Annotated in this window: 42 protein-coding genes and 1 tRNA gene; 21 read left to right on the top strand and 22 right to left on the bottom strand. The window is 72.8% G+C overall.

The features are described from left to right. The first annotated feature begins 154 nt into the window (after positions 1 to 154). The 3 genes from ACIQVZ_RS36575 (at position 155) to ACIQVZ_RS36585 (ending at position 2,852) form a co-directional block, all read left to right on the top strand. Positions 155 to 1,243: an alpha-hydroxy-acid oxidizing protein gene (locus tag ACIQVZ_RS36575; RefSeq protein WP_402456256.1), complete on the top strand. Its 1,089-nt coding sequence runs from the start codon at positions 155 to 157 to the stop codon at positions 1,241 to 1,243. 362 nt (positions 1,244 to 1,605) lie between these two features. After that, entirely contained in the window at positions 1,606 to 2,508 is a 903-nt protein-coding gene (locus ACIQVZ_RS36580) for a 2OG-Fe dioxygenase family protein (protein WP_350878834.1), read from the top strand. Further along, positions 2,508 to 2,852, top strand: coding sequence for a tRNA-binding protein (locus tag ACIQVZ_RS36585; protein WP_063352396.1), 345 nt, complete (start codon positions 2,508 to 2,510; stop codon positions 2,850 to 2,852). Before ACIQVZ_RS36580 ends, ACIQVZ_RS36585 begins: the two co-directional genes overlap by 1 nt. A 211-nt stretch (positions 2,853 to 3,063) precedes the next feature. Here the strand turns inward: ACIQVZ_RS36585 and ACIQVZ_RS36590 are convergent, their stop codons facing one another. After that, complete coding sequence (locus ACIQVZ_RS36590) at positions 3,064 to 4,257, bottom strand: agmatine/peptidylarginine deiminase (RefSeq protein WP_402456194.1); 1,194 nt, start codon at positions 4,255 to 4,257, stop codon at positions 3,064 to 3,066. Between the two features lie 144 nt (positions 4,258 to 4,401). Here ACIQVZ_RS36590 and ACIQVZ_RS36595 point away from each other — a divergent pair, with 144 nt between their 5' ends. Next, positions 4,402 to 5,046 carry a TetR/AcrR family transcriptional regulator gene (locus tag ACIQVZ_RS36595; RefSeq protein WP_402456196.1) on the top strand — a complete coding sequence of 215 codons (645 nt, stop codon included), beginning with the start codon at positions 4,402 to 4,404 and terminating at the stop codon, positions 5,044 to 5,046. Positions 5,047 to 5,164: 118 nt separating this feature from the next. Here ACIQVZ_RS36595 and ACIQVZ_RS36600 read toward each other — a convergent pair whose 3' ends face one another. The 6 genes from ACIQVZ_RS36600 to ACIQVZ_RS36625 form a co-directional block, all read right to left on the bottom strand. Further along, on the bottom strand, positions 5,165 to 5,962 hold the full coding sequence (locus ACIQVZ_RS36600; RefSeq protein ID WP_402456197.1) for an ABC transporter ATP-binding protein: 798 nt from the start codon (positions 5,960 to 5,962) through the stop codon (positions 5,165 to 5,167). A gap of 34 nt (positions 5,963 to 5,996) precedes the next feature. Beyond that, the gene (locus ACIQVZ_RS36605) at positions 5,997 to 6,986 is read right to left on the bottom strand and encodes an ABC transporter ATP-binding protein (protein WP_402456199.1); all 990 of its coding nucleotides are present in this window, start codon (positions 6,984 to 6,986) and stop codon (positions 5,997 to 5,999) included. Continuing rightward, positions 6,983 to 7,837, bottom strand: a complete 855-nt coding sequence (locus ACIQVZ_RS36610) for an ABC transporter permease (RefSeq protein WP_063352389.1) — start codon at positions 7,835 to 7,837, stop codon at positions 6,983 to 6,985. Before ACIQVZ_RS36610 ends, ACIQVZ_RS36605 begins: the two co-directional genes overlap by 4 nt. Beyond that, positions 7,834 to 8,793 (bottom strand): ABC transporter permease, encoded by a 960-nt coding sequence (locus ACIQVZ_RS36615; RefSeq protein ID WP_402456201.1) that lies wholly within the window; start codon positions 8,791 to 8,793, stop codon positions 7,834 to 7,836. The genes ACIQVZ_RS36610 and ACIQVZ_RS36615 overlap by 4 nt, the downstream gene beginning before the upstream one ends. Positions 8,794 to 8,866: 73 nt before the next feature. Further along, positions 8,867 to 10,525 carry an ABC transporter substrate-binding protein gene (locus ACIQVZ_RS36620; protein ID WP_402456203.1) on the bottom strand — a complete coding sequence of 553 codons (1,659 nt, stop codon included), beginning with the start codon at positions 10,523 to 10,525 and terminating at the stop codon, positions 8,867 to 8,869. A 123-nt stretch (positions 10,526 to 10,648) separates the two neighbouring features. After that, positions 10,649 to 11,647 carry an agmatine/peptidylarginine deiminase gene (locus ACIQVZ_RS36625; protein WP_402456205.1) on the bottom strand — a complete coding sequence of 333 codons (999 nt, stop codon included), beginning with the start codon at positions 11,645 to 11,647 and terminating at the stop codon, positions 10,649 to 10,651. Between the two features lie 542 nt (positions 11,648 to 12,189). Here ACIQVZ_RS36625 and ACIQVZ_RS36630 point away from each other — a divergent pair. After that, positions 12,190 to 12,786, top strand: coding sequence for a TetR/AcrR family transcriptional regulator (locus tag ACIQVZ_RS36630; RefSeq protein ID WP_402456207.1), 597 nt, complete (start codon positions 12,190 to 12,192; stop codon positions 12,784 to 12,786). Positions 12,787 to 13,037: 251 nt separating this feature from the next. After that, positions 13,038 to 13,772, top strand: coding sequence for a dienelactone hydrolase family protein (locus ACIQVZ_RS36635; protein WP_402456209.1), 735 nt, complete (start codon positions 13,038 to 13,040; stop codon positions 13,770 to 13,772). Between the two features lie 211 nt (positions 13,773 to 13,983). Here the strand turns inward: ACIQVZ_RS36635 and ACIQVZ_RS36640 are convergent, their stop codons facing one another. Together ACIQVZ_RS36640 and ACIQVZ_RS36645 are read right to left on the bottom strand one after the other, a co-directional pair. Beyond that, complete coding sequence (locus ACIQVZ_RS36640) at positions 13,984 to 15,144, bottom strand: agmatine/peptidylarginine deiminase (RefSeq protein ID WP_402456211.1); 1,161 nt, start codon at positions 15,142 to 15,144, stop codon at positions 13,984 to 13,986. A 138-nt stretch (positions 15,145 to 15,282) separates the two neighbouring features. After that, a complete protein-coding gene (locus tag ACIQVZ_RS36645; RefSeq protein ID WP_402456213.1) occupies positions 15,283 to 15,519 on the bottom strand; it encodes a hypothetical protein in 237 nt (78 codons plus the stop codon). A 305-nt stretch (positions 15,520 to 15,824) separates the two neighbouring features. Between ACIQVZ_RS36645 and ACIQVZ_RS36650 the strand changes: the two genes are divergently transcribed. After that, a complete protein-coding gene (locus tag ACIQVZ_RS36650; protein ID WP_402456215.1) occupies positions 15,825 to 16,748 on the top strand; it encodes a DUF4436 family protein in 924 nt (307 codons plus the stop codon). A gap of 219 nt (positions 16,749 to 16,967) precedes the next feature. Then, positions 16,968 to 17,600, top strand: a complete 633-nt coding sequence (locus ACIQVZ_RS36655; protein WP_350878819.1) for a cyclase — start codon at positions 16,968 to 16,970, stop codon at positions 17,598 to 17,600. An 82-nt stretch (positions 17,601 to 17,682) separates the two neighbouring features. Here ACIQVZ_RS36655 and ACIQVZ_RS36660 read toward each other — a convergent pair. Together ACIQVZ_RS36660 and ACIQVZ_RS36665 are read right to left on the bottom strand one after the other, a co-directional pair. Further along, a tRNA-Met gene (locus ACIQVZ_RS36660) sits at positions 17,683 to 17,756 on the bottom strand. Positions 17,757 to 17,870: 114 nt separating this feature from the next. After that, the gene (locus ACIQVZ_RS36665; protein ID WP_402456217.1) at positions 17,871 to 20,219 is read right to left on the bottom strand and encodes an MMPL family transporter; all 2,349 of its coding nucleotides are present in this window, start codon (positions 20,217 to 20,219) and stop codon (positions 17,871 to 17,873) included. 319 nt (positions 20,220 to 20,538) lie between these two features. Between ACIQVZ_RS36665 and ACIQVZ_RS36670 the strand changes: the two genes are divergently transcribed. Beyond that, positions 20,539 to 21,792 carry a sensor histidine kinase gene (locus ACIQVZ_RS36670; protein ID WP_402456219.1) on the top strand — a complete coding sequence of 418 codons (1,254 nt, stop codon included), beginning with the start codon at positions 20,539 to 20,541 and terminating at the stop codon, positions 21,790 to 21,792. Next, complete coding sequence (locus ACIQVZ_RS36675; RefSeq protein WP_402456221.1) at positions 21,789 to 22,490, top strand: response regulator; 702 nt, start codon at positions 21,789 to 21,791, stop codon at positions 22,488 to 22,490. Before ACIQVZ_RS36670 ends, ACIQVZ_RS36675 begins: the two co-directional genes overlap by 4 nt. 167 nt (positions 22,491 to 22,657) lie before the next feature. On the opposite strand, the gene ACIQVZ_RS36680 is transcribed toward ACIQVZ_RS36675, so the two are convergent. Both ACIQVZ_RS36680 and ACIQVZ_RS36685 read right to left on the bottom strand, forming a co-directional pair. Then, positions 22,658 to 23,824, bottom strand: coding sequence for a serine hydrolase domain-containing protein (locus ACIQVZ_RS36680; protein ID WP_402456223.1), 1,167 nt, complete (start codon positions 23,822 to 23,824; stop codon positions 22,658 to 22,660). Between the two features lie 143 nt (positions 23,825 to 23,967). Beyond that, positions 23,968 to 25,071, bottom strand: a complete 1,104-nt coding sequence (locus tag ACIQVZ_RS36685; RefSeq protein ID WP_350879000.1) for a serine hydrolase domain-containing protein — start codon at positions 25,069 to 25,071, stop codon at positions 23,968 to 23,970. A 326-nt stretch (positions 25,072 to 25,397) separates the two neighbouring features. Between ACIQVZ_RS36685 and ACIQVZ_RS36690 the strand changes: the two genes are divergently transcribed. Next, positions 25,398 to 26,489 carry a polyprenyl synthetase family protein gene (locus tag ACIQVZ_RS36690; RefSeq protein ID WP_402456224.1) on the top strand — a complete coding sequence of 364 codons (1,092 nt, stop codon included), beginning with the start codon at positions 25,398 to 25,400 and terminating at the stop codon, positions 26,487 to 26,489. Between the two features lie 79 nt (positions 26,490 to 26,568). On the opposite strand, the gene ACIQVZ_RS36695 is transcribed toward ACIQVZ_RS36690, so the two are convergent. Continuing rightward, positions 26,569 to 27,552, bottom strand: coding sequence for an NADP-dependent oxidoreductase (locus tag ACIQVZ_RS36695; protein ID WP_402456226.1), 984 nt, complete (start codon positions 27,550 to 27,552; stop codon positions 26,569 to 26,571). A 140-nt stretch (positions 27,553 to 27,692) separates the two neighbouring features. On the opposite strand from ACIQVZ_RS36695, the gene ACIQVZ_RS36700 reads away from it, so the two are divergent. Beyond that, on the top strand, positions 27,693 to 28,070 hold the full coding sequence (locus tag ACIQVZ_RS36700) for a helix-turn-helix domain-containing protein (protein ID WP_350878810.1): 378 nt from the start codon (positions 27,693 to 27,695) through the stop codon (positions 28,068 to 28,070). 86 nt (positions 28,071 to 28,156) lie between these two features. Here ACIQVZ_RS36700 and ACIQVZ_RS36705 read toward each other — a convergent pair whose 3' ends face one another. Beyond that, positions 28,157 to 28,498: a hypothetical protein gene (locus ACIQVZ_RS36705; RefSeq protein ID WP_402456228.1), complete on the bottom strand. Its 342-nt coding sequence runs from the start codon at positions 28,496 to 28,498 to the stop codon at positions 28,157 to 28,159. Between the two features lie 60 nt (positions 28,499 to 28,558). On the opposite strand from ACIQVZ_RS36705, the gene ACIQVZ_RS36710 reads away from it, so the two are divergent. The 3 genes from ACIQVZ_RS36710 to ACIQVZ_RS36720 all read left to right on the top strand — a co-directional run bounded on the left by ACIQVZ_RS36710 (position 28,559) and on the right by ACIQVZ_RS36720 (position 38,157). Beyond that, complete coding sequence (locus ACIQVZ_RS36710; protein ID WP_402456229.1) at positions 28,559 to 28,870, top strand: hypothetical protein; 312 nt, start codon at positions 28,559 to 28,561, stop codon at positions 28,868 to 28,870. 185 nt (positions 28,871 to 29,055) lie between these two features. Next, entirely contained in the window at positions 29,056 to 37,590 is an 8,535-nt protein-coding gene (locus ACIQVZ_RS36715; RefSeq protein WP_402456231.1) for a type I polyketide synthase, read from the top strand. Between the two features lie 246 nt (positions 37,591 to 37,836). After that, positions 37,837 to 38,157 carry a hypothetical protein gene (locus ACIQVZ_RS36720; protein WP_402456232.1) on the top strand — a complete coding sequence of 107 codons (321 nt, stop codon included), beginning with the start codon at positions 37,837 to 37,839 and terminating at the stop codon, positions 38,155 to 38,157. Positions 38,158 to 38,448: 291 nt separating this feature from the next. On the opposite strand, the gene ACIQVZ_RS36725 is transcribed toward ACIQVZ_RS36720, so the two are convergent. Next, positions 38,449 to 39,324, bottom strand: coding sequence for an NAD(P)H-binding protein (locus ACIQVZ_RS36725; protein ID WP_402456234.1), 876 nt, complete (start codon positions 39,322 to 39,324; stop codon positions 38,449 to 38,451). Positions 39,325 to 39,447: 123 nt separating this feature from the next. On the opposite strand from ACIQVZ_RS36725, the gene ACIQVZ_RS36730 reads away from it, so the two are divergent. The 4 genes from ACIQVZ_RS36730 (at position 39,448) to ACIQVZ_RS36745 (ending at position 43,449) form a co-directional block, all read left to right on the top strand. Beyond that, on the top strand, positions 39,448 to 40,341 hold the full coding sequence (locus ACIQVZ_RS36730; RefSeq protein WP_402456236.1) for a LysR family transcriptional regulator: 894 nt from the start codon (positions 39,448 to 39,450) through the stop codon (positions 40,339 to 40,341). Between the two features lie 445 nt (positions 40,342 to 40,786). After that, entirely contained in the window at positions 40,787 to 41,995 is a 1,209-nt protein-coding gene (locus ACIQVZ_RS36735; protein ID WP_402456238.1) for an RICIN domain-containing protein, read from the top strand. 168 nt (positions 41,996 to 42,163) lie between these two features. Beyond that, positions 42,164 to 42,301: a hypothetical protein gene (locus ACIQVZ_RS36740; protein WP_402456240.1), complete on the top strand. Its 138-nt coding sequence runs from the start codon at positions 42,164 to 42,166 to the stop codon at positions 42,299 to 42,301. After that, positions 42,298 to 43,449, top strand: coding sequence for a methyltransferase domain-containing protein (locus ACIQVZ_RS36745; protein ID WP_402456242.1), 1,152 nt, complete (start codon positions 42,298 to 42,300; stop codon positions 43,447 to 43,449). Before ACIQVZ_RS36740 ends, ACIQVZ_RS36745 begins: the two co-directional genes overlap by 4 nt. A 420-nt stretch (positions 43,450 to 43,869) precedes the next feature. Here ACIQVZ_RS36745 and ACIQVZ_RS36750 read toward each other — a convergent pair whose 3' ends face one another. Next, positions 43,870 to 44,379, bottom strand: coding sequence for a hypothetical protein (locus ACIQVZ_RS36750; protein WP_402456244.1), 510 nt, complete (start codon positions 44,377 to 44,379; stop codon positions 43,870 to 43,872). A gap of 298 nt (positions 44,380 to 44,677) precedes the next feature. Here ACIQVZ_RS36750 and ACIQVZ_RS36755 point away from each other — a divergent pair, with 298 nt between their 5' ends. Together ACIQVZ_RS36755 and ACIQVZ_RS36760 are read left to right on the top strand one after the other, a co-directional pair. Beyond that, on the top strand, positions 44,678 to 45,919 hold the full coding sequence (locus ACIQVZ_RS36755) for a hypothetical protein (protein WP_402456246.1): 1,242 nt from the start codon (positions 44,678 to 44,680) through the stop codon (positions 45,917 to 45,919). 9 nt (positions 45,920 to 45,928) lie between these two features. After that, positions 45,929 to 46,387 carry a hypothetical protein gene (locus ACIQVZ_RS36760; protein ID WP_402456248.1) on the top strand — a complete coding sequence of 153 codons (459 nt, stop codon included), beginning with the start codon at positions 45,929 to 45,931 and terminating at the stop codon, positions 46,385 to 46,387. Positions 46,388 to 46,390: 3 nt separating this feature from the next. Here the strand turns inward: ACIQVZ_RS36760 and ACIQVZ_RS36765 are convergent, their stop codons facing one another. The 5 genes from ACIQVZ_RS36765 to ACIQVZ_RS36785 form a co-directional block, all read right to left on the bottom strand. Further along, the gene (locus ACIQVZ_RS36765; protein WP_402456249.1) at positions 46,391 to 47,470 is read right to left on the bottom strand and encodes an NAD-dependent epimerase/dehydratase family protein; all 1,080 of its coding nucleotides are present in this window, start codon (positions 47,468 to 47,470) and stop codon (positions 46,391 to 46,393) included. After that, on the bottom strand, positions 47,467 to 49,590 hold the full coding sequence (locus tag ACIQVZ_RS36770) for a DUF362 domain-containing protein (protein WP_402456251.1): 2,124 nt from the start codon (positions 49,588 to 49,590) through the stop codon (positions 47,467 to 47,469). The genes ACIQVZ_RS36765 and ACIQVZ_RS36770 overlap by 4 nt, the downstream gene beginning before the upstream one ends. A 227-nt stretch (positions 49,591 to 49,817) precedes the next feature. After that, positions 49,818 to 51,938, bottom strand: coding sequence for a xanthine dehydrogenase family protein molybdopterin-binding subunit (locus ACIQVZ_RS36775; RefSeq protein ID WP_402456253.1), 2,121 nt, complete (start codon positions 51,936 to 51,938; stop codon positions 49,818 to 49,820). Further along, the gene (locus ACIQVZ_RS36780) at positions 51,935 to 52,933 is read right to left on the bottom strand and encodes an FAD binding domain-containing protein (RefSeq protein WP_402456255.1); all 999 of its coding nucleotides are present in this window, start codon (positions 52,931 to 52,933) and stop codon (positions 51,935 to 51,937) included. Before ACIQVZ_RS36780 ends, ACIQVZ_RS36775 begins: the two co-directional genes overlap by 4 nt. Further along, on the bottom strand, positions 52,930 to 53,442 hold the full coding sequence (locus ACIQVZ_RS36785; RefSeq protein WP_350878793.1) for a 2Fe-2S iron-sulfur cluster-binding protein: 513 nt from the start codon (positions 53,440 to 53,442) through the stop codon (positions 52,930 to 52,932). The genes ACIQVZ_RS36780 and ACIQVZ_RS36785 overlap by 4 nt, the downstream gene beginning before the upstream one ends. Positions 53,443 to 53,782: the final 340 nt, after the last annotated feature.

Raw genomic sequence — 53,782 nt, forward strand, 5'->3', positions numbered from 1 at the left:
TGCTCCGGTGAAGCCGAACCTCGTGATCACCGCTAACCGTTCTGATGTGATCAAGATCGTTTGACAAACGGTCAAGATCATTTGACACAGGACAGGTGACTACCAGAACGAGATCTACCTCGACGGCCTGCGCGGGGTGCAGCCCGCCCTGCCGATGACGTACGCCGGGCTGGAGGCTGGGGCGCAGGCCGCCCTCCCGCCGTCGATCTGGTCCTACGTGGCCGGCGGCGCGGGGGACGAGCACACCCAGCGCGCCAACGTCCGGGCCTTCGAGCGGTGGGGCCTCTACCCCCGGATGATGGTCGGCGCCGCCCGCCGCGACCTGACCGTCGACCTGTTCGGCCACACCCTGCCCTCGCCGCTGTTCATGGCGCCGGTCGGTGTGATCGGCCTCTGCGCCCAGGACGGCCACGGGGACCTCGCCGCCGCCAGGGCCGCCGCCCGCACCGGTGTGCCGATGGTGGCCTCCACCCTCACCGTCGACCCGCTGGAGCAGGTCGCGGCCGAGTTCGGCGACACGCCCGGCTTCTTCCAGCTCTACACCCCGACCGACCGCGACCTCGCCGCCAGCCTGGTGCACCGGGCGGAGGCGGTCGGCTTCCGGGGCATCGTGGTCACCCTGGACACCTGGATCACCGGCTGGCGCCCGCGCGACCTCGCCACCTCCAACTTCCCCCAGCTGCGCGGCCACTGCCTGGCGAACTACTTCACCGACCCGGTCTTCCGGGCCCGCCTGGCCAAGGCCCCCGAGGAGGATCCGGGCGCGGCGATCCTGGAGTGGGCCGGTGTCTTCGGCAACCCGCTGACCTGGGACGACCTGCCGTGGCTGCGCTCGCTCACCGACCTGCCGATCATCCTCAAGGGCGTCTGTCACCCCGAGGACGTCCGCCGGGCCCGGGACGGCGGCGTCGACGGCCTCTACTGCTCCAACCACGGCGGCCGCCAGGCCAACGGCGGCCTGCCCGCCCTGGACGCGCTGCCCGCCGTGGTCGAGGCGGCGGGCGGTCTGCCGGTGCTCTTCGACTCCGGGGTGCGCAGCGGCGCCGACGTCGTCAAGGCGCTCGCCCTCGGTGCCACCGCGGTCGGCGTCGGCCGCCCGTACGCGTACGGGCTGGCGCTCGGCGGCGAGGACGGCGTGGTGCACGTGCTGCGCTCGCTGCTGGCGGAGGCCGACCTGCTCATGGCGGTCGACGGCTACCCGACCCTGGCCGACCTGACCCGCGAGGCGCTGGTGCGCCTCTGAGGCGGCCGACGACCGAATTCACGACACGTATTCGGCGGCAACGCGGTCTGTGCTTCCCCGAACTACTCGAACCCGGTCGTGGTGAAAGCGGTCTTGGCCGGATCCCTGCGGTTGGCCTTGATCATCAGGAACTCATGTGCCTGACTGGTCGTCACCTGACTGTGATCTGCGGGCTCGTGGAACCGTCAAGGCCTTGAACCAGCCATGTCGCGCACGTAGATCTATCGTTGACTGATCATTGATCAGCGGGTCATACGTTTTTCTCGTCGGAGGCGATCGATTCCACCCCGGGCGGACGTCGCCAATGGCACGAGAGATCTCGCGGGGAGTCGTCCCCAGAACCGGAACGGAGTATCCATCTTATGAACACCAACGATCTCGACCAGGTGATATCCGAGTTGACCCAGATCAAGAAGGAGTACGTCGAGCAGCGTTCGGCGTTCGTCCCCGGAGAACGCATGGCCGGCTTACTGAAGGGGCTCGGCGCCACCGATGCCGACCTGGCCCAGCTCCAGCGGGTGAGCGACGACCTGCCGGACGATCCCACCCTCCCCTTCCGCCAGTCGAAGAACGGCCGCTTCCACTTCGACGTCAAGAACGGGACGATCGACCGGGGTGAGTTCCAGCCGTTCGCGCTGTCGGCCGACGAGGACTTCGTCCGTCATGACTCCGGACAGAAGCGCGAGTTCGCGGAGGTCGGCGACGACCTCCAGCTGAACCGGGCCTTCCAGGGGCTGCTCCTGTTCAAGGCGTTCATGGTCCAGGACGTGGAGATCGCCCACCGTCCGAAGCTGGACTACGACTACCCCGGCTGGGTGTGCACCCTGTTCAACCTGCGGACCGTCACCACGCCCGAACTCGTCGGCGAGCCCGCCCTCGAAGGGGTGCACAGCGACGGCGTGGACCACACCATGACCACCCTGCTCGGCAGCGAGAACATGACCGCCGACAGCGCGATCACCTTCCTCCACGACATGCGGCAGATCAACGCGGTCCGCTGGGACGAGGTCGAACCGGAGCTCGTCGTGGGCCAGTACCAGCACCGCCACTTCCTCGACACCATGCTGGTCGTCGACCACGAGCGGAAGCACAGCCTCTCCCCGGTGGTCGCCGCCGACCCGCAGCAGACATCCACCAGGGATATGCTCATCTTCTTCACGCGGAAGCCCGCCCTGGAGGGTCACATCTCCCACACGCACGACTCCCTCGCCCGCCATCGCGCCCTGCCGATGTCGGTCGGACTGCTTCCCTCGGTGGCGGTCTGATGGCGGCGGACGAGATCACGATCACCGACTTCCTGAACGTCGACATCCGCGCGGGCCGGATCGTCCGCGCCGAGGCGTTCCCGCGCGCCCGCCGACCCGCGTACAAGCTGTGGATCGACTTCGGCGACCTGGGCGTCCGGAAATCCAGCGCCCAGATCACCGACCTGTACGCGCTCGATGACCTCGAAGGCCGCCTGGTGATGGCCGTGGTCAACCTCCCGCCCCGGCAGGTCGCGGACTTCATGTCCGAGGTCCTCGTCCTCGGGGTGCCGGGCGAGGGCGGCGGCGACGTGGTCCTGATCGCCCCGGACCGGGAGGTCAAGCCGGGAGCACGGCTGCTCTGACCCGAACCGGCAGGCGACCGGCCTCGTCCGGCCCGTAGGCGGCCCGGAGCGGCGGGGAGACCTCGCCGGGGCCGGGCCGCTCGCCGCCGTCGTCCTGGCAGCCGCTCATCGTGCGGTAGGGGTTGTAGCCGGGCGATTGCGGGGGGTTCGGCGCGCACGCCCGCGCGTGGCCGGTGGGCCGTGCCGGTGTGCGCGCCGCTCCGCCCGGGTGTCAGACGGCGGGCTGTTGCTGGGTGACGCAGTGGATGCCGCCGCCGCCGGCGCCGAGGGAGTCGATGTTGAGCTGCTCGACGGTGCGTCCGGGGAAGAGCCGGGCCAGGGTCGCCCGGGCGGCGGCGTCGGCCGTGCTGTCACCGAACTGGGCGGAGATCACGGCGCCGTTGCACGCGTAGTAGTTGGCGTAGGAGGCGACGAAGTTCTGGTTGGTGGAGCGGATCTTGTCGTAGTCCGGGCCCTGGAGCTTGGTCACCGCGGTCGGACCGCCTGCGGCCGTCGTGGCGGCGGACAGGATCTGGTACTGCTCGCGGGCGTCGTTGGCCCACGCGTCGGTGTCGGTCGCCAGCGGCATCTGGACCAGCCCGGCGCCGGGGGCGAGGAAGCGCGAGGTGGCGTCGACGTGGTCGTCGGTGATGTCCTGGTTCCTGATGCCGGTGAACCAGATGACCTTGGACGCGCCGTAGGCCTGGCACATCGCGGTCTCGATCTGCGCCTGGCTCATCCCGGGGTTGCGGTTGTCGTTGACGATGCTGCTGCGGGTGGCCATCAGGGTGCCGGCGCCGTCCTGTTCGATGGCGCCGCCTTCGGCGATCAGGCCGGCTGCGGTGAACGGCACCCCGACGTAGGCGGCGATGCGCCGGGCGACCAGCGCGTCGTTGGCGTGGGTCTGCCGGTTCCCCCAGCCGTTGAAGTTGAGGCCGACGGCGTCGAGTGCTCCCGGACCGTTGGTGCGGAAGACCGGGCCGGTGTCGCGCATCCAGCAGTCGTCGACGGGGATCGTGGTGATCACGGTGACCGACGAGCCGCACAGGGAGCGGGCCTTGGCGGCGCTCGCGGGGTTGGCGCACATGATGACCGGCTCGTACTTGGCGATGGTCCTGGCGATCAGCGCGATGTTCGACTGGACGCCGCTGAGCTGGCTGCGCCAGATCGCGGTGCTGTCGGGCCAGGCCATCCAGGTCCGGGTGTGCCGCGTGCCGTCGATCGGGACGGCGAACCCACCCGCCAGCGCGGTGCCCTCGGTGCGGCCGCCGCGGAGGCCGGCCGCCGCGGCTGAGCCTGCCGCCGACGTCACGGCCAGGCCGGCGGCGGTGAGGCCGGCCGCGGTGAGGAACTGTCGTCTGCCCAGGCCGGGTCTGCCCAGGCCGGGTCTGTCCAGGCCGGGTCTGCTCGGGACGTGATCGTTCATCGGGTCCTCCGGTCAACTGCCCGTCTGGGCAACGGGATTGACTCGAAAGGTAGAACTAACCAAGCGCTCGGTCAATTATCTGCGCAGGATCGGATGAGGATTCCTGGAGCTGGGGCGTGGCCGGACAGGGCCTAGAGTTGCGCCATGGCGACAGGCGAGAAGGAACAGGTTCGGGCGGCCCCCGTGGTTCCGCAGGGGCGCACGCGGTCGTCGGCCAAGGGCGAGCAGACCCGGTCACGGCTCGTCTCCGCCGCCAGGACCCTGCTGGCCGGCGAGAGCGCCGGGCGCTTCACCACGCGCAACGTCGCCGCGCTGTGCGGCGTTTCGCACGGGATGTGCCACTACCACTTCCGCGACCGCACCGATCTGATCGTCGCGGTGATCGAGGACATCCGGCCGGAGTGGATCTCCCCGCTGGAGGAAGCGGTGGACGGCCCCGGCGACTTCGCCGAGCGGGCCGAGCGCGTGATCGGCCTGCTGACCCGGGGCGAGAGCCCGGACCTGTCGCACCTGCACGCGGCCCTGCACTGGCACGCCCTCAACGACGAACGCGTCCGGGGGAGTCTGGAGCAGGAGTACCTGCACTGGCGGTCGTGCTTCGTCCGGCTCTTCCAGGTGCTCGCCGACGAGCGGGGCGGCGGCATCGACCCGCGGCCCCTGGGCGAGGCGGTCGCGGCGGCGGTGGACGGCCTCGCGGCCATCCAGTCCCTCGACTCGAACGTGGACGCGGCGACGGTGCTGGGGACGCTGGTGCGCGCGCTCGCCGGAGCACCGGCCGGGACGGCGTAGCACGCCCTGCGCCCCGGCGTCGTCCGCCCGTCGGCCGAACGACACCGGGGCCCCGTGGAGTCCGCCGACCCCGCGGGACCCCGGCAGCCCGGAAGGCCCGGTAGCTCGGAGGGCCCGGCTACAGGGCCCGGCGGGCGACCGCGATGGACCGCGGGTCCCAGCCCGGCCTGGGCACGGAGTCGAGCAGCAGCCGGGTGTAGGCGTGCCGGGGGCGGGCCAGGACCTCGGCGGTGGGGCCGGCTTCGACGATCCGGCCGTGCCGCATCACGACCACCTCGTCCGTGACGCACCGGACGACGCCCAGGTCGTGGGTGATGAACAGGTAGCCGATGCCGGTCTGTTCGCGGATGTCGGCGAGCAGGTTGAGGATCTGCGCCTGCACCGAGACGTCGAGGGCGGCCACCGCCTCGTCGAGGACGAGGACGGCGGGCTCGACGGCCAGCGCGCGGGCGATGGCGACGCGCTGGCGCTGGCCGCCGGAGAGCTGGCGGGGCAGGGCCTCGGCCTCGCGCTCGCCGAGGCCGACCTGGTCGAGGAGTTCGGCGATCCGGCGGGGGTGGTCCGCGTCGGGGAAGTGCAGCCTGAGCGTCTCGCGCAGCGCCGCGCCGACGCTGGTGCGGGGGTCGAGGGACAGGTACGGGTCCTGGAAGACCATCTGGACCTCGCGGGCGCGGGCCAGCCGGTGGGCCCGGCCGCGCCGGTGCTCGGTGCGGTCCCGGCCGTGCACCAGGACGCGTCCGGAGTCAGCCCGTTCGAGCCCGACGACGATCCGGGCGGTGGTGGTCTTGCCCGACCCCGACTCGCCGACGATGCCCAGCGATCCGCCTTCGGCCAGGGTGAACGAGACGTTGTCGGCCGCCTGGACGCTCCCGTAGGCGCGGTGCAGACCGACGGCCTCCAGGACGGTCTTCGGCATCGCTGGTTCTCCTCCGGGGCTGGTCGTGGTGCGGCTACCGGCAGTGCTGCTGGGCATCGGCGGTCACCTCCGCGACGCGGTCGCCGTGGTGGCAGGCGGCCCGGCGGGCCGGCTCGTCGGCGAGCGGCAGCAGGGCCGGCGCCCGCTCGGCGCACACCTCGGTCGCGAGTGGGCAGCGGGCGGCGAAGGGGCAGCCCGTCAGGTCCTCGCGCAGGCTCGGCGGCCTGCCGCCGATGGCGGCCAGCCGGCCCCGGGGGGAGTCCAGACGGGGGGTGGAGGCGAGCAGCGCGGCCGTGTAGGGGTGGCGCGGCCGCTCGAACAGGGCCTCGGCCGGCCCGGTTTCGGCGATCCGCCCCGCGTACATGACGTAGACGCGGTCGCTGATGGCGGCGGCGAGTCCGAGGTCGTGGGTGACGAAGACCAGTGCGGTGCCGAAGCGTTCGCGCAGGTCGCCGAGCAGGGCGACGACCTCGGCCTGGGTGGTGACGTCCAGCGCGGTGGTGGCCTCGTCGGCGAGGATCAGCGCGGGATCGCCCATCAGCGCCCCCGCGATCATGACGCGTTGCAGCATGCCGCCGGACAGCTGCCCCGGGTACGTGCCGAGCGTGCTCTCCGGGAGCCCGACGGCGGCCAGCATCTCGGCGGCCCGTCCGGCGGCGGCGTCGGCCCCGCCGGGGCCCCGGCGGCTGGTCTCGGTGAGGAAGTCGCCGATGCGCCGGAGCGGGTTGATGGAGGCGCGCGGATCCTGGAAGACCATGGCCGCGGTGTCGGTGCGCAGGTGGCGCAGCTGCTCCGGGCTCATGGTGAGGACGTCGTCGCCGTTGACGCGTACGACGCCCTCGGTGGTGGCGCCGCGCGGCAGCAGCCCGAGGACGCTGCGGGAGGTGAGGCTCTTGCCGGAGCCGGATTCGCCGACGAGGGCGACGGTCTCGCGGGTGTCGACGGTGAGGTCGACGCCGTCGAGGACGGGCCGGGCGGTGCAGGGCAGGCGCAGCCGCAGGCCCTGGATGTCGAGGACGTTCATCGGTCCCTCCTGGCGACCTGGTCGGCCCAGCGTTCGCCGACGACGTTGAAGGCGACGACGGTCAGCACGATGGCGACGCACGGCAGGATCGCCGACAGCGGGTAGCCGTGCTGGATGGCGGTCTGGCCGTCGAAGACCATGCGGCCCCAGTCGGGGGTGAGCGCCGGGACGCCGAGTCCGAGGAAGGAGAGGCCGGCGAGGTCGATCAGGGCGTAGCCGAAGTTGATGGTGGACTGGGCGAGGACGACGGGGGCGATGCCGGGGATGATGTGGCGCAGGCAGATCTGGAGCCCGGAATGGCCTTGGACGCGGTAGGCCTCGACGTAGGGGCGGGAGCGTTCGGCGAGGACGAGTGAGCGGCTGAGGCGGCTGACGTAGGGCAGGTAGGCGATGGCGAGGGCGATCACCGGGGCGATCAGCCCCTCGCCGTAGACCGCGACGATCAGGATCGCCAGCAGCATGCCGGGGAAGGCGAAGACCAGTTCGGTGGAGCGGGACAGGACGGAGTCGAGCCAGCCGCCCCGCCAGGCCGCGGTGACGCCGATGGCGACGCCGGCCAGGGTGGAGAAGGCGACCACCCCGAGCGGGCCGAGCAGTGAGGTGCGGGCGCCGAGCATCAGCCGGGACAGGGTGTCCCGGCCGGCGGCGTCGACGCCGAGCAGGTGGTCGCCGGAGGGGCCGGCGAGGGCGTTGCCCAGGTCGACGGCGTTCGGATCGTACGGGGCGAGCCAGGAGGCGAGCACGGCGACCAGGACGACCACGGCGACGAGGCCGAGGCAGAGGTGGTACAGGGGTGCTCGGGCGGTGCGCAGGCGGGCGAGGCCGGGGCGGCGCAGGACGGTGGTGCTCATGCGGCGGACCTCTTCGGCGCGAGGGTGACCCTGGGGTCGACCAGCGGGTGCAGCAGGTCGACGACGAGGTTCACCGCCATGAACAGCCCCACCATGAGCAGCGAGATCGCCTGCACGGTGGGGAAGTCCTTGGTGGTGGTGGACAGTTCGAGGAGCTGGCCGATGCCGCCGACGCTGAACGCGGACTCGACCAGGACGGTGCACACCAACAGGGTGGAGACGATCAGGCCTCCCGTGGTCAGGACGGTGCCCAGGGCGTTGCGGAACACGTGCCGGCGGATCACCTCGTGCTCGGCGACGCCCCGGCTGCGGGCCACGGTGACGTGCTCCTGGCCGAGGACCTCCTGCATCGCGGCGCGGGTGACCCGGGCGAGCATGCCGATCAGGTAGAGCGCCAGCGCGACGGCGGGCAGGGCCAGGTGCCACAGCATCGGGCCGAGTCCGTCGCCGGTGCCGCCGGTCGGGAACCAGCCCAGCTTCACCGCGAACAGGCCCTGCAACAGGACGGCCGCGACGAAGGACGGGGTGCCGACGGCCACGGTGGTGGCGACCAGGATGGTCGAGTCCACGGCGCCGCCGCGGACGGCCCCGATCCAGCCGAGGAGCACGCCGATGGCGACGACCAGGAGCAGGGCCATGGTGACGAGCAGGAGGGTGGCGGGCAGCCGGTCGGCCAGCAGCCGCGACACGTCGGTGCGGTAGGTGATGGAGCGGCCGAAGTCGCCGTGGACGATCTGGCCGAGCCAGCGCAGGTACTGCAGCAGGAACGGTTCGTCCAGGTGGTACTGGTCGTTGATCGCCTTGAGTGCCTCGGGGGAGGCGGAGCGGCCCGAGAGCAGGAAGCTGGCCGGGTTGCCCGGCGCCAGGTACATCGCGCCGAAGATCACGAAGGAGGCGCCGAGGAGGGTGGCCGCCATCTCGGCCAGCCGTCGTGCGGTGAAGCGCAGGAAACTCACGTGGAAGCCCTCACGTCCGGGGGCGGGGCGGCGGCCGGGAGGACCGGCCGCCGCACGGTGGATCCGGGAGACGTCACTGGGCCGAACCCACGTCGGCCGCCCACGGGTAGTACATGTAGGAGATGGTGGTCGGGGCGCCGGTGATCCTCTTGTTGAGGAACACGGCGGTGGGCCACTCGGCGACCGGGATCCACAGCAGCTGGTCGGACGCGGTCTTCTGGAGCTGCGCTTCGAGGGTGAAGCGCTCCGCCGGGTCGGCGGCGGCGGTCGCCTTGTCGACCAGGTCGTCGTAGGCCTGGTCGCTGTAGCCGGCGAAGTTCTGGTAGGCGCCGGTCTTGAAGTTGGCCAGCAGGTCCAGCGGGTCGGTGATGGAGTCGTAGTACGTCTCCGGGAACAGGTCGATGCCCTCGCGCGCCTTCGCGTCCGTGAACAGCGCGGTGAAGGCGTTGGGCGCGATCGTCTTGAGCTGGACGTCGAGACCGATCCTGGCGCCGGCCGACTGGACGGCGGTGGCCAGCAGTGAGACGTCCTGGCCGATGGAGCTGGTCGCGACCGTGACGGTCTTTCCGGTGGCGCCGGCCTCCTTGACCAGGGCCTTGGCCCGGTCGATGTCCGGGGCGGTCGGGGTGAGCCCCTCGAACGCCTCCTTCCTGACGTCCGGCGGCGCCGCGGCCCAGGCCGCGCGGGAGGTGAGGGAGCCGGTGGCGCTGCCGGCGCCGGCGAGCCCGGTGCGCACGAAGCCGGAGCGGTCGAGGGCCAGCGACAGCGCCTTGCGGACGCGGACGTCGCCGAGCACGCCCTTCATGTTGGTGACGTTGACGTTGACCGTGCTGAGGCCCTCGCCGAAGTAGAGGGTGCCCACGCCGCTCTTGCTCAGGCGGTCGTAGCTCTCGGTCGGGATCAGGTAGCCGCCGTCCGCCTCGCCGCTGATCATGGCGTTGACGCGCGCCGAGGGGTCGGTCAGGAAGCGGAAGTCGACCTTCGCGGACTTGGCCTTGGTGCCCCAGTAGCCGTCGAAGCGCCGCAGCTGGATGGACTGGCCCTTGTTCCAGGAGCCGAGCTGGTAGGGGCCGGTGCAGTCCAGGCTGCCGGAGGTGCCGTAGTCCTTGCCGGCCGCCTCGATGCCCGCCTTGGACGCGACGACGCCTGCGGCCGTGGCCATGTACTGGTTGAACTGCGAGTCGGGCTGCTTGAGCTTGACGGTGACCTGGAGCGGGCCGCTCTCGGTGATGGTGCTGACGTTCTGGAACTGCTGGGCCCAGGCCGCCGCGTTGTCGGGGTTCATCTGCCGGCCGAGGCTGTACACCACGTCCTCGGCGGTCATCACGCCGCCGTCGTGGAAGTGCACGTCGGGCCGCAGGTCGTAGACCCAGGTGGTCGGGTCGGGGCTGGTGGTCCTCGCCGCGAGCCCGGGAGCCAGGGTCAGTTGCGGGGTCCACCGCATCAGGCTCTCGCACACGTTGGACAGGATGGTGTTCTGCGGGTAGTCGAACGCCGAGATGTAGTCGAGGGTCGGCGGCTCGGCGTACACGGCCCAACTGAACGAGTCGAGCGGGCCCTTGGCGGCCGGGGTGTCGGCGGACAGCTTGTACGCCTGGTCGCCGCTGCCTCCGTCACCGGTCTTCGGCGGCCCGGCGCAGGCGGCGACCAGGGCGAAGGCTGCCAGGGCGGCGGCCGGCAGGGCGTAGCGGCGGTGTGGGGATCTGTGCTCCGGGCGCTGGCTTCGTGGCATCGAGGGTTCTTTCTTCCAGGCTCAACGGGGGTCCGGCGGGCGGGGGTCCGGCGGGCGGCCCCGGCAGCGGGGGTTCGCTGCCCGGGCCGCGGCGACGGGCGGGTGGTTGTGCGTGCGGGCTGCTCAGGCGGTGGGCACCTGCTGGGTGATGCAGTGGACACCGCCGCCGCCGTAGGCGATCACCCGGGAGCGGACCCCGACGACCTTGCGGCCGGGCAGGGCGGCCGCGATGGCGGCGAGGGCCCCCTCGTCCTCCGGGACGTCGGCGACCGGGACGACGACGCCGCCGTTGGCGATGTAGAAGTTGAGGTAGCCGACCTCGACGTCGGTGCCGTTGACCTGGACGAAGGCGCTCTGCGGGACTTCGAGGATCTCCAGCTTGCGGCCCCGGGCGTCGGTGGCGGCCGCGAGGACGGCGTGGTTGGCGCGCATGCGCTCGTAGTCGGGGTGGGCGGGGTCCGCGGGCAGTTGGACGATCACCTTGCCGGGGGCGACGAACGCGCAGACGCCGTCCACGTGGCCGTCGGTCTCGGTGTCCAGCAGACCGCCGTACGGGAGCCAGATGATCGTGCTGACGCCGAGCTTTGCGATCAGTTCGGCCTCGATCTCCTCCTTGCTCATGCCCGGGTTGCGGTTCGGGTTCAGCAGGCACTGCTCGGTGGTGATCAGCGTGCCCTCGCCGTCGACCGTGATCGCCCCGCCTTCGAGGATCATCCGGGAGTCGATGCGCTCGACGCCCAGGCGCTCCAGCAGCCGCCCGGCGATCAGGTCGTCGGTGTCGTACGGGTGGTGCTTGCCGCCCCAGGCGTTGAAGCGGAAGTCCACACCGGCCCGCCGGCCGTCCTCGCCGAGGACGAAGATCGGCCCGGAGTCGCGGAACCACGAGTCGTCGATGGGGAGTTCCACGACCTCGACGCCCTGCCCGCACAGCTCCTGCGCCTCGGCGCCCCGGCCCGGCAGCGCGACCATCGTGACCGGCTCGAACTCGGCGATCGCCCGGGCGACCTGGGAGTACTCCCGCTTGGCCTCCTCGAAGGTCTCCCCCCAGAGGTCCGACCTGGTCGGCCAGGCCATCAGGCACCCGTCGTGGGGGGTCCACTCGGCCGGCATCTGGAACGTCATGACGGATCCTTCTCTCTTGTTCTAATTTTCAGTCAGGATGGGGCCGAGAGTGGCCGACGGAGGTGGTCGGCGGGGGCTCGGCCGCGCTCAGCCGGCGGGCGGCGTCGTGGCGGCGCCTGCGCCTGTGGCTGCGGCTCCGTCCGTGGCCGCGCCTGTGGTTGCGCCTGTGGCCGCGCCTGTGGTTGCGGCGACCGCCGACGTGGCGAACGCGGCGCCGAGGGGCGCCTCGGGCAGGGCGGCAGCGCCGAATCCGAGCAGGCTGCGGCGGGTGGGAACGGGCGTGTCCAAGAGGACTCCCTTGGGGGCGGGAGGTGTGGGGTGACGCACATCTTGGCTGCAACTAAAAATTCAGTCAATACCCGATACGTACGGTATCGCGGTTTCCTTGCCGTACCGGCCTGCTGTGCGCCTGCAGCGGGCCCGCCGTGAGCCTGCCGTGAGCCCGGACCGGGGCCATCCGCCCGGCCGTAGGGGAGTTGGGGCCTGAAACTTCGATCAGGAATTCCTCCATGGGAGACCCCGGCCCGGTATGGTGATCGCTTGTGTCGGATCGTCGAACAGAGATACTCATCGCCGCCACCCGCGTCATCGCGCGGCGTGGTGTGCGCGGGCTGCGCGTGGGCGAACTGGCCGCCGAGGCGGGGGTGTCCACCTCGCTGCTGTACTACCACTTCACCGACCGGGCCGGGCTGCTCCGCAAGACCCTGGAGTTCATCAGCGACCGGGCGGACCGCTACACCGCCGAGGGGGACTCGGCGGGGTACTCGGACGATCCCCGGCGTGATCTCGAACAGGTCCTGCTCCTGGAACTCCAGGACACCCCGGACGTGCGGGAGAACAGCACGGCCTGGGGCGAGTTGAGGGCCAGCGCGGTCTTCGAGCCCGATCTGCGGGAGGAGCTGGCACGGGCCACCCACGCCTGGGTGCACGACGTCGCGGACCTGCTCGGCCGCGCCCGCCCCGAGGCCACGGCGCCGGCCCACACGGCATCCGCCGAACGCCTCACCGTCCTGATCGAGGGCCTCAGCGCCCGCTGGCTGACCGGTTCGATGCCGCTGGAGCACGCGCGGCGCTTACTCCGGGAGGCGATCGAGGTGGAGTTGGAGGCGCTGCCGGCCGTCGTGCGGTGCCACTGCTGACCGACCTTCCGCCTGCCCGGAGTTCGGGGCAGGCCGCCGACAGTGCCGCTGCACCCCGCCGTCGCAGGGGCTCCGCGAAAACCCGTTTGGCGGACGAGGTGACCGCTGCTATGTTTCCGGAGGCCGTGCGAGAGAACGAGGAGGTGGTACCCGTGAACGCAGTATTCACATGGGTGCTCTCCTCCGGGGTCACGGTCGGGCGATAGGTCGTCCGGGAGCGCCGTATCCGAGCCCTCCCGAAAGGCACGACCATGCACTTCACTTCTGAACAGCGCTTCGACGACGGTGTCCTCGAACGCGAGTTCACCCTCGGCGAGATCCCCGGCATCCTGTGGACGCCCGGATCCGCATCCGCACCGGCGCCCCTGATCCTGCTCGGCCACCCTCCCCTCGGACTGCGCAGGATGTACCCCCGACTGGTGGCCCGGGCCCGGCACGCCGCGGCGGACGGCTTCGCCACGGCGACCATCGAGCTCCCCGGAAGCGGCGACAGGCCTCGTTGGCCCGCCCTGGAGCAGGCCCGCGCCGACCTGCGCCGGGCGCTGGAGGCCGGCGAGCCGGTCAGCGACGAGATCGTCGACGCCCTCATCCTCCCGCTGGTCGACAAGGCGGTCCCGGAATGGCGGTCCGCCCTGGACGCCCTCCTCGCGCTGCCCGAGGTCTGCGGCCCGGTCGCGTACTCGGGGGGAGTGATCTCCATCGGGGTCCGGCTGGCGGTGGTCGAGCCGCGCATCTCGGCCGCCGTTCTGTTCGCCGGCAGTTTCGTGCCTCGCTCCATGTTCGAGGAGGCTCGGCAGGTCACCGTTCCGCTGCACGTCCTGCTGCAGTGGGACGACGAGGGCAACGACCGGCAGGCGGCCCTGGACCTGTTCGACGCCTTCGGCTCGAAGGAGAAGTCCCTGCACGCCAACATGGGCGGGCACACCGGCGTCCCGCAGTTCGCCGGGGACGCCGCGGCCCAGTTCCTCACCCGACACCTGAAGTGAGGACGGGCCGTCGGACCGGCGGCGGACGATAGCTGATGCCGACGGCCTGCCACTCGTCGAGGGCAGGCCGTCGGCGTCGACAGCTCTCCGCACCGTGGGCCCCTGCCGAACTCGACGGTTTCTAGGGGCCCGTGCCGCCTGAAGTCGGCAACTGTTCTGCGGAGCTTCGGGGAGACCGCGCATCTCGGCCGGTGTCAGGTGAACCGCACGTTCACCCGACGGCCGGGATGTCGTGGGTGGCGCAGTGGATGCCGCCGCCTCCGGCGGCGATGTTGTCGATCTTGACGGGGACGATCTCGCGGTCGGGGAAGTGCTGCTTGAGGATCTGCTGGGCGCGGACGTCGGCACGGTCGTCGCCGAACTTCGGGAGGTAGACGCCCTTGGAGCCGACGTAGAAGTTCATGTAGGAGGAGACGAAGGCGTCACCGCGGCCGGTGATCTTGTCGGGGTCGGGCTGCTGGAGCTCGATGACGTCGAGCTTCCTGCCGCGGGCGTCGACGGCGTCCTTGAAGACGCCGCGGGCCTGGTCGGCGGAGCGGGACCAGACGTCGGCGGGCGAACCGGGGAAGGCCTGGTCGAGCAGGACGACGCCGGGGGCGGCGAAGCGGGTGAGGCAGTCGACGTGGGCGTCGGTGATGTCCTTGCCCCTGACGCCGGCCAGCCAGATCACGGTGGTGACGCCGAGGGCCTTCTTGAGCTCGGCCTCGACCTGGTCGCGGGACATGCCGGGGTTGCGGTTGCCGTTGACGACGGAGCTCTCGGTGACCAGCAGGGTGCCCTGGCCGTCGGTCTCGAAGGAGCCGCCCTCGGCGACCAGCTTCGTCTCGATGCGCTCCACGCCGTACTTGGCCAGGACGGTGCGGGCGATCTTGCCGTCGTTGGCGTGCTGCTGCTTGTTGCCCCAGCCGTTGAAGTTGAAGTCGACGCCCTTGACCTTGCCGCCCTCCTCGACGAACACCGGCAGGGTGTCGCGGGCCCACAGGTCGTCGACGGCGATGGGGACGACCTCGACCGCCGAGCCGCACGCGCTCTGGGCGGCGTCCTTCTGCTCGGGGCGGGCCATCAGGACGACCGGTTCGCGGGCGGCGATGGCCCGTGCCAGGCCGGCGATGTCCTTCCGGACGTCGGGGAGCTGGTCGCCCCAGACGTTCTCCGAGGCGGGCCAGGACATCACGGTGCGGACGTGCTTCTCCCATTCGGCGCCGAAGCGGCGCGCACCGGGCGCCGCCGGGCCCCCGGACGGCGGCGGGGCCTGTGTGGCGTCCTCGACGGGTTCGTCGAGGTCCGAACAGGCGGTCAGGCCGAGGGCGAGGACGCCCGCGCCGCCGAGGGAGCGCAGCACGGTGCGCCGGGACAGGTCACGGTAGGGCACGGGGATTCTCCGGTCAGGGTAGCGCCGACTTCGAGCTCGGCGTCAACACTTTCATTGACTGAAAAGTCAGTCAAGCTTGAGGGTCGGCCCGTCCGCTGGTGACGGGCGCCGTCGACCGTCAGCCGTAGCTGTCAGCTGTCAGCTGTCGGCATGGAACGCCCCGTGGACCCGCAGGCCGCCGTTGATCGACACCTGCCCGTCGTCCGTGTGCACGATCCAGGCGTCCCTGGTGCGGACCGACAGGTGCCCGTCGGCGTTCGCCTTGTCGTGGAACCGCGATTCCCCCAGGACGTGCAGGACGCCCTCGAACCCCGATTCGACGGGACCGGCGCGAACCGGACCTGCACTGGCCGAAACGGAATCATGGAGTCCCATTGGTCTCCCGTGCGCCCTCTGCTCGCACCCGTAGTACCCCTTCACCACGGCCTCACCAGGGCTTGTCCGGTGGTGCGGCGCCCGGCCTCGACACCGTACGCGTCGTGGATCGCCGCTCCCTGAATTTGACTGAATTTTCAGTCTAATAAAAGATGCGGTGGCACCCGGTTCCAGGACCGGCCCGCCGCAGCGCGGGCTCCGTGCCCCCTGGCGGCCCGTCCACCCCCCACGGAGGCGGGCCGCCAGGGCCTTCGCCGGGCACGCGTCGGCCGCCGCCCGACCCCACAGCTCCAGGAAGGACGACCGTGCAGGTCACCACCGATGACATCAGCGCAACCAGCCCGGTTGCGCACCGTGCTCCCCGCCACCGCTGGCGGTTCGCCGTCGTCCTGGCGATGGTCGTCGCCCTGTGCGGGGGCGGGATCGGGCTGTACCTCAACGAGCGCAACACCCGGGAGCAGACCCGCGAACTGGCGATCCCCACCGCCCAGGACTGGATCGAACTGGACGTCACCGCCCAGGACGTGGACCCGGCGGCCCAGCAACTGACGCTCTACATCACGCCCGTACCGCACGGCAGGCTCGCCGCCGGCGCCGACGGCCAGGCCTTCAGCCGCTCCGTCGAGATCACCGTCACCGGCACACCCAGGACGACCATCCGGGCCGCCGAGGGCGAGAGCGCGGCGCCCCAGCTCGTCCACGTCGGCATGTACGACGGCACCATCACCGACTACCCCTTCGACCGCTACCGCATGGAGGCCGGTTTCACGGCCACCAGCGGCGCCACCCCCGTGCCGGTCGGCCTGGTCGTCACCGACACCGACCCGTTCTTCGTCCTGCGCCCGCAGGCCACGGCCGGGGCCACCGGCACCGTCGCCCTGGACGCGAAGATCACCCGCTCCCGCAGCACCTTCATCCTCGCCTGGTTCATGATCGCGGCGATGTGGGCCATCGCCCTCGCCGTCCTCGGCGCCGCCGAGGTGCTCTACCGCAAGCGCGAGGGCCTGGTGTGGCCCTCCCTGGGCTGGATGGCGGCCAGCCTGTTCGCCCTGATCGGCATGCGCAACGCCGCCCCCGGCTCACCGCCGATCGGATCGCTGATCGACTACCTCGCGTTCTTCTGGGCCGAGGGAATCATCGCCGCCAGCCTGGCCTGCACCGCCTGGTGCGGCATCCGCACCGAGCACCGCCAGCGCCGCGAACGCGAGGCCGCCGCCGACCAGCCGTGAGGACCGGGCGCGGCGCGGACCGGGCGGAGAATGGCCGGAAAGTGCCGCAACTGCCGTGCGCAGCAGGATTGTTGGGGGAACCTGACGCGCCCATGCTGAATTCGCCCGGCCTGCGCCGGGCCGCCGGGTGGGCGGGCGGCTCAGGTACCCCACGCCCCGACGCTCGCGCGCCCCACCCTCACCCCCCACCTCAGGCTTCGCGGGAGAACCCTCATGGGAATGACCTCTGCTCTGCGACGTGCCTCGGTCGTACTCGCCGGCGGCGTGGCCGCGGTCGGGCTGTTCGCGCCGACCGCCGCGGCCGCGGACACCCCGGTCGTCCTGGCCTGCCAGGCGACCCCGCCGATCGGGTCGGCACAGACCTTCAACCTCAACGCCGGTGTCAACGCCGCCGCGCCCGCCACCGTCACGGCCGGCAGCCAGTTCACCGTCACCCTGGCCCCCGACGCGCTCACCGTGCCCACCACGGTGGGCGGTTACAGCATCCAGTCGATCAGCAACATCGTCCTCACCGTGCCGGTCCCCGCGAACGCCACGCTGACCGGCGAGTCGCTGACCGGCGGCTCCGGCTACTCGGGCAGCGCGAGCGTCGCGGTGAACAACGGCAACGTCGTGCTCACGGTGAACGGGTCGGTCGACGGCGGCGGCACCTTCACGCTCCCCGCGCTGACCCTGAACCTGGCCGCTGGGGCCTCCGGCAGCGTCATCCGCACCTCGGTGGCCGGTACGAGCTACACGGACCCGGGGCTGACCTTCACGGCGACCGTGCCCGTCTCGTTCTTCACCGTCGACGTGCCCACCGCCTGCTACCCGGCCACCGCGCAGGCACTCAGCACCACGACGGTGAGCTGACCGGGGGCTCGCCCCGGAGGCGACCGAGGCGAGAACAGCACCGGGGCCGGCGCACGATGTGCGCCGGCCCCGGTGTCGGAAGTAGCGGGGACAGGATTTGAACCTGCGACCTCTGGGTTATGAGCCCAGCGAGCTACCGAGCTGCTCCACCCCGCGTCGGTGGTACCGACCGTACGGCACCGACTGGCGATCACCTAATCGGACAGGGCGGCCAAGCGCAGGGGCACCGGCCGCTGCACCCGGCCGCCCGGTGTCCGAGCCTGCCGCTTCCTACGGGTGATGGCTGCTTCCGGTCCAGGAGGGGGCTGCGCCCTGTTCCTCCTGCGGCGCGTACGGCTGGGGGTACGGCTGGGGGTACGGGTAGGTGTGGTGATCCGGCTGCGGCGGCGTGGGCGACTGCGACCAGGGCTGGGACAGCGGCGACTGCGGCGACTGCGGCGCCTCCGCGCGGTGGTGCCCGGGGGCGGTGCGGGCGGTCGAACGGCCCGGACGCAGGGGCCACCACAGGCCGCGGCCGAGGAGCGCGGCCAGGGCGGGCACCAGGACGACGGACAGCAGGAACGCGGAGAGCAGGATGCCGAGCGCGGTCGCGAAGCCGATCTGCTGGGTCGAGGGCTGCGGGGTCACGGCAAGGCTGGCGAAGGAGCCGGCCAGGACCAGGCCCGCCGTCGCGATGGCCGGGGCGGTGTGCCGGAGGGCGCGCGCGACCGCTGCCCGGGGCGGCCCGGGGTGTTCCATCTCCTCCCGGATCCGGTCGCTGATCAGGATGTTGTAGTCGGTGCCGAGCGCGACCACGAACAGGAACAGGACCAGCGGCAGCATGAAGTTGACGCCCGGCTTGCCCATCCCGTGCTGGAACAGCAGGGCGGCCGCGCCGAGGGTGGCCGCGAAGCCGAGGCCGACGGAGAGCATCAGGACGACCGGCGCGAGCAGGCTGCGCAGCAGCAGGAGGAGGATGACCCCGATCAGTGCCGCCGCGACCGGGAAGACCAGCCGCAGGTCGCGGTCGACGGCGGTGGAGACGTCGGCGAAGACGGCGGGGGTGCCGCCGACGTGTGCGCTCAGGCCGGCCGGTGTGCTCTGGGCGACGGCGGAGCGGATCGGTCCGGAGACCAGGTCACGGGCCTGCTGGGACTGCGAGTCCGCGGTGAGGAACAGATCGATTCTGGCGGCCTGCCGGTCCTCGCTCAGGACCGGCTTGGCGACCTGGCCGACGCCGGTGACCCGGGTGAGGCCCTGGGCGAGGCCGTCCAACGCGCCGGGGGAGAGCGGGCCGGCGCCCTTGGTCTCGACGTAGACGCTGGTCGGGTCCGCCACACCGGCGGGCAGGGCGCGGGAGATCTCGGCGGCGGTGGTCTGGGACGCGGTGCGCGGGCCGCCGCCCAGGCCGTAGTCCATCTTGATCCCGGCGAGCCCGCCGGCCAGGGCGCCCAGGAGGGCGAGCGAGGCGAGGACCATGACCACGGGCCGGCGGGCCACCAGGTCGGCGAAGCGGGCGGTGGCGCCGTCGCGGGGTTCGGCCTTGAGGGCGCGTGAGGGCCAGAACAGCTTGCGTCCGCAGGCCGCGAGCACGGCGGGCATCAGGGTGAGGCTGGCCAGCAGCATGACCAGGACCGAGATCGCGACGGCCGGGCCGAGCACCCGGAACTGCCCGAAGCTGGCGACCCCGAGGGTGGCGAACGCGGCGACGATGGTCAGCGCGGCCGAGGTGACCGCGGTGCCGACCTTGTGGCTGACCTCGGCGGCGGTGGCACGGTGGTGGCGTTCGGGGTGGGCCCGCAGCTGCTCGCGGAAGCGGAACATCAGGAACAGGAAGTAGTCGATGCCGATGCCCAGCAGCACCACGCCGATCAGGCCCGGCACGGACGGGTCGAGCTTGATGCCGGTGAGCAGTGCGGTGCCCACGACCGCGCCGCCGGCCACGCCGCTGATGAGGGCCACCGAGATCAGCGGCAGCAGGGCGGCCAGGACGCTGCGGAACACGAGGACGTGGAGCAGCACGATCAGGGCGGCGGAGCAGGCGCCCACGACGGTCGCGAGGGTCTTCCCGTCGTCGGCGGAGTCGACCTGGTCGGCGAGTGCGCCGGTGAAGCCGGTTCTCAGGCCCTGGGCGGCGAACTCCGCCCGGGTGTTGTCCCGGAACGCCCGGTAGGTGTTCTCCAGGCCCGGGTCGGCGGGGTTTCCGGTGAGGTTGGCGGAGAGCAGTTCGAAGGTCCCGTCCGGCGCCGCCATGGCCGGGCTGACCTGGGGGATCTGCGAGTAGTCCCGCTGAAGGGGCGCCGCGTCCTTGGGCTTGGGCATGGTGACCTTGAGGCGGCTCAGCCGCTTCGCCCCGTCGCCGATCTGCTGCCGGTCCGCGGCGGTCAGCGCCCCGCCGTCGGCCCGCGCGACCAGGACGGTCACCGGGTTGGCGTCGGGCTTCGTCCCGAAGCGGTCCTGGGCGATCTTCATGGCGGCGGCCGAGTCGTAGCTCTTCGGCAGGAAGTCGGCCGTCTGCGTCTGGGTCACCCGGTAGATCAATGTCTGGCTCAGGACGGTCAGGAGTATTCCCAGGACCGCCCATACGGCGATCACCTTCCACGGATTTCTGGTGGAGAATCCGGTCAGGGCGCGGATCACGATGTCCTCCGGCGGTGGTGCTGTCGCCGGGGATTTCCGGCACGTCTCCAGACCATCACGGCGTACCGGGCGTTCTCGTCCGAGCGCGGGAGGAGAACGCCGTCAGGACCTGAGCCCGCCACCAGGCCAGGACCAGGACCAGGGGCCTGGTCCGGGATCGGCCCCGGGTGCCGGGCCCGGGGCCGGGGGCCACAGGGAGAATGGACCGCGGACGCCCCCCCCGGGGCTCCGCGGGAACGCCACACGGCTCACGGACGACGGCACACCGACCGGTCACGGAACGGCACACCGACCGGTCACGGAAAGGACCACCACCAGCATGTCGACGCACCACCGGCCCCTGCCGCAGCAGCCGCCGCCGCCGCCGCAGCAGCCGTCGTCGCCGCCGAGAGTCGACGGCCTGCCCTGGACGGCCAGTGACGCGCTGGTGGCCGTCGGGGCGGCCGCCCTGGACCTCCTCGGCTACTCGTTCGGCGGCCCGGACGAAAGCCAGCCGATCGCCCTGACGGCGCTGGCCCTGCTCGTACTGGCGGCCATGCCGCTGCTCACCAGGCGCCGCTACCCACTGGCGTCACTGGCGGGTGTGCTGGTCCTCGGCCTGGCACTGAACCTGAGCGGGCCGGTGCCGCAGCACTTCAACTGCACGCTCTGCGTCGCGCTGTTCGCCGTGGCCAGCTCCCGGGGCATCGCGGTGGCGGCGCCGGCCGCCCTCGTGGCGGCCGTCGTACCGCTGCTGGGCCGGGAGCAACCGCTGCCGCCTCCGCTCTCGCGAGCGGCGGCCAACGTGCTCGCCGCGGCGCTGGTCATCGCCGCGGCCGAGGCGCTGAAGCGCTGGCAGCACGCGGTGGAGGTCAGGCGCAGGCTGCTGGCCGACCGCGCGGTGGCGCAGGAACGGCGCCGCATCGCACGGGAGTTGCACGACATCGTCGCCCACCACATCACCACCATGCAGCTGATGGCCGGCGGTGCCAGAGCGAACCTCGGGCGTGACACCGAGGTGGTGCGCGACGCCCTGGTCACGCTGGAGGGCTCCGGGCGGATGGCGCTGCGCGAGATGCGCCAACTGCTCGACGTGCTCCGGGCCGGCGACGAGCCGGAGGAGTCGCCGGCCGAGCCCCAGCCCGGAGTCGGGCACCTCGGACGGCTCGTCGAGGAGTCCCGCAAGGCCGGCCTTCCCACCGAGTTCACCGTCCTGGGGGAGGAGCGCCCGCTGCCGCCGAGCACCGGCCTGGCGGTGTTCCGGATCGTCCAGGAGTCCCTCACCAACACCCGCAAGCACGCCGGCCGGGCCCAGGCGCGGGTCCGGCTGACGTACCACCCGGACCGGATCACCGTCGAGGTGTCCGACAACGGCACCGCCGCGCCGGCCGACACCCTGGTGGGCGCCCTGGCGGGAGCGGGCGGTACGGCCGGACCGAGGGCGGGCCGCACCGGGTACGGTCTGATCGGCATGCGCGAACGCGTCGCGCTGCAGGGCGGCAGTATGGTGGCCGGCGCCGTGGACAGTGGTGGCTTCCGGGTGGAGGCCAGCCTGCCGGTGGCGCCGGCCGACGGAGAGGAACGGCTCGGATGACGGGAACCCCGGAGCGGATCAGGGTGCTGATCGCCGACGACCAGCCGCTGGTACGACGCGGCCTGGCCCTGATCCTGGCACCCGACCCGGCGTTCGAGGTGGTGGCCGAGGCGGACGACGGCCAGCAGGCGGTCGACCTCGCGCACCGGCACCGGCCCCACGTCGTGGTGATGGACATCCGGATGCCGGTTCTCGACGGCGTCCAGGCGACCGAGCGGCTCACGCGGGAACTGCCGGCCTGCCGGGTCCTGGCGCTGAGCACCTTCGACATGGACGAGTACGTGGTCGCCGCCCTGCGCGCCGGCGCCTCCGGGTTCCTGCCCAAGGACGTCTCCCCGGAGGAGCTCTCGGCGGCCGTGCGCACCGTGCACACCGGGGAGGCGGCGGTGGCGCCGCGCCTGCTCACCCGGCTGATCTCCACGTACGTCACCGCGCCCCGCCTGCCGCCGGCACCGGTGCCGTTGCCGGTGTCCAGCCTGGGTGAGCTGACGCCCCGCGAGATCGAGGTGTGGCACCTGCTGGCCACCGGCCTGGACAACGCCGAGATCGGGTCGGCGATGGGCATCAGCGTCTCCACGGTCAAGAACTACATCACCAGCATCTTCGCCAAGCTGAGTGTCCGCGACCGTGCCCAGGCGGTGATCGCGGCCTACGAGTCCGGCCTGGTCGAGGCCCGGTCCGCGAACGCGCCGGGCTGAGGCGGACCGAGCCCGTCCGAGGCGGGCCGAGCCTGCCCGAGTCGGACTGATCCCGGCAGCGGTACTCCACAGACGGCCTCGCGGCCCCCGCCCACGGGAGCCGCGAGGCCGTCTGTCCGGTGTCCGGCCCCCCGCGCAGGCAGGGGGCGCCCCGAGGGGTGGGGCGGTCAGCGGCAGAGGGCCGCGTCCAGGGCGTCCGCCATGTGCTGCGCGCCGGCCTCGCCCGGGATGGCGGTGACGGTGATGGCGGCGGCGCGGCCGTCGTCGGTGACCCCGTTGCGGGAGCGGTAGCCCGCGGTGGTCCCGCCGTGGCCCCAGGAGAGGCCGCCGCAGGAGAGCGGCTTGCTCTGCAGGCCCAGCCCGTAGCGGACCCCCGGGCCCAGGAGCTCGGCGGGGACGGTGGTGCGCATCTCGGCGAGCTGCGCCGCGGGCAGGAGTCGGCCGCCGAGGAGCGCGGCGTAGAAGGAGTTGAGGTCGGTGTTGGTGGAGACGATCGCCCCCGCCGCCCAGGCCGCCGAGGAGTCCATCTCGGTGTAGTCGATCGTCCGGGCGTCCGGCGAGCTGCGGTAGTAGCCGTGAGGGTGGGCCTCGTGGATGCCGGTGTCCCCGGGGGTGGGGAAGTAGGTGTGGCGCAGGCCGATGCGGTCGATGACGCGCTTGGTGATCTCCTCGCCGACGGGCCGTCCGGTGACCTTCTGGACGATGAGTCCGGCGACGATGTAGTTGGTGTTGCTGTACTCCCAGCTGGTACCCGCGGGGAAGCGGGCCTGTTGGGCGAGGGCCGCGTCGAGGAGGTCGCGGGGCTCGAAGTAGCGGTACTGGATCGTGGTGAAGTCCGGGAGTGCGGGGGTTTCCATGTAGTCGGGCAGGCCGCTGGTGTGCTGGAGCAGCTGGCGGACGGTGATGCTGTGCCCGTCGATGCCGTCGCCGCGCAGCAGGCCGGGGAGGTAGGTGTCGACGGGCGAGTCGAGGCCGATCTTCCCTTCGGCGACGAGCTGGAGGACGACGACGGCGGTGAAGGCCTTGGTGTTGCTGCCGGCGCGTATCTGCCCGTCGACGGGGACCTTGGATCCGGTGGCGAGGTCGCCGACGCCGGCGGTGTAGGTGCGGGTGCGGCCGTCGCGGCCCTTGACCGAGGCCAGTGCGGCGGGCAGGCCGTCGTCCTTCACCAGCGCGTTCAGGCTCGACTGGACACTGTCCGGCTTGCCGCCCGCGAACGCCGCGGTCGGTGTCAGCACTCCGGCCGCCACGACGCCGGCGGCCACGGCTGCCGCCACCATGTGCCGACCACGGCGGATCCGGCGGGACGGGTTGTGCGGGACGTGCTCGTTCACGGAAGAACTCCTCTACGGGAAAGGGGAATCGGCGGGGTGCGCGGGCGCGCGGGTTCTGCGCGCCGAGGCGCGCAGAACCCGCAGGTCGTCCTGGTGCGGACGCTCAGGCCGGATCGCGGACGCTCAGGCCGGATCGCGGAGGGTCAGCGGCACAGGGCCGCGTCCACCGCGGTCTCAATGTGCTCTCCGGCCTCATCACTTGGGATCATGGTCACCGCGATGCTGGTGGCGCGGCCGTCATCGGTGGCGCCCCCGGCGGTCCGGTAGCCCGGAATGGTCCCGCCGTGGCCCCAGGACAGGCCACCGCACGACAGCGGTCGGCTCATCAGGCCCAGCCCGTACCGGACGCCCGGACCCACCCCGTCGGCGGGGACGGTGGTGCGCATCTCGGCGAGCTGGGCCGCCGGGAGGAGGCGACCGCCGAGGAGCGCGGTGAAGAACGAGTTGAGATCGGTGGTGGTGGAGACGACGGCGCCCGCCGCCCAGCCCCAGGACGGGTCCAGTTCGGTGTAGTCGCGGAACGAGCCGTCGGCGTTCTGGTTGTAACCCTTGGGGTGGGCCTCGCGGATGCTCATGTCCCCCGGGGTGGGGAAGTAGGTGTGGCGCAGGCCGATGCGGTCGACGATGCGCCGGTTGATCTCCTCGCCGAGCGGCCGCCCGGTGACCTTCTGGATGATCAGGCCCGCCGTCAGGTAGTTGGTGTTGTTGTACTCCCAGCGTGTGCCCGGGGCGAAGTGAGCCTTCTGGGCGAGGGCCGAGTCGAGCAGTTCACGCGGTTCGTAGTACCGCTTCGGACTGGTGAGGATCGAGTCCTTGTTCACGTACTCGGGCAGGCCGCTGGTGTGCTGGAGCAGCTGGCGGACGGTGATGTTGCGCCCGTCGATACCGTCGCCGCGCAGCAGGCCGGGCAGGTAGGTCTCGACGGGGGAGTCCAGGCCCACCTTTCCTTCGGCGACGAGCTGGAGGACGACGACGGCGGTGAAGGGCTTGGTGTTGCTGCCGATCCGTATCTGCCCGTCGACGGGGACCTTGGCTCCGGTGGCGAGGTCGCCGACGCCGGCGGTGTAGGTGCGGGTGCGGCCGTCGCGGCCCTTGACCGAGGCCAGCGCGGCGGGCAGGCCGTCGTCCTTGACCAGCGCGTTCAGGCTCGACTGGACACTGTCCGGCTTGCCGCCCGCGAACGCCGCGGTCGGTGCCAGCGCTCCGACCGTCATCACGCCGGCGGCCACGGCGGTCACGACCGCCATCGCCCGGTGCCGGCCGCCCCGGCGGGAGCGCGGGAGGAGGCTGTGCGGTGCATGCTCGTTCACGGAGGAACCCCTCTGAGGAATGGCGCCGGTGATTCCCGGCCTTGACCAAGAGGACCATTCAGGGGCAGGGGAGTTCGTCCGTACCCAGGACGAGACCGCACCCGGGAGCTGGCTCCGGGAGCCGCCCCCGGCCAGGACCGTGCTCCCCGGCAGCTCGGACCGGGAGGCCGATGGGGCAGCATGGGTGACGGACCACCACCGGGATCCGTGGCACCACCGCGCCTGCGCGGGCACGCGTCCCCGCCCGAACGGAAGACATCTTCGTGACCGATACCGCCGCCGCCCCCACCGAGCAGATCCGGGCCCGTCTCGCCGGGTACGAGCGCAGGTTCGGCACGCTGGCCGAGCAGTACTTCCAGGACCTGGCCGCCACCTTCGACGCTCCGTCGTCCAGCCGGTTCACCCCGGACTGCCTGGCCCTGCTGCGGGACCTGTCGCTGCGCGGCGGCAAGCGGATGCGGGTGGCCCTGCTCTTCGAGGCCGCCCGTCTGGTGACCGCCGAACCCGTGGCGGGGCTGGACGACGCCGCGCTGAGCATCGAACTGCTCCAGACCCACGGGCTGGTCCACGACGACATCATCGACGACAGCCCCACCCGCCGGGGCGGGCCCTCCACCTACTACGCCTACCGGGGGCGGTTCCCCGACCGGCCGCAGGCCGCGCTCGGGCTCGCCCTCCTCGCCGGCGACCTCGCACTCGCGCTGTCCCTCCAGGTGCTCCTCGACTCCCGGGCCCCGCTCCCGGTCCGACAGGCCATGGTCGAGGTGCAGACGCGAGCGGCGACGGCCACGTTCGTCGGCCAGATCATCGACCTGGAACGGGACTTCACCGCGGACCCGGACGAGGAGGTGCTGCACGACGTGGCCGACTACAAGACCGCCCGCTACTCGGTCCTCGCCCCGCTCCAGCTGGGACTGCTCGCCGCAGGCGTCCAGCCCGCCGCCCACGACGGGGAACTTCGCCGCTACGCCCGGCTGGTGGGGATCTGCGGGCAACTGCGCGACGACTACCTGGACCTCTTCGGCGACGCGGGGACCATGGGCAAGCCCACCGGAACGGACATCCGGGAGGGGCGGCGCAACTACACCGTCCGCGCCGTCCTGGCGGCGGCCACCGACGCCGAGCGGGCCCTGGTGGAGTCCGCACTCGGCGACGGAGCCTGCACCGAGGAGACCGTCGCCGCCATCCGCGACCTCGCCCACCGCCACGGCGTCCCGGAGCGGATGCGGGCGGACATGCGGCGCTTCGCGCACGCGGCCGCCGCGGAAGCCGCAGCCTGGCGCCCCAGGTGGCGGGAGGAGGCGGTCGCGTTCTTCGAGTACCTGCCGAGATGGAGCGTCGAGCGAGCCCGGTGAGGTGAGGTGAGCCCACGACCGGGAGGGCGGAGGACGGGCGAGGGGCGGGCGGGGAATCCCGTCCGTGCCTGGGCGGCGGTCAGTTGGCTCCGGGCCCGATCTCGGTGGTGAGGACGAGCTTGCCGCGGGTGCGGCCCGCCTCGCCGCGGGCATGAGCGGCCCCGGCCTGCTCCAGCGGGAAGGTCCGCTCCACCTCGACGGCGACCTCGCCGGCGTCGATCAGCGCGGCGATCGTGGTCAGCGCGGCGCCGTCCGGTTCGACCAGGAACGGGGTGACCCGCACGCCGGCCGCCTCGGCGGCCGCGGCCAGCTCGGGGGAGACGCCGGCCGGGATGGCGACCAGCAGGCCGCCGGGGCGCAGGACCTTCAGGGAACGGGTGCTGGTCAGGTCGTGGTCGTCGCCCACCAGGTCGATGACGACGTCGATGTCGGCGGTGGCGTCCTCGAAGCGGGTGCTGGTGTAGTCGATCACCTCGTCGGCGCCGAGCTCCTTGAGCCAGGGGTGCCGGGCGGCGCTGGCGGTGGCGATCACGTGGGCGCCCAGGTGGCGGGCGAACTGGACCGCGAAGTGGCCCACCCCGCCGGCGGCGGCGGTGACCAGCACCCGCTGGCCGGCCCGCACCCGGGCGGTGTCGACGACGGCCTGCCAGGCGGTCAGCGCCGCCAGCGGCACGGCGGCGGCGTGCACGTGGTCGAGCGTGGCCGGCTTGCGGGCGAACTGCCGGGCCGGGGCGGTCACGTACTCGGCGTAGGCGTTCGCGGCGCGCGGGAACCACGGCATGCCGTACACCTCGTCACCGGCCTTCAGCGTGGTCACGCCGAAGCCGACCTCCTCGACCACGCCGGACACGTCCCAGCCGAGCGTGAACGGCGGCTCGCCCAGCAGGCCGGCCATGCCGGAGCCGTCGCGGGTCTTCCAGTCCACCGGGTTGATCCCGACCGCGTGCACCCGCACCAGCACCTCCGTCGGCAGCGGCACCGGGCGCGCCACCTCGGCGACCCGCAGCACCTCCGGCCCGCCGAACGTGTCCTGGACCACCGCGCGCATCGTGTCTGCGGACATGCGTCATCTCCCGAAGCATCAGAGTGTGGATGGCCGTTCAGCGGCCGTTCCTCGATGTCGGCGACGCTATCCCCGCAGGTATGGTTACCTTCAAGGGCTAGTACTTCCCATCGGGAAGTGTCCTGGTGAGGAGAGTGAGCATGACGACCACCTGCCCCAGCGGCGAGCACTCGCAGCACGACGTCTACGCCGCCCAGTGCCCCTGTCGCATCCTGCTCGACCTGCTCGCCAACAAGTGGGCCGCCCTCGCCATCGGCGCGCTCGACGACGGTCCCCAGCGGTTCGGCGAACTCCAGCGCCGCCTCCAGGGCGTCAGCCCCAAGGTGCTGACCCAGACCCTGCGGCGCCTGGAGGACTTCGGCATCCTCGACCGCACCGTGTACCCCGTCGTCCCCCTGCACGTCGAGTACTCCCTCACCCCCCTCGGCCAGAGCGCCGCAGTGCCGTTGAACGCGCTTCGCTCCTGGGTCGAGGAGAACATCGACCAGGCCTTCCGTCCGGAGCCGGTCGCGGGGTAGCCGGGCACTGGCCGCGACCGGCTCTCGCAGCCGGGGGTTCAGCACGCAGCCGAGGGTTCGGCACGCCGCTGACGGTCGGCACGCGGTCACCCGGTTCGCCCGTGAACCCGGGGCCGGCGCAGGCGGCGGCCGCGCTGGGCCTCCATCGCGCCGCGGGCGACGGAGCGGGCGTGGTCCTCGGCCTCCGGGTCGATGCCGAGCAGCCGGTTGTGGTGCAGGTGCACCAGGCCGGGCAGCTCGGAACCCCGGGGGGTGGCCGCGCGCAGCGCCTCGCCGTAGCGGGCGAGCCGGCGCAGCCCGCGGACCGCTGCGACGGCGGACCCCGGGGCCTCCTCGACCTCGACACCGAACGCTCGGCCGCAGGCGTCGCCGCGGCCCGGGAGTGGGACGCCTGGTCCGCGTTCGCCGCACGGTTCCCACCCGCTCACTCGCTCCGGACGATCGCGGAACGCGGGCCCTCCGCCGCCACCTCGCCCTACCAGGCGTTCATGGCGCAGCCGGTCATGCAGGCTCTCGCCGCCTGGCGGCACTCCGACCCGGACGCGCCCACCTGGACGAAGCAGCAGGATCCCCTCTGGCACTTCGCCGGGAGCCGCGAGCAGCACGCCCATCGAGCCGCCATACGGGTTCAGACCACCAATGTCCTGCTCACCCTCGACGGCCGATGGATCGACCGCTTCGACTACACCCCCACGCCGCAGCAGCCGGTCGCGGCCAACGCGTACTTCGACTTCGCGGACCGGTACCTCCGCGAACTGCCGGAGGACGCCGTCATCGTCCGCGTCCGATTCCATTCGTGACGTCCGGCGGCCACCGCCGATCCTCCCGTCCGGGGCGCTGCTTCGAAGAAGCGCCGCAGTTCCTCAGCGGACGTGAGCGCAGCTGCGGCGAGTCCGCAGGCCCGGGTCTGTGCCCGTGTGTTACTGGGTACGGAGGAGATCGGCGGGGGAGCGGGTCGCGAGTGGCGAGAGGTCGGAGCCGGGGCGTGAGTGGTGAACTGCGGTATGACGATCTGGTGCGGCCGCTGCCGGAGTTGCTGAAGAGGCACGCCGAGCGGTCGGCGGACCGGGTCGCGTTCCACGACTTCTCGCGCGGCGTCAGCTATGCCGAGTTGGAGCGGCGGACCGGGCGGCTGGCCGGGTCGCTCGTGCGGGCGGGGGTCCGGCGCGGCGATCGGGTGGCACTCTGCCTGGGCAACTGCGTGGAGCTGGTGGAGGGTTGCCTCGCCGTGCTGCGGGCGGGGGCGGTCGGTGTCCTGCTCAATCCCCGCTCCTCCGACGACGAACTCGACTACTACCTGCGGGACAGCGGCGCCTCGGCCATCATCACCGACCCCGCGCACCTCGCGCAGCTCCACCGCCTCGGCGCCGCGTACCGGGGCCTGCACACCGTGCTCACCGGGGCGGGCCCGATTCCCTCGAACGCCCCCGACGGCACCCTCGTCTTCGAGGCCGAGGCCGAGGCCGCAGCCGGGAGCGACGGGCCCGGGGCCCCCGACGACCTGGGGCTCGACGACCCGGCCTGGCTGCTCTACACGTCCGGGACCACCCACCGCCCCAAGGGCGTGCTCTCCACGCAGCGCGGCGCACTGTGGTCGGTGGCGGCCTGCTACGCGCCGGTCTTCGGGCTCTCCCCCGAGGACCGGCTGCTGTGGCCGCTGCCGCTGTTCCACAGCTTCGGGCACTCCCTCGCGATCCTGGGCACCACGGCCGTCGGCGCGAGCACCGCGATCGCCGGCGAACTGCCGACGTCCGGCGAGGGCCTGACGCCCGGCGACCTGTGGCGCACGCTGCGCACCCCGAGTGCCGCCCTCGGCGGGCCGTTCACCCTCCTGGCGGGCGTCCCCACGACGTACCACCGGTTGATGGCCTCGGCGAAGGACACCCCGCTCCCCGCGCCGCGGACCGGGCTGCGGCTCTGCGTCACGGCGGGCGCGCCGTGTCCGCCCGAGCTGCGCGGGGCGGTGGAGGAGACGCTCGGCGCGCCGCTGCTCGACGTCTACGGCAGTACCGAGACCTGCGGCGCGATCGCGGTGGCCCGCCCGAACGGCCCCCGGGTCGACGGGTCCTGCGGACTACCGGTGCCCGGCGTCGAGGTCCGCGTGGTCGATCCGGACAGCGGCGTCGACGTCCTCGCGGGCGGCGAGGGCGAGATCTGGGTCAGCGGTCCGAATCTCATGACGGGCTACCACGAGCAGCCGGAGGCGACGGCCGCCGCGCTGCGCGAGGGCTGGTACCGGACCGGGGACCTCGGCCGGCGCGCCGAACACGGCCACCTCGTCCTCACCGGCCGGGTCAGCGAACTGATCATCCGGGGCGGCGAGAACATCCACCCCACGGAGGTCGAGCACGTCCTGCGGGGCTGTCCCGGGGTGCGGGACGCCGTGGTCCTCGGCCTGCCGCACGCCGTCCTCGGGGAGGTCCCGGTCGCCTTCGTGGTGCCCGGCCCGGAGGGCCTGGACCCGCGGCTGGTGCTCGACGTCTGCCGCTCGCGGCTCGCGGACCACAAGGTCCCCGTCGAGGTCCGCGAGATCGCGGCCGTCCCGCGCACGCCGTCGGGCAAGATCGTCCGCCATGCGGTGCTCAGCGACCCGGCCGCGGCGCCGGCCCCGGCCCCGGGCGGCGGCTCCCTGGACCGCGGGCTGCTGTCGCTGCCCCGGGAGGAGCAGGAACGCGCGCTGTGCGAGAGGGTGTGCGCCGAGACGGCCCGGGTCCGCGGCCGCGCGCCGGAGACGGGGCTCGACGCGGACACGCCCTTCGCGGACCTCGGGCTGACCTCGCTCGGCGCCATCGAGCTGATCGACCGGCTCGCGGCGTCGACCGGGCTGAGCCTGCCGACGACGCTGGTCTTCGACCACCCGACCCCGGCCGCCGTCGCCCGCCACCTGCACACCGAACTGTTCACCGCCGAGCCCGCCGCACCCGCCGAGCCCGCCGAGCCCGCCGTACACACGACCACCGCACCGCGCACCGCCGCACCGCGGACCGCCGAGCCGGAGGAGCCGTACGACCGGGACCCGGTGGTGATCGTCGCCATGGCCTGCCGCTACCCCGGCGACGTGGAATCCCCCGAAGGGCTCTGGGAGTTGGTGTCTCAGGGCAGGGACGCGATCTCGGACCTGCCGACCGACCGGGGCTGGGACCTCGCCGCCCTCTACCACCCCGACCCGGACCGGATCGGCACCTGCTACACGCGCAGCGGCGGATTCCTGCACAGCGCCGCCGAGTTCGACGCGGGCCTGTTCGGCATCTCGCCGCGCGAGGCGCTCGCCATGGACCCGCAGCAGCGGCTGCTGCTGGAGGTCACCTGGGAGGCGTGGGAACGGGCCGGGATCGACCCGGCGTCCGTCCGGGACAGCGACACGGGCGTCTTCCTCGGCGTGATGTACGGCGACTACGCCTCCCGCTTCACCGAGCACGAACTCGAGGCCCACCTCGCCCTGGGCTCGGCCGGAAGCGTGGCCTCCGGCCGGCTCTCCTACGTGTTCGGCCTGCGCGGGCCCGCGATCACCGTCGACACGGCGTGCTCGTCCTCGCTGGTCGCCGTGCACCAGGCGGCCCAGGCGCTGCGCTCGGGCGCGTGCTCGCTGGCGCTGGCCGGCGGCGTCACGGTCATGGCGACGCCCAACCCGCTGGTCGCGTTCAGCCGCCAGCGCGCCCTCGCGCCCGACGGCCGGTGCAAGTCGTTCTCGGCGACGGCGGACGGCACCGCCTGGGCCGAGGGCGCCGGGGTGCTGGTGCTGGAGAGGCTGTCCGACGCGCGCCGCAACGGTCACCCGGTGCTGGCGGTGGTGCGCGGCAGCGCCGTCAACTCCGACGGCGCGTCCAACGGCCTGACCGCGCCCAACGGCCGCGCCCAGCAGCGCCTGATCCAGCTGGCGCTGGCGGACGCCGGACTGCGCGCGCACGAGGTGGACGCCGTGGAGGCGCACGGGACGGGCACCGCGCTCGGCGACCCCGTCGAGGCGCGGGCGCTGCTCGCGGGCTACGGCCGGGGCCGGGGGCCGGAGGACCCCCCGCTGTGGCTGGGCAGCGTCAAGTCCAACCTGGGGCACACCCAGGCCGCCGCCGGAGTCGCCGGGATCATCAAGATGGCCCAGGCCATGCGGCACGGCGAGTTGCCCAGGACCCTGCACGTGGCAGCCCCCACCCCGCACGTCGACTGGTCCGCGGGCCGGGTCGAGCTGCTGACCGCCGCCCGGCCGTGGCCCGCGCCCGCCGGCCGACCGCGCCGGGCCGGCGTGTCGGCCTTCGGGATCGGCGGCACCAACGCACACGTGATCATCGAGGAGCCGACCGCCGCCGACCGCGCCCCGAGCCGGCAACCCGCGCCGCCGCCGGGGCCGGTGTCGCCGGCGGCAGTGCCGTGGCTGGTCGGCGGAGCCGACGAGGCGGCCCTGCGGGCCCAGGCGCGACGGCTCGCCGACCACGTCGCGGCCCGGCCGGGCCTCTCGCCGGCGGACGTGGGCTTCTCGCTGGCGGTGTCGCGGTCGGCGCTCACGCACCGGGCGATGGTGCCGGCCGCGGACCGTGCGCGCATGCTGGCCGGACTCCGGGCGATCGCCGACGGCACGCCCGGCGACGGCACGTCCGGTGCCGGGGCGTTGACGCGCCTGGCCGACCCGCGCACCCGTACCGCCTTCCTGTTCACCGGGCAGGGCGCGCAGCGCACGCGGATGGGCGAGGAGCTGCGGGAGGCGTTCCCCGTGTTCGCCGAGGCCTTCGACGAGGTCTGCCACGCGCTGGACGGCGAACTCGAACGGCCGCTGCGCACGGTGATCCGCGCCGAGCCGGGCTCGCCGGACGCCCTGCTCGACCGCACGGACTTCACCCAGGCCGCCCTGTTCGCCTACGAGGTGGCGCTCTTCCGGCTGGTGGAGTCCTGGGGCGTGCGGGCCGACTTCCTGGCGGGGCACTCCGTGGGCGAGTTGGCGGCCGCGCACGTCGCCGGAGTGCTGGACCTCGCCGACGCCGTACGCCTGGTCGCGGCGCGCGGGCGGCTGATGCGGGCGCTGCCCGAGGGTGGGGCGATGGTGGCCCTCGACGCGGCGGAGCACGAGGTCCTGCCCGAACTCGCGGACGTGGCAGACCGCGTGGCGATCGCCGCAGTCAACGGACCGCGCGCGGTGGTGGTCTCCGGCGCGCGGGACGCGGTCCTCGCCGTCGCGGCGCGGTTCGAGGCCCGCGGCCGCCGCAGCACGCGGCTCAAGGTCGGCCACGGCTTCCACTCGCCGCTCGTGGAGCCGGTGCTCGACGAGTTCCGCCGCGTCGCCGAGACGCTGGAGTTCCGGCTGCCGCGGATTCCGGTGGTCTCCACCGTGACGGGATCTCGGGCGGCGCCCGAGGAACTGGGCTCCGCGGACTACTGGGTGCGGCACGCGCGGCTTCCCGTGCGGTTCGCCGAGGCCGTGGAATGGCTGGGCGCCAACGGCGTCGGGGGCTTCCTGGAACTCGGCCCGCAGCCCGTGCTCACCGCGTACGCGCAGGAGTGCCCGGCCGTCCAGGACGGCGGCCCGGTGTTCGCCTTCGCGGCCCGCGACGGCAAGCGGGAGCCGGACACGCTGCTGGCGGCCGTGGCCCGGCTCCACGTGCGCGGCGCCGGCGTCGACTGGCCCGCGGTGTTCGCGGAGCGCGGGCTGGGGCGCGGGCTGCGGCGCGTGGAGCTGCCGACCTACGCCTTCCAGCGCCGGAGGTACTGGCTGGACCCGCAGCGGCCGGCCGGGGCGGGGGCCCACCCGGGCCCCGGCGAGCATCCGCTGCTCGGCCCGCCGTTCGAGGTGCCGGGCACCGGGCACACGGTGCTCTCCGGCCTGCTGTCGGCGAGTGCCCAGCCGTGGCTCGCCGACCACGTCGTCGGCGGGGCGCCGCTCGTGCCGGGGGCGGCGTTCGTCGAGATGGCCGTGCGCGCGGGCGACGCGGTCGGCTGCGGCACGCTGGAGGAGCTCGTGATGCTGCGGCCGCTGGCCCTGCCCGCCTCGGGGGTGCGGGTCCAGGTCGTGGTGGGGGCGGTGGACGACTCGGGCCGACGGACCGTCGAGATCCACGCGCGACCGTTGGAGACCGCCGAGCCCGCCGAGACCGCCGAGCCCGCCGAGCCCGCCGAGCCCGCCGAGACCGCCGAGCCCGCCGAGCCCGCCGAGACCGCCGAGACCGCCGAGCCCGCCGAGCCCGCCGAGACCGCCGAGACCGCCGAGCCCACCGAGCCCGCCTGGACGCCGCACGCCGCCGGCCTGCTCGCCCGCACACCCGAGCCGGGGACGGCACCGGAGGGGCACGGCCTGACGCAGTGGCCGCCGCCCGGCGCCGTGGAGATCGAACCCGCCGGCGCCTACGAGGCCGCGGCGGAGCGCGGGCTGGCCTACGGGCCCGCGTTCCGCCGCGTGCGCGCGCTGTGGCGGCGGGGTGCGGAGGTGTTCGCGGAGGTCCGGTTGCCCGAGCCGTGGACGGCCGAGGCAGGCCGGTACGGCATCCACCCCGCGCTCCTGGACGCCGCCGCGCACGCCTCGATGCTCGCCGCGTCCGCTCAAGGAAGCGGCCCGGATGCGGACGCGGGCACGGACGCGGGCACGGAGGTTGGCACGGAGGTTGGCGGCGCCCGGGTGCCGTTCCAGTGGAGCGGCGTGTGCCTGCACGCCGCCGAGGCGTCGACGGTCCGGGTGCGGATCGCCCCGGTCGGCGAGGCAGGCCCCGCCTCGGAGGACGGCGCGTTCTCGATCACGCTCACCGACCCGGCGGGCCGCCTGGTGGCTCGCGTGAACTCCCTCTCCACCAGGGAACTTCCGGCCGGGCACCGCGATCCCGGGCAGGACATCGCCCAGCGCGCCCTGCTGCGCCCCGACTGGGTCCCCGTCGCACTGCCCAGCGGGGCACCGCAGCCGGCAGGCTGGACGGTTCTCGGGCCGGACCAGCTGAACCTCGGCGCCTTCGTCCCCCTCGCCGACCCCTCCTCACCCACGGACGGCGCGGCCCCGCCCCGCCACCTGGCGGTCACCGCCGTCGGCTCGGAATCGGAATCGGACCGCGACCCGCTCGCCGACGTCCACCTGCTGACCGCGCGGGTGCTCAAGGTCCTCCAGGACCGGCAGGACGATCCGGCCACCGCGGGCTCGCGGCTCGTGGTGGTGACGCGGAACGCCACCGCACCCACGCCGGACCTGGCGGGAGCAGCGGTCTGGGGGCTGGTGCGCACCGCGCAGTCGGAGCTGCCGGGGTGCGCGGTCCTGATCGACGTGGACGAGGACCCCGCCTCCCTGCGCCTGCTGCCCGCGGCGGCCGCCGGCGGCGAGCCCCAACTCTCCCTGCGCGCCGGTCGGGCGACGGTGCCACGGCTGGTCGGCGCCCCGGCGGCGGCCCACCTGCCCGAGCCCTGGCCGGCCGAGAGTGCCCCGCCCCGCCGCTCCGGCACCTTCGACCCGGACGGCACGGTGCTGATCACCGGCGGCACCGGAGCGCTGGGCGCGGACCTGGCCGGGCACCTGGTCGACGCGTACGGGGTCCGCCACCTGCTGCTGACCGGGCGGCGCGGCCCGCATGCACCGGGCGCCGACGCCCTGCGCGCGAGTCTGTCGGAGCGGGGCGCGCAGGTCAGGATCGTCGCGTGCGACGTGGCCGACCGGGCCCGGCTCGCCGAGCTGATCGAGCAGTGCGACCCCCCGCTGACCGCCGTCGTGCACGCCGCCGGGGTCCTCGACGACGGAGCACTGGCCGCGATGTCCCCCGAGCGGCTGGCGGCGGTCCTGCGGCCGAAGGCGGACGCGGCCTGGCACCTGCACGAGTTGACCCGCGACCGGGGCCTGTCGGCCTTCGTCCTGTTCTCCTCGGTCTCGGGCGTGCTGGGCCGGGCGGGCCAGGGCAACTACGCCGCGGCGAACTCGTTCCTGGACGCGCTCGCCCGGCACCGGGCCGCCGCCGGTCTGCCCGCCGTCTCGCTGGCGTGGGGCTTGTGGGGCCACGACGCGGGCATGGCAGCCCGGTTGACCGAGGGAGTGGGGCACCCGAGGCCCGATGACGTGGTCCGGGCGTTCACCCCCGCCCAAGGACTGGCCCTGTTCGACGCGGCACTGCGGACGGGAGCCCCCGTACTCGCGCCGGTCCTGCTGGACCGGGCCGCGCTGCGCGCCGCCGCAGGGCGACTACCGCCGCCGCTGCGCGACCTGGCGCGCCACGGCCGGCCCGCCGCCGAGACGCGGAGCGGCGCGACCGAACCGTCCCCGGGCCCCCGGGACCGGGAGGGCTCGGAGCCCGGAGCGTGGCGCACGCTGCTGGCCGGGCTGCCCGCCGCGGAGCGCGGGGCCGCGCTCACGGAACTGCTGCGCGGCGACGTGGCCGCGGTGCTCGGCTACTCCGGCGCGCAGGACCTGCCCGCCGGCAGGACCCTGGCCGAGCTCGGCTTCGACTCCCTGACGGCCGTCCAGTTCCGCAGCCGACTGAGCACGGCCCTGCGCCTGCGCCTGCGGCTGCCCGCGGCCGTCGTGTTCGAGCACCCGGCGATCGAGGACCTCGCCCGTCACGTACTCGACCTGCTCGACGACCTGCCCGACGACCTGCCCGACGACCTGCCCGATGGCCTGCTCAAGGACCGGCCCGACGGCACACCGCGTGAGCGGCCCGGCACCCGGCCCGCACCGCCCACCGGCCGTCCCGCGCAGACGCTCGCGGCGCTGTACCGCGCGCTCTGCGAGCAGGGCCGGCCGGCGGCCGCGATGCACCTGGTGGTCGCGGCGTCCTCGGCCACCGCGACGTTCGGCGCCGACGACGCCGCGGAGCACACCGTGCCGCCGCTGCGCCGGGCCCGGGGCCGCGCCGGCTCCCCGGTCGTGGCCTTCTTCCCCGACCACCGCCCGTTCCCCGCCCTCCCGGGCGGCGGGTTCGCGGCCCTGCACGCCTGCTTCGAGGGCGAGTTGGAGGTCCTGGAGTTCCCGCACCCGGGCATCGGCACGGGGTACGCCGTTCCGGCCGACCGGGAGACACTCGCCCGCCTCCACGCCGAGACGGTGCTGCGGCACGCCGGCGACCGGCCCGTCGTCCTGGTCGGTGCTTCCGCCGGGGGCGCCGTCGCGCACGCCGTGACCCGACGCCTCGAACTCGGTGGATCCGCCCCCCTGGGACAGGTGCTGATCGACACGTATCTCGTCCACCAGGGCAACCACTCCACGGACTGGCTGACCGCCCTGGCCGCCCCGCCGGCCCCGCACCTCGGCGTGGACGTGTGCGCGGGCGTGTGCGCGGACGGGTCCACCGGCGACGAGGACGCCGCCGTCGCGGCCATGGGCGCCTACACCGGGCTCTTCCTGGACTGGCGCCCGGAGTCCGTGCACACCCCGACCCTCCTCGTCGGGGCCGCGCGGCCGACCCCGCTGATGGCGGCGCGCGCGGACGGCGACTCCTGGCGCGCGTCGTGGCCGCTGCCGCACGAGCGCGTCGAGGTGCCCGGCGACCACCTCTCCCTGGCACGGGAGGACGCCGCCACGACGGCGGCCGCGATCCGCAGCTGGATCGACTCCCTCGGCCGCACCGGATAAGTCCTGCCTTTCGGATCAGTGTGTGCAGCCAGGGGCGTGGGAAGTCGGCCCGGCCGACTTCCCGCGCCCCCGGAACCGGTCGCCGGGTGCGCGGGCGAACCCCCGTTCGAGTGAAGCGTGGTACGGCCCCGTGGAGGTGGTGCCGGGGCGGGGTAACGGGTGATCGGGAGTCATGGGGCGCCGCGCGACGCGGGTCCCCGGGCTCCCGTCGATGCCCCCTGACGAACCCAGCACGGGAGTCCCCTCATGCACCTGCGCTTCAGCCCGCGCGCGGCGGTCGTGGCCACCGCCGGCGTCCTCGCTCTGTCCCTGGCCAGCCCCTCCACGGCCTCGGCGGCCCCCGGCGTCGTGATCATGGATCGCGGGGGCGAACGGGAGGAGGTCACGGACCCGGTGCCCGGCGAGTGCCACCGCGGCCTCGGCCCCGACACCACGATCGTGAACTTCACCAGTGGCCCCATCCGGCTGTACACCGACCGCAACTGCCGGTCGAGGGTCTCTTCCCTGCTGGACCCGGACGGGGCCCGGGAAGACGTGAACGTCGGCAGTTTCGTGGCCATCACCTGACCCTCGCCCCACCCGTTCACCCACCGCCGGACCGGCTGCGAGGCCGTCCGGCGGCCGTACGCGAGGTCCCCGCGCCGGCCGCCCCCACGATGCCGTGCAGATGCGACAACGGGGCCTCCTGGATGGCTCTGTTCACGAGATACGACAGCAATTGTTCACCGCTTCGGACAGCACCGGGCTTTGCTGATGTTCGACTCGGGCGACTGTGAGTTCGACGGTCAACGGGCGGGCGGTCCGGAGCGTTGTATGCGGCGGGAACGTCGCTCGCGGAGTGGGCGGTTCGGCGCGATGTCAGGACTGGACGGCCGGCTTGAGGGTGTCCTGGCACCACTGGCGGAAGCCGGTGGCGGTGCCTGGGCCGTGGGCTTCGGCGTCGTAGACTCCGTTGTTTTGTGCCTCGACCATGACCGCGAAATCCTGCGCCATTGCCTGGCTCGCACCGCGCTGCACCATCGCGGCCTGGTAGTCCGCGAGCGGGGTCTGGCGGTAGCGGACCGTGCGGCCCAAGGCGTCGGAGATGGCCTCGGCCATGGCGTCGGGGGTCAGGTTGTCGGGGCTGACCAGAGCGACGCGCGCGTGGCCGCTCCAGGAGGTGTCGAGGAGGAGTGCCGCTGCTGTGGCGGCGACGTCCCGGGTGGCAACGGTCGGCAGCGGCCGGTCTGCGGCGTTGGCCATGGAGAACGTTCCCTGCTCCGTTATCGCCGGGGCCTGGCGGAGCAGGTTCTCCATGAAGAACGGCAGGGCCAGCGCCCGGTAGTGCACGCCGGAGCCCTCGAAGAGCTCGTCCATTGCCAGCGCGGCCGACAGGAGCCCGGCCTCACCCTGGTAGCCGTGGCCCAGGGACGTCACGCCCACGACCCGCACGCCCCGGCTCGCGGCCGTCCGGCAGGCGGCCCGGGTGAACTCCACGTAGTAGCGCCTGGCGCCGTCGGTGCGGGTGAATGCGGCCGGGGGCACGAGCCAGAACATGCGGTCGGCGCCTTCAAGCGCCTTCGTGATCGTGTCCGCATCGCCGTGGGAGCCCTCCAGCACCTCGGCCTGGGCATGCACGCGCGCCGACAGCCGGGAGGGGTCGCGGGCGATCACGCGGACCGCCTCACCGCTGTCCAGGACGTGGTCCAGAACCTGTCGGCCGATATCGCCGGTGGGCGTGGTGATGACGATCATGAGTACCTCCGTGAGAGACAGTGGACGGCGGAGCGCCGAGGGCGTTGCCGGACGGTTCCGAGTCAACCTGGCGCGACAGCGCGGGTGAAGGACCAGTTCGGTCGCCATTGATACCCTGGTGATATGAATGACCTTGAGGTCCGGCAACTCCGGTACTTCGTCGCAGTCGCGGAAGAACTGCACTTCGGGCGCGCAGCCGCCCGGCTGGGCATGGCGCAGCCCCCGTTGTCCCGCACGATCCGGAATCTCGAACGGCAGCTCGGCGTGGCGCTGTTCGAGCGCACCACCCGGCAGGTGAAGCTCACCGCAGCCGGGGAAGTCCTGCTGCGCGACGCCCGGACCGTCCTGGAGGCGGTCACCGCCGCAGCCTGCCGGGCCCGACAGGCAGGAAGCGCGTCACCGCGGCTGCGGATCGCACTCAAGGCCGACGTCGACGGCGGCCTGCTGTCGCAGATCCTGGACGCCTACCGTGCCGATGACGCGGCCCCGCCACCGGAGCTGGTCCTCGGAGGGTTCGGCGAGCAGCCGCAGGCACTGCGCGACGGCCACGCCGACGTGGGACTCGTGCTGTGCCCCTTCGACACCCGCGGCCTGGACAGCGAGCCGCTACTGACCGAGCCGGTCCTGGTCGCCGTGGCCGCCGCCGACCCGCTGACTGCCCGGACCCGACTGTGCCTGGCCGACCTGGCCGGCCGCAAGCTCCCCGGCGGCGCCTCTGCCGGCCTCGGCCGACCCGTCGAGCCCCGGCCCGAGGCGGCTCGACCGGCCTCGAACCTGTCGGAGATCCTCAGCCTCGTCGAGACGGGCAGCGTCGTGTTTTTCACTCCGGCCTCGGTGGCCCGGCGTTATCCGCGATCCGAGATCGCCTACCTGCCGGTCAACGATCTGCCGGACTCCACGCTGGCCGTCGCCTGGCCCCAGGACGCACGCTCACCGGCCGTCGCCGCCTTCGTGCGTGCCGCCTGCACCGTCGCAGCCGCACGAACACAGTCCCTCATGCCGAGCACGACTACCTGACCCGTATCCGTCGCAGCCCGGCGCCACAGATCCTGCCAGAGCACCAGCCCCCTACGGACACTCCTCATCACCGCCATCGACTGTCGGTGCCAGCCTCGTTCGATTCCCTTCGTCGTCCAGGTGTTGTCCGAAGTGGTGGACAATTGCTGTCGTATCTCGTGAACAGAGCCACCTGGACAGCGTGTTGGCGTAGATGCCCTGCGCGAGCTACCAGGAGGCCCTGTTTTCATGTGCGGCTGCCGCCACAGCCACCCGATCGAGACTCCGGTTCGACGCTGCCGCCCGTCGGCCGACAGGTCATCAGTGATCCATCAGTGATCCATCAGTGATCCATCAGGGAACTGTCAGGAACCCGGGGCGCGGCGTTCGAGCCGACCTAGCATCCGAGCATCGCCTCTTCCCCACAGGCGAACTTCACCACTCCCAGTGATCGAGGTACTTCGGCATGCGCGGTCTCTCCCGCCGGTCCCACCCGCCCGCCCAACGCGCCGTCGCGGGCGTCCTGCTGTCGGGCCTGGCCGTTGCCGGTCTGATGGTCTCGCCGCAGCGGGCCGCCGCAGCCGACTGCGACGGCCAGAGCAGCGTGGGCGGCGGCAACTGCACCACCGCTCTGATCAACTCCATCGGTGCCATGATCGGCGGCTTCCGCAGCGCGGCCCTCCAGGCGCAGGCCGACAACGCCGCGTTCACCCAGGGCATGGCCGGCCAACTGAGTGCCGCGGCCCCCGGCTACAACGTCATGGTGTTCAAGTACGACGGCACCGACCTCTACGACACCATCTGGTTCCGCAACGTGTACGAGGCGAACATGACCGGGGTGCTGGTCGACACCACCGTCAAGCTGCAGCACCACGACTCGCAGGGCGGCCCGGCCGGCTACGACGACTTCCGCATCTGGGTCTTCGCGGGTGACTCGACCTTCACCAACAAGGGCGACGGCGGGTACGGGAACTGGGCCTTCGTCGGCTCCGACTCCGACCGGACCGTGAGCACCACCAGGTCGTGTGTGCTGATCCGCTGCGTCGACAGCAAGCGGATCATCCACTTCCCCGCCCGCGACATCACGGTCCCGGGCGTCCCCAAGAGCGGTGGCACCCCGATCACCGACACCCCGGGCACCCCCGGCATCCCCGCGCACGACGACGGCGATGACGGTGATGACGGCAACGACGACGGCAGCGACGGCGGCGACGGCGGCGACACCAGCACCACCCCGGCCATCCCCGCGCACCAGGGCGGCGGCAAGGGCGGGGGCGGCAAGGGCGGCAGCGGTGGCGGTGCCGGCATCGCCGGGCTGCACCACCCCAAGGTGAAGAACGGTCGGGGGCCGGTGGTCACGGGGTCCTCGATCCTGGCCGGCGCCGGCGGCGCCAAGAACTCCGCCTGGCAGTTCACCGCCCTGGGCAACGGCCGGTACAAGATCACCAGTGCCGTCTCCGGGCTCGCGCTGACCGAGAACACCAAGACCTTCTTCGCCGAGGCCAAGCCGTGGACCGGCGCCGACGCGCAGAAGTGGCAGCTCGTCAGCGCGGGCGGCGGCCAGTACCAGATCCGGATCACCGACCAGGACTGCCTGACCTACGACGAGGACGCCAAGGCGCTCGGCGTCTGGACCTGCAACAACGCCTGGAACCAGCAGTGGAAGCTCCAGTAGCGGTCACCCCCGCACGCTGACCCGACGCACCCCGACCCGGCACCCGCCCGGGTCGGGGTGCGGCCGTCGGCGGGGGATGCCCCTGCCGTACGGTAGGTTCCCGCTGCGCCCTCGGGCGCAGCGGGAACAGCACCGCCCCTGCGTGCGGACCGAGAAGGGACGCTGACCATGGGAGACGAGAACAAGGGTGGGCCGAACGACGGCAAGGGCGGCGGGCACGCCAAGCCCGGCTCGCCGGCCATCGGCCCGAACCCCTCGAAGGACGGCCGGCAGCCGACTCCGGCACCGAAGCACAAGAAGAGTTGACCCCCGAACAGCAGCGGACCGCATTGGTGGCGGCGCTCACCGACGCCGGTTCCCTGCCCACCGAATGGGCTCCGGCCGTGGCGGCCGTGCCGCGACACGCGTTCCTCCCCGACACCATCTGGGCGGACGAGGACGGCGGCGACACCGAGTGCAGCCGGACCAAGGACCCCGAGCGGTGGATGCGGCTCGCCTACAGCGACCTGCCGATCGTCACGCAGTGGGACGACGGTGCCGGGGACGGCGACCACCGTACTCCCACGTCGTCGGCATCCATGCCCACCATGGTGGCCGAGATGCTGTCCGACCTGGACGCGGTCCCCGGGCATCGGGTGCTCGAAATCGGGACGGGCACCGGCTACAACGCGGCCTTGCTGGCGCATCGCCTGGGCGCCGAGATGGTGTCCACCGTCGAGGTGGACGCGCAGGTCACCGCGCAAGCCCGCACCGCACTTCGCCGGACCGGCTACACCCCCGAAGTCGTGTGCGGGGATGGCTCGCTCGGGTGGGGCGCACGCGCCCCGTACGACCGGATCATCTCCACCGTGTCACTGCGGGACATCCCGCCCGCCTGGGTAGCACAAACCCGGCCGGGCGGGGTGATCGTCAGCCCCCTCTCACCGCTGCTGGGCGGCGGGGCGGTTGCGCGGCTCACGGTGGACGGCGACGGGACGGCGAGCGGTCCGTTCACCCGGTCAGCGGCGTTCATGATGCTGCGGCAGCAGCGCTACCAGGGCACTCCGGTGGACGACTACCTGCCCGGTGAATGGCCGGGCGACTCCGGGCAGTCCTGGACGAGCCTCGACCCCGAAGCCATCGGGGGCGACTGGCTTGCACAGTTCGCCTGCGCCCTCGCTCTGCCGGACGTGTACTACCGGCGCAACGAGTTCGGTGACGGCGGCTGGACGTGGTGGCTGTTCGACACGGCCGTCACGTCCTGGGCAACGGTCGACTCCGTGCCCGGGGAATCCCGGTTCGAGGTCCGCCAGTCCGGGCCCCGGCAACTGTGGGACGAGACGGAGGCCGCCTACACCCGGTGGACGGCCGCCGGACGCCCCGGCTACGAGCGGTACGGGCTCACGGTGACACCTGCCGGACAGGCGGCCTGGCTGGACAAGCCCGGCAATCCCCTCCCGGGGCACCGCGAGTAGAGCGACAGCCGAGCCCCCGCCGCATCACCTGTCGGCGATGTCAGCCGCCGGCCGCCGGCCCTCGCCCCCGGCGCTCGCTCCTGGCGCGGGCGTATCGCCGGGCGGCGGCAAGGCGGGCGGCCTGAGTGATTTCCGCCGGGCCCCGCGAAGGACTGCCGGGAGACCGATTAGGTGATCGCCGACTGGTGCCGTACGGTCGGTACTACCGACGCGGGGTGGAGCAGCTCGGTAGCATAACCCAGAGGTCGCAGGTTCAAATCCTGTCCCCGCTACCACGAACGTCGATGGGGCGGACGCGCACTGCGCGTCCGCCCCATCGACGTTCTTCGCCCCCTGGCCTCTACCGGGGCCGTACTCGGCTCGCCGGGACCTCGACCGCCTTGTCGAGCTGCGGGTTCCAGCCGACGTCCCTGCGGGTCACTAGGGGACGATGGCCCAGAGCGGGCATTCCACCGGGAGCTGCTTCTGGCCCTTCACCCCGATGGTCGCCTTCCCGTCTTTTTGCGTGCCGGTGGCCCCGCTCGTCGGCTTGATCAGCAGGGTGAAGCACAGGCGGTTGCTGTCCGTCGAGGTCGTGTTCAGGCTCGCGTCCACGGTGAAGGACAGCACGCCGTCTTTGATGGGCGGCGCCGAGACGACCTTCAGCCCGTTGACTGCGTACGTCTGGTCGTTGTACCAGTAGTAGTTCGCCCAATCGACCCATTCCCAGCCGGTCGGGCTCTTGAACTGGCAGGTCACCGTCTGCTTATCCCATTGAGCGTCCTTCGGATCTGTTACGCGCAGCGAAACAGTGAAAAGGTGAAATCCCGGGTCGTTGGCGGGACCGATGGGAGCACTTTCCTGCGTGACGGTCACCTTGGTCGCCGGAACTGTGTGTTGGATGATCGGCTTTTTGGGCACCGGCGTGTCCGTCGGTTCTGCAGGCATCATGGAGATCGACCTTTCTTTCAGTGAGGAGTCTTCGCGGCTGGATGGAGAGTGATTACCCAAAGTCAGAGCTCAGCTACGGAATCCCCTCCACAGATTCGCACGAATGGGTCGCATACGCGCTCTGAGCGTGACGGCCGACCGGGTCGACGGAGCGGCTCCTTGAACAGTTGCCGTGTCACAATCACTTCGCCCCAAAGCCTGGGAAGTTCGTCAGCAAACTTCCCAATTTTGCTCCGCACGGACGACATGCGATCAAACCGCGCCCCTCGTACGATGATCAATGGAGGCCAGGAAACAGATGGGCACACACCCTTACGCCTTCCACATCGCCCTGGACGGGAACGGCATGAACGGTCTGGAGGGCGCGGCCGGCGTCTGCGTCTTCCGCTACGACCCGGACAGCGGCGAGTACTCCTACCGGGTGCGGTACTACGACGGCGTGTCCGGCGGTCATGCCGTCAGCATCACCCCTGACCGGAGGTTCGGGTTCCTCGGCAACGCCGGGCAGCAGATGCTCTTCTACGACGTCCAGTCCCTGGACGAGAGCGAGCGGGTCTCCACCCTGCGGTTCGAAGCCCCGGACGCGGCCATCAAGAGCAGCACCCACATGGTGTGGCTGGACGGCACCCACGGCATCACCGCGATCGGTGACGGTCTGTGGCTGATGGACCTCGACCGCCCGACCGGGGCCCAGCGCATCGGAGACCATCTGCTGAAGCTCCCGCACGCCATGAAGCGCACCGCCTCCGGCCGGTACCTCGTCTACGGCGGGATGGACCACCCGGGCCGGGGCGAAGCGGCCGAGGTCGGCATCTTCGACCTGGAGAAGCGCGTCGCCCGGCGGGTGCGGCTGCCGACGACCTGCTGGCACGTGGCCTGCCACCCGAGCGACGAGCGGTTCTACGCGCTGTCCTTCCGCGTACTGCCGCAGGAGGGCCGGGACTGGCACGAGTGGGCCATGGCCTACTTCAAGGAGTACGTGTACGAGATCGACGCCGAGTCCGGGCAGATCCTGCGGCACTGGGCGTGCGGGCAGAGCTTCCCCGCGCACATCAACTCGGACGTCTGCGTCTCCGACCGCGAGCTGATCTACTGCAACGGCGGCAGCGGCACCATCGTCATGATCGACCTCGCCGACTTCGCCTCGTACCGCGTGATCGACGAACGCCCGCGCCTGGCGGCGCAGTTGCGCTCCGCCCGGCAGGCGGCGCGGCAGGTCACCGACGCCTTCACCCGGGGCTCGCCCGGTCCGAGCAGCAAGCACTTCGTCGGCGCCCTGCGGGTCACCCGCGGCACGCTCATCGACGGTGTCTACGCCTGCCAGCTCTCCGCCGACCAGACGCTGCTGTTCACCGCCAACCGGGGGCTCAACACCATCACCGTGTACGACTACCCGGCGAACACCGTGCGGCTGCGGGTCGAGATGCCGGAGCTGCGCACCCACCTTCCCGAGCTGCCGGTCTGGACCGATCCCCGTCTGGGGTTCCACCACAGCACCCTGCTGAGCCCGCCGCCGGCCCGTACCGGAAACCCGACCTGAGGAGTTCCCATGAGCCCCGAGACCCCCGAACAGTTGAACGACGAACTCCATGCGGGCTGGGAGCACCTGCGGTCCACCGCGGCCACGGTCGCCGAGCTCCAGACCGCGATGTGGGGCGACTGGGCGGAGCTGACGGCCGGGCTGGCCACCGGCAGGCTCGCCTGGGGCGAGGTGTACAGCGAGTACTGGAAGTTCGTCGCCGACGAGGACCTGAGGTTCGCCCTGGAACTGAGCGGCCTCGGCATCGACTACGCCCAGCGGGTGGCGGAGGTCACCCGGGAGCACGAGCAGCGCCTGCGCGACCACCTCCGCAGGGCCGCGCAAGGAGGCGGCCCCGACACCACGGACAGCGACGACACCGGCACCGACAGCACCGACGACACCGACACCGACACCGACAGCACCGACGACACCGACACCGGCGGGAAGCCCGCCCGCTCCTCCCGCTCCAGGAGCCCGAAGCAGTGAGGGTCAGCCCGCCGCCGGGTCGCCGTCCTCCAGCGGACGGGGAAGCAGTTCCCGCGCCCCCGTCACCTCGGGATGCGGCCGCAGCCCGGACCTGACCCGGTCCGACAGGTGCGGACTGGTCACCAGCCAGCCCAGAGCCTCGACCAGCGCCTGCCGCGCGGGCCTCGGCCGGTAGCCGAGGCCCGCGGCCTTGTCGTGCCGGTACCAGTAGAAGCGGCCCATCGTCCGGGCCTCCGCCCGGGTGGTCGCCGGGGCCTTGGCGGTCAGCACCGCGCGGATCTCTCCCAGCGTCGCCGCCAGGTACGCGCCGGTGTGGCTGGCGGTGGCCCACGGTCCACGGGTGCCGCACAGCTCCGAGATGGTCTGGTGGATGGTCCGCCACGCCCAGTTCTCGCCGCCGAGCAGGTAGCGCTCCCCGGACCGGCCGTGCTCGGCGAGCAGCACGTGGCCGGCCGCGACGTCCCGGACGGAGACGATGTTGCAGCCGCCCGGATAGGTGGTGCGCAGCGAATCGGCCAGGTACCGGGTGATCAGCGCGTTGCTGGGCACCAGCCGCCAGTCGGGCCCGCCGACCACGATGGTCGGGCAGGCCGCCACGACCTCCAGGCCGAGTTCGGCGCCCAGGGCGAACGCCGTCCGTTCCTGCTCCAGCTTGGTCACGAAGTAGTCCGGCAGGTACTCCGCTCCGGGCGTCCACTCCTCGTCCCGGGCCACCGGTCCGCCCGACGAGCCGCAGGCGATGGAGGACGAGGTCACCACGACCCGCCGGACCCCGGCCTCCGCCGCCGCCCGCAGCACCTCGCAGGTGCCTTCCACGTTGGCCCTGGCCAGTTCCTCCCGGCTGGTGTCCCAGTAGGCGAAGACGGCGGCGCAGTGGAACACCGTGTCGCAGTCCTCGAACGCGGGCCGCAGGCTGAGCGGGTCGCGCAGGTCCGCGTTGACCAGGGGCGCGTCGAGGCCGTGCAGCTGCCGGAGGTCGCTGCTGCGGCGCACCAGCGCCCGCGCCTCGTGGCCGGCGGCGAGCAGCGCGCGCACCACCTGGGACCCGACGAGCCCGCTGGCGCCGGTGACGCACGCCCTCACGGGGCCTGCCTCGACCGCCGGTCCCGGGCCGCGGCCTCACGCAGCCCCTGCCAGAAGCCGACGACGGCCGGGCGCAGCGACTCGCGGAACTCGTCCAGCAGGGGGGAGCGGGCCGGGGCGATGTCACCGGGCGCGACGTGCCAGAAGCCGTCCGGACCCAGTCGTCCCGGCGGGGTCGGCGCGGTCAGGACCTGGGAGGTGACGGTCCGGATCATCCGGGCGGCCTCGGTCAGCCGCTGGGTGGGCAGTTCGGCGGCCTCCGCGTCGTCGAACTCCTCCCAGGGCCGGCCGATCCGGTAGGGGCGCCCCTCGTACTGCGCCTCGAAGTTGTCGAGGGTGCGGGTGAAGAAGCGTTGGTAGGAGTCCTGTACCAGCGGGTCCCTGAGCTTGGGACGGCTGTCGGGGCGGATCACCTGCCAGGTGAGCGGCAGGGTGAACCGCTGGCGGACCCGGATCACGATCAGGGTCCGCTCACCGCCGCCTGCGGGGAGGAAGGTCACCGACCCGTCGTCGTACTCGGCGGATCCGTTCGGACTGTGGACCGTGCGCCAGGAGATCCGCTGCCGCTGTTCGCCGTAGTCCACCGACTCCAGCTTGCAGACGTCGATGGGCGGGCCGCCGGAGTACGCCATGTAGTTCGGTTGCGCCAGGTACAGGTTGCGTTCGATCTGACGGGTGGGCCGTCCCTGGGCGTCGCGGGAGACCACGTGGACCCGTCCGCCGAGGTAGTCGGTCATGTAGCTGATGGACCGGCTGATGTTGACCCGCCGCACGAACTCCGGGTACGGCGCGTTGACGGTGCGTTCGCAGCCGAACAGGATCGAGTGGCCCACGTGCTGCCAGCGCATCTGCCAGGCGTCCGCGGGCAGTGCGTCGATCACCGTCTCCAGCGGCCGGAGGAGGCCGGTGATCCGGTCGAAGTCCTCGTGGGTGTAGGCGCCCGGGTCGACCGCGAGGGAGACGTCCCGGCGCCGGATGTCCTGCTTGGCGTTCCCGGTCCGCCAGGCGCGGACGGTGGAGGAGGCTGAGGCCGCCGCGCCGACCATCGTGCACAGGGTGGCGGCGGCCGCCGGGTTCACGTCCGCGGCGCGGATGAGCGAGGTGAGGAGGCGGGAGAGCCGGGCGAGCGCCGGGTCGGTGACTTCCGCCGCGTTCGGGGCTACGTGCCAGGAGGCGATGCTGAACAGTCGGTGGGCCCGCCCGTCCGGAGCGAGCCGACGCACCGCCTCGACCAGGGACCTCGGCGGATTGCGCCAGCCCTGGTAGGGCGTCAGGTCGCCGTCGATCCGGTAGGAGTCCGGCAGGCCCCGGTCCCTGAGCACCCGCGCGTTGAGCGGCGACGAGACGGGGTCGACGCCCATCAGCAGTGCGCCGACCAGGTCCGCCAGGACGCCGTCCGGCGCGGCGATCACCGTCTCCGTCCGCAGTGGCCGGCCGACCTGTGATCCGGCGCACCCGTGGCTGCTCACCACGGCGTCGATGAGGTGGAAGTCCGGCGGGTAGGAGCCCAGCAGGTCCACGATGACCTCGGCGCCGTCGCGTCGGGCGCGGTAGTGGTGGTGCTTGTCGTCCTGCGGGAGCACGCCGAACAGGTTGGCCAGGCACAGGGCGTAGCCGAACTCCGGGTGGGTGCTGTTCTTCGCGATGTTGATGCGGAAGCCCGCCTCCAGCCAGCTGCGCGCCATGCCGCTGCCGTGCAGTACCGCGGAGTCGGGGAAGTCCGCCGGCTCGACCTCCTCCGACAGGTCCACGACGCGGTAGGCGTTGTCCTGCGGGGTCCGCCCGCCGTAGCCGAGTCGGCGGCAGGCGTCGAGGAGCCGGGGGCCGGCCAGCCAGGTGTCGGGGCCGCAGCGGGCGGCGCCGACGGTGACGTCGTGGTAGCCCCGGTCGTGCAGCAGGTCGATCAGGTGCTCCACCAGGGCGGCGCTGACCGCGGTTGCCGGGTCGCCGTACGCGGACGCGCCCGGTGTCAGCAGCACCGCGACCGCTCCCGGGTCGTCGTGCGCCCGCTCGGCCAGTCGCTCCCAGAGCCCGGCCCGGGCGACCGCCTCGGCCAGCAGGTCGGCGGCGCAGAGTGGTCGGACTCGGGTGGATCGGGCCACGGCGGCGACGACGGTCACATCTCCCCCAACGCCGACGGACGGCTTTCCCGCGTGCGGTCGGCCCATCGCTGATTGGCCAGAAAATATCCCAAAGAGGTTTAAAGCGATGCTACTGCGTGGACATCGGATGCGGGGTGGGACGCGCGCTCGTGTCCGTGTCCTGCCCGGCCGGACCCGGCCGGGCAGGACACGGACAGACCGGGGCGCCGTCGGGCCGGGGGCGGTGGTGTCCGGGCGGCGTCGGGTCAGTGGCCGATCAGGGACTCGGGGCGGATGGGTAGTTCGCGGACCCGGACGCCGGTGGCGTGGTGGACGGCGTTGCCGATCGCCGCCGCCGTCCCCACGATGCCGAGTTCGCCGATCCCCTTGGAGCCCATCGGGTTGAGGTGGGGGTCGGGGTCGTCGATCCAGTGCGCGTCGACGGCGGTGACGTCGGCGTGCGCGGCGACGTGGTAGGCGGCCAGGTCGCGTTCGACGTGCCCGCCGAAGGACGGGTCGGTGGTGCTGTGCTCCAGCAGGGCCATCGACAGCCCCATGATCATCGCGCCGGTCAGCTGGCTCCGCGCGGCCAGCGGGTTGACGATGCGTCCGGCCGCGAACACCCCGAGCAGGCGGCGCACCCGCACCTCGGCGGTGTCCTGATCGACCTGGACTTCGGCGAACTGCGCGCCGAAGGCGTGCCGCGCGTACTCCTGGCCGGTGCTTCCCACCTCCTCGGTGGTGTCGGCGTGTCGGGTCAGCCCGTCGGCGGGCGGCCGCCCGCCGTGCTCGGCCAGTGCCGTGCGCAGTTCCTCGCTGGCCCGGTGCACGGCCCATCCCCAGGAGGCGGTGCCGGAGGAGCCGCCCGCCAGCGGCGCCTTCGGCAGGTCGCTGCGGCCGATCCGCAGCTCGACGTGTGAGGGGGCGACCCGTAGGGCGTCGGCGGCGATCCGCACCAGCGCGGTGCGCGCCCCGGTGCCGATGTCGGTGGCGTTGACCCGCAGCAGGAAGCTTCCGTCGGGGCGGGCGTGCGCCTCCGCGGCCGCGGGACCGACCAGCACGGGGTAGGTCGAGGCCGCCACTCCCGTGCCGAGCAGCAGCCGGCCGTCCCGGCGGACCCCGGGGCGGGGATCGCGGTCGGCCCAGCCGAAGCGCCGGGCGCCCTCGCGCAGGCACTCGACCAGGCGGCGGCTGCTGAACGGCTTCCCGCTGTCCGGATCGAACGCGGGTTCGTTGCGGATCCGCAGCTCGACGGGGTCGAGGCCGCAGGCCAGGGCCAGTTCGTCCATGGCGGACTCGAGCGCGAACATGCCGGGGCACTCGCCGGGTGCCCGCATCCAGGAGGGGGTGGGCACGTCGAGCCGGGCGACCCGGTGGACGGTGCGGCTGTGCGGTGCGGCGTACATCATCCGGGCGGGGACGGCGGCCTGCTCGACGAATTCGCGCAGGGTGGAGGTGCGGGTGGCCACCTCGTGGGCGAGCGCCGAGATCCGGCCGGTGGTGTCGGCGCCGATCCGGACCCGTTGGACGGTGGGGGAGCGGTGCCCGACCAGGTCGGCGAGCTGGGCGCGGGCGAGGCAGAGCTGGACCGGCCGCCCGACCGCGCGGGCGGCCAGCGCGGCCAGCACCGTGGGCGCCCGGGTGGTGCCCTTGGACCCGAAGCCGCCGCCGACGTGCTCGCTGACCACCAGGACGTCCTCGGCGCGCAGGCCGAAGAGCTTCGACAGGTTCTCCTGGCTGTTGCCGGAGCCCTGGCTGGCGTCGTAAACGGTGAGCCGGCCGCCGTCCCAGGCGGCCGTCGCGGCGTGCGGTTCCATGGGGTGGTTGTGCAGCGGCGGCACGCGGTAGGTGGCGTCCACCTGGTGCGGGGCCCTCCGGTAGGCGTTGTCGAAGTCGCCTCTGGCGCGCTCCGCGGGGTAGCCGCCGTTCGCCTCCTCGGGGGTGTAGAGGCCCGGGTGGTCGGCGGTCAGCAGGACGTCGTGCGGCTCCCGGGTGCAGCTGATCCGCAGCGCGCGGGCGCCGGCCCGGGCGGCCTCCGGGGTCTCGGCGACCACCAGCGCGACCGGCTGCCCGTGATGGGCGATCCGCGCGGACTGGAGCACGGCCAGCGTCGGGTCGTCGGTCGGGGCCAGCCGTTCGGCGTTGCGGTGGGTGATCACCGCGAGGACGGCCGGGTCGGCGAGGGCGTCGTCGTCCTCGACGGCGTCCACCACGCCGCGCGCGAGTGCGGCGGTGACGAGCCAGGCGTAGGCGGCGCCGGCCGGGTGGTGGTCGGTCGCGTACCGGGCGCGGCCGGTGACCTTGTCGGGCCCCTCCACCCGGGTGAGCGAGGTGTCCCGGTGCTCCTGGCGGCCCTGGTGTTCCTGGCGGTTCCGGTGAGCCGTCATTCGGACTCCTCCTGCTGCGGTGTGAGGTCGGCGAGGACCCGTACGGCCGCCTCGCGTGCCAGCGGCACCTTGAACGCGTTGTCCCGCAGCGGCCGGGCGGCCGCCAGCTCGGCGTCCAGCGCGGCCCTGAAGACCTCCTCGGTGGCGGGCTGCCCGAGCATCGCCCGCTCGGCGGCCGTCGCCCGCCAGGGCTTCGCCGCCACTGCGCCGAGTGCCAGTGCGACCCGTGCCACCCTCCCCTCGCGCACCACCACTACGGCCGCGACCGAGACGGTGGCGAAGGCGAACGAGGCCCGCTCGCGCACCTTGCGGTAGGCCGAGCGGGTGCCCGACCACGGCGGTGGCAGGTCGACCGCGGTGATCAGCTCGTCGGGGCGCAGCCCGGTCTCTAGGGCGGGGGTGTCCCCGGGCAGCCGGTAGAACTCGGTGAGCGGGCAGCAGCGGGAGCCGGTCGGACCGGTCAGCCGCACCTCGGCGTCCAGCGCCGCCAGTGCCACCGCGAGGTCGGACGGGTGGGTGGCCACGCAGGCCGCGGAGGCCCCCAGTACGGCCAGATCCCGGTGCACGCCCTCGCGCGCGGGGCAGCCGGAGCCGGCGACGCGCTTGTTGCACGGCTTGGTGACGTCCTGGAAGTACGGGCAGCGGGTGCGTTGGAGCAGGTTGCCGGCGGTGGTGGCGAGGTTGCGCAGTTGCCCGGACGCTCCCGACAGCAGGGCCTGGGACAGCGCGGGATAGTGCAGCCGGACCAGCGGGTGCGCGGCCAGCTCGCTGTTGGGCACCGTCGCGCCGATCCGCAGGCCGCCGTCGGGGAGCGGTTCCACCAGGCCGAGCGGCAGCCGGCTCACGTCCACCAGCAGCTCCGGCGCCTCCACGCCGAGCTTGAGCAGGTCGACCAGGTTGGTGCCGCCGGCGAGGAACCTGGCTCCTGGGACCTGCGCGGCCATCGCCACGGCCGAGGCGACGTCGGCGGGCCGGTGGTAGCCGAAGGGCTTCACGGGGCGACCTCCCGGACGGCGCGGACGATGCCGGGGTAGGCGCCGCACCGGCAGAGGTTGCCGCTGAGGCGTTCGCGGATCTCCGCCTCGTCCAGCGGCGACGGCGCCTGCGGGTCGGGGTCCGTCACGGCGCTCGGCCAGCCCTTCGCCGCCTCCGCGAGCATCCCGACCGCCGAGCAGAGCTGCCCGGGCGTGCAGAAGCCGCACTGGAACGCGTCGTACTCGATGAACGCCCGCTGGAGGGGGTGCGGCCGGTCGTCGGCGGCCAGGCCCTCGACCGTGGTGACCGCGGCTCCGTCCTGGGCGACCGCGAGCACCAGGCAACTGTTCACCCGCCGCCCGTCCAGCAGCACCGTGCACGCCCCGCACTGTCCGTGGTCGCATCCCTTCTTCGCCCCGGTCAGCGCCAACCGCTCGCGCAGCAGGTCGAGCAGCGTGCGGCGGTGGTCCACCTCAAGGGTGTGCTGGTCACCGTTGACGGAGAGCGTGACGGTACTGGCCACATCCATGGCTTCCTCGGGGGTCGGTCGGCAGCCGACCGCGCCGGCCGGCACGGTGATGCCTTCCACCGCCGGGACGGAGCCCGCATCGAGGGGGCCCGGAACCACCGGTTCGGTCCCGTGCGGCGGCCGCGCGGTCCTTACTTGTCTTGGGCGCCGACCAGGGGTAGTGTTCCCTAGTCGCTCGGCAGGGAGCACCGGACACGCATCGGCGCGGACGGTCCCGGGGCGGCCAATCCTCTTGAAATGCCATGTCCTGGTTCGGGCTGGGTCGCGTCTTGTCGCGGCTTGGTTCTTATTCGGCGTGTTCGTTTTATTGGATTGCGGCCGATTCGCTTTTCGGAGTGGG

The sequence above is a fragment of the Kitasatospora sp. NPDC098663 genome (genome assembly GCF_044760075.1).
Lineage (GTDB): Bacteria > Actinomycetota > Actinomycetes > Streptomycetales > Streptomycetaceae > Kitasatospora.

Excerpts from the sequence above, each read along its gene's own strand:
- ACIQVZ_RS36575 (WP_402456256.1), top strand. The coding sequence starts at position 155 with ATGACGTACGCCGGGCTGGAGGCTGGGGCGCAGGCCGCCCTCCCGCCG.
- ACIQVZ_RS36580 (WP_350878834.1), top strand. The coding sequence starts at position 1,606 with ATGAACACCAACGATCTCGACCAGGTGATATCCGAGTTGACCCAGATC.
- ACIQVZ_RS36585 (WP_063352396.1), top strand. The coding sequence starts at position 2,508 with ATGGCGGCGGACGAGATCACGATCACCGACTTCCTGAACGTCGACATC.
- ACIQVZ_RS36590 (WP_402456194.1), bottom strand. The coding sequence starts at position 4,257 with ATGAACGATCACGTCCCGAGCAGACCCGGCCTGGACAGACCCGGCCTG.
- ACIQVZ_RS36595 (WP_402456196.1), top strand. The coding sequence starts at position 4,402 with ATGGCGACAGGCGAGAAGGAACAGGTTCGGGCGGCCCCCGTGGTTCCG.
- ACIQVZ_RS36600 (WP_402456197.1), bottom strand. The coding sequence starts at position 5,962 with ATGCCGAAGACCGTCCTGGAGGCCGTCGGTCTGCACCGCGCCTACGGG.
- ACIQVZ_RS36605 (WP_402456199.1), bottom strand. The coding sequence starts at position 6,986 with ATGAACGTCCTCGACATCCAGGGCCTGCGGCTGCGCCTGCCCTGCACC.
- ACIQVZ_RS36610 (WP_063352389.1), bottom strand. The coding sequence starts at position 7,837 with ATGAGCACCACCGTCCTGCGCCGCCCCGGCCTCGCCCGCCTGCGCACC.
- ACIQVZ_RS36620 (WP_402456203.1), bottom strand. The coding sequence starts at position 10,525 with ATGCCACGAAGCCAGCGCCCGGAGCACAGATCCCCACACCGCCGCTAC.
- ACIQVZ_RS36625 (WP_402456205.1), bottom strand. The coding sequence starts at position 11,647 with ATGACGTTCCAGATGCCGGCCGAGTGGACCCCCCACGACGGGTGCCTG.
- ACIQVZ_RS36635 (WP_402456209.1), top strand. The coding sequence starts at position 13,038 with ATGCACTTCACTTCTGAACAGCGCTTCGACGACGGTGTCCTCGAACGC.
- ACIQVZ_RS36645 (WP_402456213.1), bottom strand. The coding sequence starts at position 15,519 with ATGGGACTCCATGATTCCGTTTCGGCCAGTGCAGGTCCGGTTCGCGCC.
- ACIQVZ_RS36655 (WP_350878819.1), top strand. The coding sequence starts at position 16,968 with ATGACCTCTGCTCTGCGACGTGCCTCGGTCGTACTCGCCGGCGGCGTG.
- ACIQVZ_RS36670 (WP_402456219.1), top strand. The coding sequence starts at position 20,539 with ATGTCGACGCACCACCGGCCCCTGCCGCAGCAGCCGCCGCCGCCGCCG.
- ACIQVZ_RS36675 (WP_402456221.1), top strand. The coding sequence starts at position 21,789 with ATGACGGGAACCCCGGAGCGGATCAGGGTGCTGATCGCCGACGACCAG.
- ACIQVZ_RS36685 (WP_350879000.1), bottom strand. The coding sequence starts at position 25,071 with ATGGCGGTCGTGACCGCCGTGGCCGCCGGCGTGATGACGGTCGGAGCG.
- ACIQVZ_RS36695 (WP_402456226.1), bottom strand. The coding sequence starts at position 27,552 with ATGTCCGCAGACACGATGCGCGCGGTGGTCCAGGACACGTTCGGCGGG.
- ACIQVZ_RS36700 (WP_350878810.1), top strand. The coding sequence starts at position 27,693 with ATGACGACCACCTGCCCCAGCGGCGAGCACTCGCAGCACGACGTCTAC.
- ACIQVZ_RS36710 (WP_402456229.1), top strand. The coding sequence starts at position 28,559 with ATGGCGCAGCCGGTCATGCAGGCTCTCGCCGCCTGGCGGCACTCCGAC.
- ACIQVZ_RS36720 (WP_402456232.1), top strand. The coding sequence starts at position 37,837 with ATGCACCTGCGCTTCAGCCCGCGCGCGGCGGTCGTGGCCACCGCCGGC.
- ACIQVZ_RS36725 (WP_402456234.1), bottom strand. The coding sequence starts at position 39,324 with ATGATCGTCATCACCACGCCCACCGGCGATATCGGCCGACAGGTTCTG.
- ACIQVZ_RS36730 (WP_402456236.1), top strand. The coding sequence starts at position 39,448 with ATGAATGACCTTGAGGTCCGGCAACTCCGGTACTTCGTCGCAGTCGCG.
- ACIQVZ_RS36735 (WP_402456238.1), top strand. The coding sequence starts at position 40,787 with ATGCGCGGTCTCTCCCGCCGGTCCCACCCGCCCGCCCAACGCGCCGTC.
- ACIQVZ_RS36740 (WP_402456240.1), top strand. The coding sequence starts at position 42,164 with ATGGGAGACGAGAACAAGGGTGGGCCGAACGACGGCAAGGGCGGCGGG.
- ACIQVZ_RS36750 (WP_402456244.1), bottom strand. The coding sequence starts at position 44,379 with ATGATGCCTGCAGAACCGACGGACACGCCGGTGCCCAAAAAGCCGATC.
- ACIQVZ_RS36755 (WP_402456246.1), top strand. The coding sequence starts at position 44,678 with ATGGGCACACACCCTTACGCCTTCCACATCGCCCTGGACGGGAACGGC.
- ACIQVZ_RS36760 (WP_402456248.1), top strand. The coding sequence starts at position 45,929 with ATGAGCCCCGAGACCCCCGAACAGTTGAACGACGAACTCCATGCGGGC.
- ACIQVZ_RS36775 (WP_402456253.1), bottom strand. The coding sequence starts at position 51,938 with ATGACGGCTCACCGGAACCGCCAGGAACACCAGGGCCGCCAGGAGCAC.
- ACIQVZ_RS36785 (WP_350878793.1), bottom strand. The coding sequence starts at position 53,442 with ATGGATGTGGCCAGTACCGTCACGCTCTCCGTCAACGGTGACCAGCAC.